This is a genomic window from Flammeovirga sp. EKP202 (assembly GCF_014534745.1).
GTDB lineage: Bacteria > Bacteroidota > Bacteroidia > Cytophagales > Flammeovirgaceae > Flammeovirga.
Genome location: NZ_JACVVP010000028.1, coordinates 1 through 57671 on the forward strand (window position 1 = coordinate 1; position 57671 = coordinate 57671).

Below are 57671 nucleotides of genomic sequence, written 5' to 3' on the forward strand. Positions count from 1 at the left end.
GGAATCGAACCCACACGAGGTTGCCCTCACAAGATTTTAAGTCTTGCGCGTCTACCAGTTCCGCCATCCCGGCTCATCTATCATTGCTGACAAATGAAAGTATTTTCTTGTTTTTATTGAAAGGAAGTCAAGTCTTCCTTATTTCCTTAGCCATTTAAATAACTTGGCACTCAGAGCGAAAAACGGGGTTCGAACCCGCGACCTCAACCTTGGCAAGGTTGCGCTCTACCAGCTGAGCTATTTTCGCAGCTTAGTACCAGGAGTGGGAATCGAACCCACACGAGGTTGCCCTCACAAGATTTTAAGTCTTGCGCGTCTACCAGTTCCGCCATCCCGGCTCATTTACCATTGCTGACAAATGAAATGTTTTAAATGGAGCGAAAAACGGGGTTCGAACCCGCGACCTCAACCTTGGCAAGGTTGCGCTCTACCAGCTGAGCTATTTTCGCTTATTCATTCATGCTTTTCGTTTAAAGCGATGCAAAGGTAAGGCGAGATTTTATATTTCCAAAAGAAAATAAGAAAAAAGATAAAAATGAATGTAAACGAACTGATTTTCAAGGGTCTTTATTTCAATAAAAAATGAAAGAATTTTATTGACTTCTAAAACAAACAGAAAAACAGCACACCTTTCCACCTCTTATCTTAATGTTTTTTTTAAAATTACGCTTCAATACTTAAGTAGAAAAAAGTAATATTGTACCTCGTAAGAAATGAAGAAAAAGAAAATCAAAAGAGGTTACAGCCTATTTTGATCCGGTTACTTTGCTTCTAAAAATTATAAATTGACGGCACTTCATTAAAAAATATTCTAAATAAACTTTTAATGATCGTTAGTGATTTACTTTTATTAAGTGTTGACTATACATTGAAGTGCTATTCCTCTATATCTTTGCGGTATACCTTAGATTTTCATCGAGATCTTATGGATTTGATGATTATCATTCTAAAATCTAGAATTTTTTAGAAAGAATTCGTTATTTTTAAAATGAACTAATATTATGGCAATATCAACTTATCCTATGGATTTCAGTTTTACAGATACTCTTTTTGAAGGAGACAAAGATGGATATGTAGATTTCTTATCAATCTCTATTGATGAATTTGAATCTGACTTTCCAAAATTAAAATTAGCTTTAGAAGATAAAGACTCTGACCTTTTTAGTGCCGTTAAACACAAGTTTAGTACTAGATTACACACATTTAATCTAGATACTTTAGAGCGTTTTATGGCTGAAGTTGGTGCAAATTATAAGGAAGATGTCAATTCTGTTGACCCTGTAATGGCGTGGGCTGAGTTAGAACGTCACCTTCGTAACATCTTGGACACATTAAATGAGAAGTTATCAGAAATCAAAAACAGCTAGTCATAGCTTCCATTTGATTTAATTGGTATTCTCAGAAGATATAATGACCTGTATCTCTCGTGCGTAAGCAGCGTAACGTTGAGACAGGTCTACTTTTTTTAGATTCTTATAATAATCAGAAAGGTTTTTGTTGGCTTGAAAACTTACCTCGTTCGGTTTACGGAAGAGATGTGAAGCCAATCGGATAGGTTTACTGTAATAATTTTCAACAGCTTTCTCTTGTTCTCCCTGAGCATAAATGATATTTCCTATCAATAAATAACAACCTATAGTCTTGATATAATCACGCCCATAGTTTTCTTTGTAGTAGCTCAAAAGAAGCTCACTGTAGTAATAAGCCTCTGTAAATTTCTTCTGTTCAAATTTGATCATCGAGAGATTATTGTAAGCAATCGCTTTCCATCTGCTCTCACGGTTTTCTTCCAATTTTTCCACATTGTGATATAATTTCACGGCCTCAACAGTGTCTCCTTTCATTAGTAAAAGGCCTGCCATATCAATATTTTGAATAGCCAATTGTGTGCTGTCTTTTTCTGATCCTATTTCCCATTCAATAGCATAGGCTTTATTGGTATATGTCTCTGCCTGTTGGAAATCATTTAAACGTACATAGCATTTTGAGATTAAATGCATTACCTCCGCTGCTTTTAAATTATTCTCACCAAATCTTTCTTGATTTAATGACAGTATTTTTTGATAGATTTTTAAGGCAATAACATCTTCTTTTACTCTCTCAAACTTGCCTGCAATTTGTAAATACCATTTGGTCAGCTCAGTAAAGTCATTGAAATCTTGATTGGCAATTAATGCATCAGCGTAAAGCTTTTGATACCATTGATGAGACAAACCGTATTCTCTCTTATAAAAAAATGTGTCTGCAATCTTCCTTTCATATGTTTGCCTTCTTTCTACTGTTCCAATGTTACCTACCAATATTTTCACCACCTTATTAGCGGCTTCATTCGCATCTTGGTGATCTCCTCTCTGTAAATAAACTTCAGCTAAAGATTCATACTGATTAGCCAATTCGATCGAATTCTTTCCAAATACCTTATTAGCAATCAGGATGGACTGATTTAAGTTCTTGATTGCAATTTTATATGCTCCAGTTCTAGTTTGTGCTTTGGCAATCCGATTCAGAATTTCCACCATATCTGCTCGGTATTGTGTATCCATTTTTGAAATCAGATTTGATGCTTTGGTATAATAAGAACTTGCTGTACCAAAGTTTTCAATTTCATAATGAAAATTACCTAAGGTCATATACACATTGACTAATGGAAAATAATGCTCTCGACCTTCCGCTTTTTCATAAGCTTCCATGGCCTGTTCATAATAATTAATGGCGATGTTAGAAAGTTGGTGATGCCTAAAAATCTGAGCTAGATAAATATACATATCACCAATAAATGCATAATTGGGAGTAGGGTTAGAACGGAGAATCGCCAATGCTCTCTGTATATATTGAGAGGCTATATTTGAATAGCCGTTGTCTGCAAACTTTTCGGCTATACGCTTATGAATTAAAATAATACGAAGGTCTGTATTACTATATGTTTCTTTAGCCAATACTAAAACACTATCAGCTAATGCATTTGCATCTAAATGGTAATTGTTTTGTAGTAAAGAATCTAATTCCGCCTGAATTTCAGAGACTTCGTGCTCTTTTATCTTTAAAGTATCTTTTTCTAGGGATTGTCCGAAGGAAAAAAAAGGCAATAATAGGCATATACAAAATCCAACAAATTTCAACCACCTTCTATGTATACTACAAATTATCACCTCTCAATTTTTTTTGTCTATGGTATAGACACAATTATTTTATCTCCTCCAACTTTACTGGAGTTAATGGCTTGATTATAATTCCAGCCACTTGATCATATTGTGCCGCTTTTTTTCTGTCTTCAGATGTTACTTCAGCAGAAAGCATATATACTTTATCATTATCTATATTTTTTGCTTTCAACTGATCCAAAAAGTCCCACCCTGTACTTGGTGGCATATTGATATCTAAAAATACCACTTCTGGCTGTACTTCTTCCCAAGCGTCTACTGCATCTTGTACGTTGAGGTAAGTTGTTACGTTTTCACCAAAGCCTGTTTTTTCTATCATTTTACGACAAATCAAGTTGTTTGTCGGATCATCGTCAATAACAAAAATATTCTTGTAATTACTCATAGGTAGAATATGAAAATATAATTATTCTTACATGTTAGCACTTACCTCTACAGGTCTGTACCAAATTGCTGTTAAGTTTGAATTTAGAACAAAATCACAAAGTAGTAAAGGATTAAGCTAGGTTTCTAATATAGAGGTTATTCGTATTAAAAATTGATTTTTCTTTATCATTTGTCAGACTTTATTCAAATCAGATATTATGAACAGTATTTAAATACAATATTCATTGATAATATTATAAATACTAAGACAAATATAAACAGGGTTTTGATTTTTCCTTTTTTACTCCTTCTACTTTAGAATTTGTCACTCATTGTTCTCCTCGAAAAGCAATATTCAAAGGGAGGGAAACCTCAATCTAAAATGCCAAGTTTAACTCAGTTCTAGTACTTAAGCTGTACAAAGATATATTTCTTTTAGGAATTCCGAGTTAAAATAGGGCACATAAAAAAAGGTGAGCATTACTCACCTTCTTTCTAACCAATTCAATTATTTAAACTTCCATCGAAATATATTCATTAAAGAATGATACTAAATTCACTCTTTAACTAAGTCAAACAGGAAATTGCGATTTTTGCAATCATTTCCTTATTTGGTTGACTTCTTGAATGTAAATATATCATAATATTGACTATTTCGCAAATAATCAACGTATTATTTTAAACTTTTCGAATAAAAATACTGTTTTGTATCTAATTTATAATCAAAACACTATGCACTCGCGGCATTAAACTATAGATTTAGTAGAGTAATTGTATTTTATACACTGCAACCGGTTTCGACAATTCTATTGCGGATTTAATATTTATACTAATAAAATAAAGTAGATTTTTGAAAAATTTTCATTGAGATGTATTAACAGTGTCACATTTTATAACCTTAAATAATGGTGATAAACTCTGATTATTAATGGTTGACATTTTTTGTATAGCTTTCAACTTCATAGTAACTTGCGGAAATATTTTGACAAAAAAACTTTTCAATGGATATCTCAACTGCTCAACATGCCCTTAAGCAATATTTTGGGTATGACCGATTCAGACCAATGCAAGAGGACATTATCCAAAATGTACTTGCAAAACAAGATACAGTTGTCTTAATGCCTACTGGAGGTGGAAAGTCAATCTGTTATCAAATTCCAGGAATTATTTCTCAAGGAGTAGCCATTGTTATTTCTCCATTAATTGCACTGATGAAAGATCAGGTGGAAAACCTAAAAGCAAACGGTGTTCCTGCTGCATTTTTGAATAGTACGCAATCCTATACAGAAATGAGAGAAGTAGAAGAAGATCTTATCAACGAAAGATTGAAACTACTTTATATCTCTCCTGAAAAATTACTAACACCACAGTTTCTAGATTTTCTTTCTAGGGTTTATATCAGCTTTATTGCCATTGATGAAGCACACTGTATTTCTCAATGGGGACATGATTTCAGACAGGAATACACCAAACTTATTTCTTTAAGGCAGCGTTATCCTGATGTATCATTTATTGCCCTAACCGCTACAGCAGATAAAGCGACAAGAAATGATATTGCCACTCAATTAGGCATGGTCAACCCAAAGATGTTTATTTCCTCTTTTGACCGACCCAACTTAAGCCTGAGAGTTGAAGCTGGACAAAAAAGAATAGAAAAGATCTTACACTTCCTTGCTGAAAGACCCAATCAGTCAGGAATTATCTATTGCTTATCAAGAAAAAATACAGAAAGCCTTGCAACCAAGTTACGTAAGGCCGGACATAACGCATTATATTATCATGCAGGTATGCCTGCTGAAGAAAGAGCGAGGGTACAGGAAGGTTTTATCAAAGACGATATTCCTATTATCTGTGCTACAATTGCTTTCGGTATGGGTATCGACAAACCCAATGTTAGGTGGGTCATACACTACAACCTTCCTAAAAATATGGAAGGGTATTACCAAGAAATAGGTAGGGCAGGAAGAGATGGACTTCCTTCTGATACTTTACTGTTCTATACATTTGCAGACGTAATGCAGCTTAGAGATATGGTAGGGGAAAGTGGGCAATCACAACTTCAACTTTCCAAACTCGAAAGAATGCAGCAATACTCTGAAACAAGAACTTGCCGTAGACGTATTCTATTAAGCTACTTTGGTGAAAGTCTTGAAAAAGATTGTGGAAACTGTGATGTATGTAGAAATCCTCCTGAGTTGTTTGATGGGACTGTAATTGCTCAGAAGGCGATGTCGGCAGTCATTAGAGCGCAAAGAGAAATGAATAAGTCTCTTTCAGCGGGTATGTTGATTGATATCCTGAGAGGTTCTAGACGTATTGATTTAGTTCGTCAGGGCTTTGATCAAATCAAAACTTATGGTGCTGGTAACGACATCTCTTATGATCATTGGCAGTTGTATTTACAGCAAATGCTTAATCTTGGTTTGATTGAAATTGCTTATGACCATCACAACACTTTTAGAGTCACTAAAGCAGGTGAGAATGTGTTAATGGGTAAATTTCCTGTTAACTTTGCAAAGTTATCACAATTCAAGGAAACGCCTTCTACCAAAGCTCCAACGAAGAAAGTAACTGCAAAAGAACAATTACGTCAAGATCTGTTTGAAACGCTTAGGGTACTTCGTAAGAAATTGGCTGACAAGGAAAGTATTCCTCCTTATGTCGTATTTAATGATGCCACTCTTAAGGATATGTCTGAAAAAATGCCAATCTCTGTCCATGACATGATTAAAGTATCTGGTGTTGGTGAAACCAAGCTTAGAAAATACGGCAATGAGTTTATTGGAGCAATTGTTCTTTTTGTCATTGCTAAAGCAAAAGAAGGGTACAAAATAAAAGGTAGTTCTCCGCTGTTAACGTACGAATTATATCAGAAAGATTTGACAATTCATGAAATTGCTCAACAAAGGCAACTAAGAGATGAGAGTATCTTAAACCACTTGGCCACACTCTATGAAATGGGATATAATATTGATATTTTCCAATTCATAAATGGAGAACAACTTGAAGCAGTGGCTGAAGCAATCAGAAATGTAGGTGCGAATCAAGGAGTAAAGGCAATTTTTGATTATTTTAAAGGAGAACTTCCATACAGCTGTATCTATTTTGGTATGGCACATTTTAATAGAACCGTTGGGGCCTAAATTTGGCTCCTCAAAACATATATAATAAAGTAGAACATTATCATGAGTGAAGAGAAAAAGCACAAAGCGGGATTTGTGAGTATTGTTGGAAAACCGAATGTTGGTAAATCCACATTGATGAATGAGTTGGTGGGAGAGAGGCTTTCCATTATTACAAGCAAGGCTCAGACAACTCGTCACCGTATTATGGGTATCATGAGCTCTGAAGATTATCAAATTGTCTATTCAGACACTCCAGGTATCATCAACCCTAAATATGAATTACATGAGTCTATGATGGACTTTGTGGATAACTCACTCAATGATGCAGATGTTGTTTTATTTGTTACAGACATTTTTGAAACTTTTAAAGAGAAAGACGCTCTAATAAAGCTTGAAAAAACCAAGGCTCCGATTATTGTCATTATCAACAAAATTGATCAGGCTAAGCAAGATGATGTATTGAAAAAGGTCACATATTGGCAAGAGAAATTGAACCCAAAAGTGATTATGCCTGTTTCTGCTTTACATGGTTTTAACGTCCCTGCCATTTTAGATGAAATTTTAAATTTACTTCCTGAACATGAAGCTTTTTATGATAAAGAAGAATTAACGGATAAGCCAATGCGTTTCTTTGTTTCTGAAATTATCAGAGAGAAGATCTTTATGCACTACAAGGAAGAAGTTCCTTACTCTTGTGAGGTAATTGTAGACACCTTTAAAGAAACAGATGATATGGTCAAGATCAAGGCCACTATTATGATCGAAAGAGAAAGTCAGAAAGGTATTATTATCGGTAAAGGTGGTATCAAACTAAAACACGTTGGTGCTGACTCAAGAAAAGAATTAGAGAAATTTATCCAGAAAAAAGTCTTCCTTGAAACGCATGTAAAAGTTGATGCAGACTGGAGAAAAAATGATAAGAGCTTAAAAATGTTTGGGTATAAAAACGATTAAGTTTCTTCCAATAAAAAAGACCTCTTACAGATCAAAAATTGTAAGAGGTCTTTTTATATATATTCCCGCTAAATTTTAATTCTCTACTCTGATAAAAATATTAGCGTCTGTTTCATTTCTCCTTTCATCTTCAGCTTTCATTCTCAACTCATAACTACCTGTATCAAGAAAAACGAATGATTCAGCATAAACTAATGAATCTTCTCCAGAGATAGGTTGCCTCACAGGGAACTTCAGTAATAACGAATCTCTGACTCCGCCATTTTCAATATCATCAGGATCATAGATCAGTAATATCATTTCCATACTTAGTGCATTCATATTTTTATCTAAATCTGCTAAGATGAAATTGATTGGAAAATTTACTTCTTTTTGTCCTGCAACAGTATCTTTTTCAATATCCGTAAATTTGAAAAAAGGAGTATAATTTCTGAATTCCATCGGGATGGTAGCTCTCTCTGCTTCGTTCAAAGCCAAGTCCTTTGCATCCAAATGTACATTGTAATCTCCGGTCGCAGCTACTGCCGAATTATCCGAATCAGGGCCTGATGCTACTTTAATTGTTCTGAAAATTTCTGTCTGAGCACCTGCTACAGGGAAAGTATCAAAATCATTTAAATAATTCGGTATTCTGAGTCCAGGAGAATCATCTCCACCCAAATATTCAAAAGAAACTGTATAAGATAGCATTCCGTTTTCATCTCTAAAAAAGGCACGCATCTCTAAATCAGTGCTTAAAGTATCAACATCTACTTCACCGCTTTTCCCATCATTCCCATTAATATAAAAATACTCAATAACAGGTGGTTCAGTATCCACGTACCTTTCACAAGAGGTGAAAAAACATAATGCCGTTATTATTTTAAGTATATATAGAGAGAAATTTCCCTTCATAGTTTCTTTCGTTAGAACTTCTTAAAGAGTAACACTGCTGTTACAACCAATGTGATTACCACAAAGATGTTCAAAATAATCTGAATCATCGGTGTATTATCCATAGATAATAAGGTGTTATCAGCGTTTTTCATCGCATCATAAAATGATCCAAGGTCCGTTTTTGAAATTTTAGCGTCTCTAAGGCTTTTACCTTTTACTACTACAGTTCCTTCAGGGTATAGTGTTTCGTATTTCTTTGTTCTCGTATTGAAAATAGTCAAACTGATAAAATCCTTCAGATCATACTCACCAGGTTCTTGAGGCTCTATGTAATATACAAACTCTTTTGAACCCACTACTTTTCCATTTGCTCTTTTGATATTCTGAGAAACACTTGGTGGATAGAAAAGTAAATCTTCTGATTCTACTAAATCAGGTTCTCGAATAGACGATATATTACCAACACCTTCTACCTTAAACTCCAACGTTACACTTTCTCCTGTTTGGATCTCCGTATCGCTTAGCTTTTGTCTTAAACGATAATTACCCACACTTGCAATACTTTTGTATTGACTATTAGGAAGTGGTTTTACTTTTATGGTCTTGCCTCTAGATTTAAAAACTTCTACTGTTTCCTTACTATTTCTACCAAAGAAGGATTGTCTTTGTGCCACCTGATATTTTATCATCTGCAATTCTGTAGGCTCAATCACAATATCTTCCGTGTTCAACGGGTAGAACATGGCTTCATAAATTTTGTATTGACGGTAAGACTTCCCATTGACAGTGACATATTCTGAGTGAACAGATTCTATGTTAAAGTTTTCTTCCCAACAGTTTTTAGGTTTTACTTTCTTCAATATTTCAGTCACCTGCTCATCCAACTTATAAAAGTCCATTTCGGCTCTGTTGGTCACAGAAACATAAAATGAGATATCCATTTTAAAACCCTCACCTCTATAGACGCTATTCTTGTCTGTGCTTACGGAGAAGAATGCGTCAGCTTCCACATCTATAAATTGTTGGTTTTGTTGATTTCTTGAAGATGATCCACCACCCCAGAAATCAGCAAAAGGATCATAGACCTGTCTTTGTACAGGAGGACCTACTTTGATGGTAGCTCCATTACTGTTTACTGACTTTCCATTCACTGACATAGAAAATGGAGCCAATTTAAATGTCCCTTGTTTAGTTGGCGCATACATCTGTACTACACTCTGTTGGGTAGATACTTGCCCGTTTATAATTGAGGTCTGACTTGAGTTGGAAGGTCTCCCTTTTCTAAACCCTTCAATGTCTGGAAATTCAGAATATTTAGTCAGACGACCATTTTTAACAGTTAAAGTAATTTCAAAATTTTCATTCTGACCAATTTCTGTTCTACCAATAGCGATACTTACAGTTTGAGCATATGCAGAGAATGACAACAGCATTGAGCAAATAACAAGAAGTCCAAATTGTTGGATTGAACTCTTCAAAATAAGAAATTTCAATAGTGATCTTTTCATACCGTAAATATCTACAATTCGAAGGAAGAAAAGTTGTGAAAAAAGTTTAAAAAAATGAATTATATCTACTAAAAATGTAACATATACACTATATTAGCGTTACACTTATCAGCAGATGTCAAAATAATTGTTCAACCAAATTTTTAATTTTCAAGACAACCAAGTAAAACCATACCCATCATGCTTGAATATACTAAGGTAATTCTCAAAAAAGTGTCATTTGACAGACATTTATTTTTAAAAGAGTTACGCAAATCTTTAGGAATCCTTTCGATCAATGAAGTACTATCTTTGAGATCTTGGGGTAAATCAAATTTTCCAAAGTTTGCCTTCACAATCCAAAACGAGTGCAACAAACACATTAATTCTTATGCACTAGTTGGCTAAAATAAAACATACTCACTCACATTAGAAAGAAGAAATTAATACAGTGGTCACCTAAACCAGAAGGTGATCACTTTTTTTGTGCAAATGAAATATTTCGTTTTAAACCTTCCAGCTTTGTTCTCTTTACTGCTGAATTTCTGAAGATTTCTTTAAAAACTTCTTCCGTAATCTCTTTCCAATCATTTTTAGACATTTCACCCAATTGATCATGAGGTGAAAATTCATCTGTACTATGAGGTTTTGAAAATCGATTCCAAGGGCACACATCCTGGCAAATGTCACAACCAAAGATCCAGTCTTCCATTTTCCCCTGAAATTCCGTTGGGATTTGTTCTTTTAGTTCAATCGTCAAATAGGAAATACATTTACTTCCATCAACAATACCTTTTTCTAGAATAGCATCTGTTGGACAAGCATCAATACATCTTGTACATGTTCCGCAGTAGTCTTTGATAGGAGCATCTTCTTGTAATTCTAAATCAATAATCAATTCAGCTAAAAAGAAGAAACTACCCATTTTTCTATTCAAAAGTAAGCTATGTTTGCCCACCCAGCCTAAGCCTGCTTTTTTGGCCCAAGCTCTTTCCATGACAGGAGCTGAATCTACGAAAACTCTACCCTCTACTTCACCAATTTCAGCATTGATAAATTTCACAAGATCTTTGAGTTTTCTTTTTATCACATAATGGTAATCTTCTCCATAAGCGTACTTTGCCACTTTGAAATTTCCTTCTTGTGCTAAATCTTTTTCAGGGAAATAATTATAAGAAAGCATCACCACAGACTTTGCCCCCTCTACTAGCTTGGTAGGGTCTAATCTTTTATCAAAGTGATTGGCCATATATCCCATTTCTCCATGCATTCCTGCTTTAAGCCATTTTTCTAAAGGATCTGCTTCCTCTTCTAAAAAACCTGCTTTAGCAATTCCACACTCTGAGAAACCAAGGCGTTGAGCCTCTTCTTTTATTAATTTAGAATATTTTTCTTTCTGATTTACCTTATCCACAATGATTATTCAATGCATCTATGGACACTTTTCCACAATGCTCTATCTCATCAATAAAAGCATTATCAATGCGTGCCATACCTTCCGCTTCTTTTGTTATAAACTGAAGTCTAGTCGCACCTATCGTTCCTGCAATACCTTTTAAAGTGTGTAACGACTGAAGAAGCAAGGCTTGATTATTATCGATAATTCCTCCTCTCGCTTCTGAAATCAAATCATAAAAATCTCTTTGAAAACTTTTTATGATTGACAACTGCTGATACTCTTCATGTGCAAAGGTCTTAATTTCTTCCCAAACCTTCATCTTTAATAAAGGAATAGTAGGATATGTTGTAATAAAATTAGGTTTCATAGTCACTATTTTTTACGATATGACTAATACTCCGTTTTAGTTCCCATGTAAGATCTTTTTTTATTTCAATATTTTGATTAAAATTTTCTTCAAAATGAAAAAGTGAAATAATACAACCCAAAAACAAAGTATTCTTTACATCATCAATCCTAAATTGAATTAAAAAGTTCCAATACTCCATTCAGTTACACACAAACATGACAAGTTTAAGCATTATACCTAGCTAGATCATACGTACGAAAAACCTACAAAAGTTATAAACATATTTAATTACGTACTTCATTAGAGCATATACATTGTATTACAACACAAGTCACATCAATGGATTACACTATTTCTTAGAATAAGTCAATAAAAATAAACAACGTATTCATTTACGTTGTAAATAAAAGGAAATTTGTACAAGTAGCAAGGAAGTATTAACTATCAATTTTCACTCAATTGATTTGATATTTGTAGTCAATAAATTTCATTATTCATATAAATTAGGTGGTTTAGGAAATTTAATGATGATCCTGATTGTAATTAAATTGAAAAAGAATTTTAAAAAATAGTACATTATTACGATACTCTTTATTTTGCAAAAAATTACATACCATGATCATATATAATATCTCTTTTCATGTAGACGATGAAGTGCTGTCTACGTGGAAAGAATGGATGAAAACTTATTTCATTCCAGAAGTAACAAATACCAAGTGCTTTAAAAGTCATAAACTGATGAAATTATTGTCTGAAAAAGCAGAAGCTACAGGAAGTAACTTTGCATTAATGCTTGATGTAGAAAGCTTATCTGATGCAGATCGCTTTATGAGACAGTACGAACAAAGTTTGCATATCCAGCTCAAACAGAAGTTCGGTGAAAAAGTAAGTCAGTTCCGCTCTGTATTAAGAGAAGAAACGATCTAAAACGATTTTTATAACAACATGAACACATTTTTTCGATCAATTTATCTAATAGGATTATTCCTTATAGGAATAATATCTACTACAAACGCCCAATTGATTAACCCTGTCAAATGGAGTGCTGAACTTTCAAACAATTCGCCAAAAAAGGGAGAAGTTATTACTATCACTTATAAAGCGGAAATTAAAGAAGGTTGGTATCTCTATTCTTCAGATTTTGATCCTGACCTAGGACCAATGCTTACTGAAGTAGAATACACTTTAAACAATACATTTGAAGTTGCTGGAGAATTTACTCCTGTCAACCCAAAGAAAAAATATGATGAACTTTGGGAAGGTGATATCACTTATTTTAAAAAGCATGGTGAATTCACTCAAACACTAAAAGTTCTTGAAATTCCTTTTAAGATTGAAACAAATATTTCTGGCCAAAGCTGTTCTGATGAAACTGGGCAATGTATTCCATTGGCCAAGAGTTTTGTTTTCGGTGATGCTAAAATTGAAAAAGCCGAAGAAGCTGTTGATACAGAAGTAAAGAAGGAAGTAAAAGTAGAGCAAGTTGAAAAAGGAGAAATCAAAGCTGTTTCTTCTAGTGGACAAGACACTGAGGAAAGCTTATTTGGTTTTATGCTTTCAGCGTTCATATTTGGTCTTACAGCTATTTTTACTCCTTGTGTATTCCCAATGATTCCATTGACGGTTTCATTTTTCACTAATCAAAGTGGAGGAAAGTCAAAGGCATTCTTATATGGTTTCTCAATTATTGCTATTTATGGCTTCTTTGGAGCTGTTTTAGCACCTCTCGCAGGAGACCCAAGTGTAGCTAATGCTATTTCAACACACTGGTTACCAAATATCCTTTTCTTTACAATTTTCATCGTTTTTGCGATGTCGTTCTTCGGTATGTTCGAAATCACAATGCCGAGTTCATTAGTAAATAAAATGGATAAACAATCGGACAAGGGTGGTTTAGGTGCCGTATTCTTCATGGCATTTACATTAGTACTTGTTTCTTTTTCATGTACAGGTCCAATTGTAGGAACAATCTTGATTGAATCAGTAGGTGGAGCATACGTAAAACCTATCTTTGGTATGATTGCTTTTGCTTCAGCTTTTGCATTACCATTCACAATATTTGCCCTGTTCCCTGGTTTAATGAAAGGTCTTCCTAAGTCGGGAGGTTGGTTAAACTCAGTAAAAGTGGTACTAGGTTTTGTAGAATTAGCTTTAGCTTTCAAATTCTTGTCAACAGTAGATTTAGTATATCACTGGGGTGTTTTAGATAAAGATATCATGGTAGCGATTTGGATTGCTATTTCAATGATGTTAGGGCTTTATTTATTAGGTAAAATCCGTTTACCACATGATTCTCCAATGGACGTTATCAGCCCTCCAAGATTAATTTTAGCGACAATTGTATTCTCATTTGTGATTTATTTAATCCCTGGATTATTTGGTGCCCCATTGAAAATGCTTTCGGGTATTTTACCTCCACAAACACATCATACTTTTGATTTAAAATCGATTATCCGTGATGAAGTTGCTAACGCATCTATTGATGCTTCTTCAGAAAAACAGGATATGCTTTATCCAATCAAATACGGAGACATCTTCCATTTACCTCACGGTTTAAAAGGATATTTTGATTATGATCAAGCGGTAGAAGCTTCTAAGAAATTTGGCAAGCCTATTTTCCTTGACTTTACTGGACATGGATGTGCTAACTGTCGTAAAATGGAAGACAATGTTTGGTCGGACCCTAGAGTATTGAAGCGTTTAAAAGAAGATTATATTATTCTTGCTCTATATGTAGATGATCCTACTAAATTACCAAAAGATGAATGGGTAACATCAACATTTGACGGTAATGTAAAAAAGACAATAGGAGCAAAAAACTTTGACTTCCAAATCACAAAGTTCAACAGTAATGCACAACCTTATTATTGCCTGTTAAATGACAATGGTGATTTAATGCCTCCTGCAAAAGCTTATGACTTAAATGTTGAAAACTTTATCAACTTCTTAGATGAAGGTGTAAAGTCATTTAAGAAATAAAACAATTAATAGATAGAATTTGGCTTACTCTTTGAAATTTATTCTGAGAGTAGGCCTTTTTTATTATTTTTGGTTTTAATTTAATTCTACAAGGCAATAGTGTCTATTTTTTCTAAGCTTATTCGATTTATTATTTCGCTAAATAAGCTATTGATGTAACTAAACATGAAACATTTCAAAAAGGTTATACAGCTATCTGATTTTACATCCTTAATCACACTACTTCTGTTAATCAGCTTATCTTCTTGTTCTATCAAGAAGAGTATTTTGTTTAAAACAGATACAAGTATCAATGAGGAAGTTTTTCTGGATGCACAACAATCTGCCCTTCATAATTACGTCATCAATGTTGATGATAAAATAGCAATGTCTGTTTTTACAAATAATGGAGAAGCAATAGTTGATCCTAATGGAGATTATCTTCAGCCTGATCAGATATCAAAAAAAAATGATTCAGGAGGAAACCTTGGCGGTGGCAATAATGGCAACATGTTGGAAAACCCCAACAGTGTTTTTAACATGAATATTAGACAAAATGGTGATGAACCAAAAAATTACTTGGTTCAGTCTGATAGCCTTGTAGTACTTCCTTTAATTGGTCCTGTTAATTTAGTAGGGTTAACACTTGATGAAGCTAACAAAGTGTTAGCAAAAAAATATAGTGAATTCTACTTAGATCCCTATGTGGTAACAAACTATATTAATAAGAAAGTAATAGTAATGGGAGCCACTGGAGCTAATATTATTCCATTACGTTCTGAACATATGACATTATTGGATGTAATTTCACAAGCTACTCTAAGTGGGCAAAATAACAGTAACGGTAATGGCATTCCTGTACAGAATGACATCATGGCTACCAATATTAGAATGATACGTCCAGATCCTGTTTATGGCTTAAATAAACCAGCGGTTCAGCTTATTGATTTAAGTACAATACAAGGCATGGCAAAAGCAAATTTACATGTAATGCCTAATGATGTAATTTATATTGAACCTAGAAGAAAGTCTGATACAAGAAACTTACAAGATGTCACACTAATGGTTAGTGTTATATCAAGTGTAGTTTCTCTATACTTATTGATTCAGCAAATATCTACGGGTAATTAATCATAAAATTTAAAAGTCTTTCAATGACTGATTTTGATAAAGAATTTGACGATTTCGATAGAGAAGAAGGAAGCGTAACTGATAGTATTGATCTTGACAAACTAGAATATGTTGTCAAGAAAAATATTATTTGGGTACTTTTGCTTATTTCTCTCACTTCAATATGTGCTTATTTATATATTCGCTGGTCTCCACGTATATATCAAGCAACAACAATAAACCAAGTTAAGCTTACATCATCCTCACAAGAATTTGCAGAAAAATTTGGCCTAGCAAGCAACTCTCTGAATGATAATAAATTAGCGAGTGAGATGGCATTAATTACATCAGGTGTCACTTATAATAGAGTTCTTGATTCGTTAATTGATTTGAAATTGAGTTATTATTCTGTAGGAGAAATTAGAGACTCTGAACTATTTGGTAGAAATGTACCTTTTTCTGTATCATTCCCTACAAATAAAACTCCGTCATTAGTCAATAAAGTAATTTATCTCAATTTCTCAGAAGACAATAAGCGATATAAACTAACCTATAACAAAGGAAAAAATACTGTTGAAGGGTTTACCGGAAAACCTTTATTCTTAGAGGGGGCAAGTATTGTCATTGATGCAAATTCAAAATCAACATTAAATAACAATTACTCCTTCATTATCAACTCAAGATCTTCACAAGTAGGTTTCTTAAGACGAAATATCAGCGTTCAGGTATTTAACCCTAAAGCGAACACTATACAAATTTCCTTTACTGCTGGCAATAGAGAAAAAGCAATTGCAGTACTACACGCAATCAACTTAGCCTACAGTCAGCTCTCAAGGGAAAGTAAAGCCTTAGTGTATGAAAGAGCACTTGATTATCTATATAAACAAGCAGATCTCACCAAAGATTCTCTCTCACTACAAGAGCGAAAGTTAAGACAGATTAGTTACAATAAAGACCTTACCTCATACATGGATGCAGGTCCTATTGTAAGTAACATTCAAGAACTTGAAAAATCTCTCAATGAACTCAGAGGAGAACGAAAGAAATATCAAAAGTTGAGACATTTTTTGGAAGCCGATAGTAGTATAGTCTACATACAAGCTTATGCAACAATTCTAACTGATGGAAATATTGCTGCCAATTTAAGTGAGTTAGCTCAACTAGAAGCACAAGCTAATAGGATCAAAAACTCATATACTGAGAAAACAATTGCAAGTAATGCTAAACTTGAGTTGTACAAGAAATTACGTTTTGAAGTCGCTGAATCCATTAAGTTTGCAGAAGAATTCTTAACCGAAAACATTGTAGAGCTTCAAGGGGAGATTGGTAAATTAAAACATGTCTTTTATCAAAATATTGGTGGCGACCCTGACTTCAAAAAAATTGAAAAAAGAGTAGAAATTTATACGAATATTTTTGATCTCTTGACCAATAAAATGATTGAGGTTAGTATGGCTCAAGCTAGTACGATTGAAAGTTCTGCGGTCATCAACTCTCCTAGTGCTAGTCAAGTTCCGATTGCACCAAGAATAATGTTTATTTATGGTGTAGGTGTTGCTGTTGGTGTTTTCTTATCCGTTATCCTGATCTTAATTGTTTATATAAGAATGGATAAAATCAGTGGATTAAAACACCTAGAAAGGAGAACAAATATGCCAATTCTTGGCCTAATCCCTGAATACACCAAAGAAACAATGGCTGTATCCAAGTTGGTCGTATCAAATGATCCAAAATCCACAATGAGTGAGGCATTTAGATCTGTTCGTACCAATTTGAACTTCATGATCAATGATGTTGATAAAGACAGCAAACACAAGATTATCTCCGTTACTTCAACGATAAGTGGTGAAGGAAAAACTTTTATCGGTTCCAACCTTGCGGGTATCATAGGCATGGCTGAACAGAAAGTTGTCATGGTTGACCTAGACCTTCGAAAACCGAAAGTGCACCTTGCTTTTGGAGGTAACAATATCAAAGGTTCTTCTTCAATTTTAATTGGACAAACTACCATAGAAGATTGTTTGCAAGACACTAATGTTCATAACTTAAAATATATCAGTGCAGGTCCTATACCACCCAACCCATCAGAGTTGGTAATGTCCAAAAACTTTTCAACGTTTTTAGAGAACTTAAAGAAGGAGTTTGATGTTATCGTTCTGGATTCACCTCCAATTGGGCTTGTAACAGATGGAATGATTATCATGCAACATGTTACTCACCCTATTTATATTCTAAGAGCTGATTACTCTAAGGTATCCTTTATCAATAATGCTGATAACCTTTATAAATCAGGGAAGTTTAAGAACATCTCACTTATCCTTAACTCTGTTCCAGATAGAAGAAGTTATGGTGGTTACGGCTACGGATACGGCACGATGTCTTACAGTGCTGGAGGTTTTGGTTATGGGTATACCTACGGCTATGAATCTGATTTAAACCCTGAAGATGCTGCGTACTTTGATGCTAAATCAAGACCATTTTGGAAGAAAATTTTTAAGAAAAAGAAAAAATAATCCACAAAAAACGTAGTTCTATATATAGGTTAGTAATTATTCAATTGTTTTAAAGTTTTTATTATGGGTTGGTTTTCACGTCTTTTTTCCACCAATAAAAAAGAAATTAAAGAGGTTATTACCACTCCTCAAGGTCCTGCGCTTACCATGGACATGCACGCTCATTTTTTACCTGAACTTGATGATGGAGCTTCAAGTTTAGATGAGTCAATGGCGATTATTAAAGGACTTCATCAATTAGGTTATAAACACTTAGTGGCAACTCCACATATTATGAGTGATTTTTATAAAAATACACCTGAGGGAATTGGTAAAAAAGTTGATCTTGTTAAAAAAGAAATAGCCAAAGAAAACATCGATATTACAATTGAATTTGCAGCTGAATATTACCTTGACGATGGCTTTCTTTTAAACCTAAGAAATAAAAAACCATTTCTAACTTTTGGTAAAAACTACTTACTAATCGAAACATCATTTATCAATCCTTGTTTATTTATTGACGAAGCAATCTTCATGGCTATTTCTCAGGGATACCAACCTATTATTGCACACCCTGAAAGATATTCCTATGTTTTTGATGATTACGAAGAAATCAAAAGGTGGAAAAACATTGGGGCTATGCTTCAAATCAATGCCCTGTCTTTATTAGGGTATTACTCCTCAAAGTCAAAAAATATTGCTGAAAGACTTATTAATGATAATCTAGTGGATTTTATAGGAACTGACTGTCACAAACCGAAACATTTAGAAGGGTTAAAAAAGGTTCTCAATTCATCTTATTATAATAAATCATTAGGTTTGAACCTGAAAAACAATCAAATTGCAACTTTTTAAAAGAAACAGATAAAAGTTTGGCACTACTAGGGAAAAAAGTTTTTGTAACTGGGGGAACCGGTTTTGTAGGAGGATATATCATTCAAGCCTTACTCAAGGAAGGTGCTCAAGTCGTGGCTATGAACGGCATTCAAAATGATAAATCTTTTCTTAAAAACGAAAGTGATCAAATAGAATGGGTAGATGTTCACTTGTTAGATCCCGGTAAACTATCCGAAGTACTGCAAGAAGTAGAGTACATTGTACATGCTGCTTCCATCGTTTCTTTTAATACCTCAAGGGAAGAACTTCGTGCAATCAACGTTGATGGAACTGCTAACCTTGTCAACATTGCCCTGCAATCCAATATTAAAAAATTTGTATTCATTAGCTCAATTGCGGCTTTGGGCATTCCTGAATTTGGTGATCAAATCAATGAGGAATCAAAATGGACAGGAGAAAAAGGCATGTCACAATATGCTATCTCAAAATACAATGCGGAACAGGAAGTTTGGAGAGGGTTTAGAGAAGGTTTAGATATGGTCATCTTAAACCCTTCTGTAATTTTTGGGGTAGGTGATTTCAAACGAAGTAGTCTATCTATTCTTAATTACATCAAAAAAGGTGTTAAGTTCTATCCTAGCGGGCTTTTCTCATCTGTAGACGTAAGAGATGTTTCTCAAGGTGTAGTTAATGTACTAAATCTTCCTATTACTGGAGAGCGCTTTATTTTAAATGCGGATAACCTTCCTTTCAGAGAAGCATTAAGTATCATCAGCAAACAACTTAATGTAAATCCTCCGGTCAAAAGCATCTCTCGTTCAACCGTATTATTTGTTTATTACATCAAGAAAATCCTATCCATTTTCAGTAGTAAACAAAATGCTCTCACAAAAGATCTAATCAACACTTTGTTTTCTTCTTATCAATACCAAAATACCAAAGCGGTAGAAAAGTTGAATATTAATTTCCATTCTTTGGAAGAAACAATGCTTTGGATTAATTCAAAACAATAGGGATATATCGACCGCTATCCCCCCGTTAATCCATTAAATACAATTCACACAAATAGAAGTCTATTAACAATTTTACATTATATTTATTACGATATTGTAAAGAACTTTCTATTTAAAAACTTCAAGATGCCCGATAGTCAAAATAACATACAAAGTGCTTTAGAAAAATTTGAATTAATGGAACAGGAGGGAAGAGTAGAATTTTTTGACCTAAGTACCTTTGAAGATATCATTGAACACTATTTTGTTAATTTCAATATAAAAAAAGCACTTAAAGCATGCGAGGTAGCCAACAGCGTTTATCCTTTTACAAGTACAATTAAAGTACTTCAAGCAAGGATTTTAGCCTTCTCAGGAGATTATACAAATGCTTTTGCTGCTATAAATGAAGCATTGCAAATTGCACCTACAGACTTCAACGTCTTATTTCATAAAGGATCCCTACATTCGATCGTAGGAGAAGTAGATAAAGCCATAAGCAGCTTTGAAAATGCTCTCCCTTATGCAGAAAATCCAGCCGATATATATTACAACATTGGTATTACACTTCAATCCATCAATGAATTTGAGAAGGCTGTAGAAGCTTTTAAAAAGTCCATTGAAAGCGATATGTCACATGAAAATACCATCTACGAGCTAGTAGACTGTAGCGTACAGCTTCATCAAACAAAGGAACTCCAAGACTTCCTCCAGAAGTTTGTCGACAATGATCCCTACAATACAGATGCATGGTATAACCTAGGTATTTACTTCAGTCAAATTAAAGAATATGACGATGCTCTTAAGGCATTTGAATATGCTATTCTGATTGATGATTCTTTTGAGAGTGCTCATATGCAAATAGGACATTGCTACATGAACCTTAAAAGATATGCTGAAGCATTTAGAGGATATTTGGAAGCTTTACAGCATTCGGATGAACCTTCAGCAGAGCTATATTGTCATTTGGGAGCATCGGCAGAGTTGATGAAAGATTATAATGTTGGAATCCGCTATTTCAAAAAGGCAATCGAAGCCGATGAAAATTATGATGAAGCTTGGTTTGGAATTGGTGAAAATCACAGACTATTAGGAAATCACTTAGAAGCTACGCATTATTTAAGCAAAGCCGTAAAACTGAATAAATTTTATGATGAGTATTGGTTTTCATTAGCACTAGCAGAAGCTGCATTGGGAAATTTAGTTTCAAGTATAGAAGCATTTGAGGAAAGTTGTAGAATTAACCCTCATAGATCTAAAGCTTGGATAGAATGGTCAATGGTTTATTATAATGAAAATGAAAATGAGGAAGCAATAAAAGTACTGAAAAGAGCACTTGAACACTTGGAGGAAAATCATTCCATTCACTACAGATTAGCGGGTTACTACATGCTTTCTGGAAAGCTAAAAGATGCCTACAAACATATTGAAACCGCATTGAGGCTGAATTATGATGCTCATACCGAATTAGTGGATTTTATTCCGAATAACACCGTGAAAAAAATACTAGAATCTGCGATTCAAAGCTTTCGAAAAAAGTAACTTTTCATGGTTATTTATCTTTGATTTGATTTTTTTTACATTTCATCTAATCATTTTGGTGAGCTATTTACTATTAATTGATAATTAGCATTAATATTTTATTTTTTTAACATAAATATACACTATAAGCGATTCAGTTTTACGAAATTGCGCCTCGTCTTATTGTGTGTTATGTTTGAATACACTTAGTAAGCAATTAAAAATGTATCGACATAATAAGTCGGTTTTTTTTATTTCAAATCGTCCGATAATGAATTACGTTTTAAATAATCTTCCTGAAAGAAGTGCTAAACCAAGAAACAAAGGTTTAACAATGGCAATGGATAAAGGTATGTCTTTACGTGAAGTTGAAGACGTCTTGTCTATATCAGGAGATTACATTGATATAGTAAAGTTAGGATGGGCTACTTCTTATGTAACTCCTCAGCTTCAAGATAAAATCAACCTTTACAAAGAAGCGGGTATCAACGTTTATTTAGGAGGTACATTATTTGAGGCTTTTGTAATCAGAAATCAATTCGAAGATTACCTTAGAGTAATGGACAAATTCGGTTTGGACTTTGCAGAGGTATCGGATGGCTCAATGGATATGGCTCACGACGTAAAATGTGAGTACATCAACAAATTATCTCAAAGAGCAACAGTACTTTCTGAGGTAGGTTCTAAAGATGCTGAAAAAATCATTCCTCCATATAAATGGATCGAATTGATGCGTGCAGAATTAGATGCTGGAGCTTGGAAAGTTATCGGTGAAGCTCGTGAAGGTGGAAACGTTGGTTTGTTCCGTTCTTCAGGTGAGGTTAGATCTGGTTTAGTGGAGGAAATCTTAACACAAATCCCTTATGAAAATATTATTTGGGAAGCTCCTCAAAAAGCTCAACAAGTTTGGTTTATCAAGTTAATCGGTACAAACGTAAACCTTGGTAATATCGCTCCTAAAGAAGTTATTCCTTTAGAAACTATTCGTTTAGGTTTAAGAGGCGATACATTCCACGACTTCTTAAACGAAGGCTGGAAGTAAGCTTAAAATTTATAAGAAAAACCCCCTCTTACAGTTTTTTCATGCTGTAAGAGGGGATTTTTTGTTTAATTCAACAACACCTTCCAAGCTTCTTCTACCATTCCTTTATCTAATAATTTACCTGCCAAAATGTGATTATTTTCTCTAGAATCCATCATAGGAATTTCTATATGCTCTAAAGACTCAATGGATGGTATAGCTTCTATATTGGCAAGTTTTGCTAACTGATTTCCTGTCAATATTTCACTTTCAACTATATGAAGGGGAAGCTGATCTATTCCGATTCCTTTTTTTCTAATTGGTTTTTCAATACTCAATAATGCATCTCCTGATGCTCTTACATAATAGTTTCCACCCATTCTTCCCATTAAATCTAATTTGGAACCTTCTATCATCCCTTTTTCATCTAGTATACTTTCATTTACATGTATTCTTATAACCTCACATAGTACCAAATTTCCTGCTCCACCTTCTTCTCCCATCGCAATAACCTGCTGAAGTTTACATTCAAATTGGACCAGCGACTCCTTCACTCTTGGTGGTGTTACGTCTACTGATGGAACTTCTGTTAAACCAGACTTGATAAATTCATTGATGCCTTTACCGTATTCGGTACTGGATAGGGACATTTGCTCTACAATATCATAAGTCACAATATTGACAACACACTCTTTAGTGGCTAAAATATTGTCCAAAGTATGCTTCGTGGTATTATCTCTTACCCTTCTTGTGGGGGAAAAAACTAAAATAGGAGGGTTGGCTCCAAAAAAATTAAAGCAGCTATAAGGGCTCAAATTAACATTACCTTCATCATCAACTGTACTTACAAAAGCAATTGGACGAGGGGCAATAGAATTTAACAAGTAACCATGCATTTGTGCTGTAGTTACCTCAGAGGGAGTAAAAGTTTTCATGTGTTTATTGGTGTTTTGTATGATGGCCTCAAAGTATCAGTTATCCATTATTTCTCAAAGAAAAAGTCAATTTTTTTGAATTAAACTTGATCACCACACCTCTTTCAAAAAGATGAATTCAACTCATATTTGACTTTACAAATTCACTTTAATTTGTTCACTCAAATGTGCTAAAAGCGGGCATTACAATTCATTATTACTCATTGTGAAATAATTAAGATGAACTCATGATTACCAATTGCTCACTATTTATAACATTAATCATAGACCAATAATTATGAGTTTCACACAAAATCTCCTATTTGCATAGTCAAATATTACAAAAACTATTTTAAGAGAATTCAGATATCTATTTTGGATTTATGAGTTAAATATTTGAAGTGTTATTTTTCATAATTCACTGATTGATAGTATTTAACAGGTTAAATTGAATCGAATAAAAAACGACTGTTTGATGAATATCTAACAACCTTTAGTTTATTACCTTAAGATGACATTGTAACTTCTAATTCACCTAAAAACAAAATAGAATTAAGCTTATAATAACTTTCAGATAAAATGTGATTACTACCTTTTCGAAAAGAAATAAAAGTTATGCAAACTGAAATAATACCAACTGATCAAATGATGAGAGAGCTTGGCACCAACAAGGTGATTACCGAGCTTATCATGAAGACCTTAGGGCTTTCAGCAATGAACGAGATGTATACTAAACTTTCTCGTTATGAAGGGATTGAATTGATTGAGAAAGCATTGGATATGCTTAATATCTCTTTTGAAGTCAGTGATGAAGATCTAGCTAAAATTCCTAAAGAAGGAGCATTTATTAGTATTTCCAATCATCCTTATGGGTTACTTGATGGTGTATTATTACTTCAGATGATGAACAAGGTACGACCTGATTTTAAAGTGACTGCTAACCATTTTTTGGAGGTCATGAAACCTTTTCAAGACTTGTTTATCAGTGTTGATCCTTTTCGTAAAAAGAAACTAAATGCTTTTTCTAAAGTACTGAAAACCTTAGATGAAGGTAACTCAATTGGTCTTTTCCCAGCTGGTGAAGTTTCTACTTATTATAATAGTAATAAAAGAATAGAAGATAGACCTTGGACAAAATCGTCTATTCGCTTAATTCAAAATGCAGATGTACCTGTCGTTCCAATTTATTTTCATGGGGTGAACAGCTGGATGTTCCACTTGTTAGGTAAAGTGCATCCATCATTAAGAACGATGCAAATCCCTAAAGAATTTTTAAATAAGAAAGGGCACAAAGTTAAAATCAGAATTGGTCAACCCATACAACCTAAAGAATACCAAAAACACGAAACAATTGAGGAAATAAGTTCTTTCCTTAGAAACAAAACTTATTTATTAGGAGAGGGACTAAAATCTCAAAAATTCCTGAAACCAAACAAAAAAGTAAAAACTGAGGCCGAACCATTATTTCAACCTATTCCAAAAGATGTGTTAGAAGGAGAAATCAAAGATTTATCTTCTTCATCACTACTTTTCAGTCAAAAACAATATGATGTATATATCAGTCCTTCTGAAGAAATTCCTTATATCCTTCTTGAGATTGGTAGACTTAGAGAGAAGACTTTTAGAGATGTAGGAGAGGGGACTAATCATTCCATTGATCTAGATCGCTTTGATGAATATTACCAGCATTTGTTCATTTGGGATAGAGAAGAAAGCCGTGTAATTGGTTCTTACAGAATCGGTAAAGGCGATGAAATTATGGAATATGTGGGTAAAAAAGGTTTTTACACTAATACCCTTTTTAAATATAAAGAAGGTTTTAAACCTATCTTACGACAAGGAATTGAATTAGGTAGATCTTTTGTGATTAAAGAAAAGCAAAAGGACGCTTTCCCATTATTTTTCCTTTGGAAGGGGATCAATATTTATCTAAAAAGAAATCCTCATTATAGATATATGTTTGGGTCGGTCAGCATTAGTAATGACTATTCTGATGCTTCAAAAGATGCAATTATCTATTACTCACATAAGTTCTTATACAACCACGAACTTTCTCACCTTATTAAACCAAGAAAGAAATATAAAATCACTTCTAATGTACAGGAATACATTGATAAGTTGACCAATAAAGAGTATTTCAACATCAATGAACTGGACAAATTATTAGTGGAAATTGATTCTAAAAAATACAAAGTTCCAGTCCTGATCCGTCAATACATCAAGTTGAATGGAAAGATTATCGGTTTCAATATCGATCCGAAATTCAATAATTGTTTAGATGGGTTCATTCTGGTCGATGTTCTCAATATACCGCAAAAAGTAACCAATCAATTAAATTAAGTAATTGACGCTGAGAACAAACAGATCAAATACTTATTCAAATCGTTCAACATGACAAAGACCAGGCTAATTATTTTGGCCTGGTCTTTTTTTACTTTCAAAAATTAACTTACGCTACCCGCTGTTGATAAATTCAACTGATACCAATTGATTTTTCTTGTGTAGAACATTGTTGCCCCCAAGATCATCGTCAACCCAATACTACCCATCAGTAAAGCATAATCGACCATTTGTAATGTGATAAATAAGAAGGTATAAATTCCGAATAAGATCAGCATTAACATTAAGGACAGTTTCTTGTTTTTAAATAAACTCAAGGAGTATAATGAGATCATACTTACAATGGCTACTGAAGCAATTCCAAAAGCAAGGTTGAAAGAACTATGTTCTGAGATCGATACCAATAAGGTGTAAAACAAACAGAGGGCAATCCCCACCATGGCATATTGTAAAGGGTGAATTCTTGTTTTGTTGATCACTTCCACCAAAAAGAAAATCAAAAAGGTCAACGCTATAGTCATGGCTCCATACTTCGCAGAACGCATAGAGGTTTGATAATCATTGACAGGGATTAGTAAATCCACTCCAAAAGCGGATTGATCAAAGTTGCTGTATTGTTTGAATTCACCTGATATCCATTGTAGAGGAAAGTTTCTGTTCAACTGCAGTACGGTCCATTTTGCTGTAAAACCTTCTTCTGTCACCTCTCTAGTATCAGGGAGAAAGTTTCCGACAAAACTTGGTGAGTCCCATTTTGAATGCATGCTTACCTGAGTAGTTGCTCCAAGTGGAATAAAGGAAAGGTTCTGACTTCCTTGAAGTACCAAATTAAAACTAAAATCATATTTTGATTGCCCCTCTTCAGAAAGTGTAACGGGAATTGTCACACCACTTTCTACTAATTTCGGTATTCTACTTCCTGGTTCAATATCCAAAGTAGTATCATTCCATTTTACTTTAATTTGATTCTTAATTCCTCGGAGATCATTAATTCCAACTGTGAGAAATGCTTTATCCAATTGTATTTCTTTCAAATCGCTAGGTTTTGGAATTGATTTTAAATCAAATTGTCCTTTCACATCTAAATTAGAAGAGTACACTATAATATCGTAAATACCTCTATTTAGTGATCTTGGATCTACGTCACCATCAATCTTTAATTCTTTAGGTAACAAGTACCAGTACTTTGTGTATTCTATCACTTCTCCCTCTTGATTTTCTCTTTCCATCAACATGGGAACTGTTAGAATTGGTCCTTTCACTACCTGTTCATTTGACCACTTCGAAGACACCTCTTTAATGGCTTTTCTATTCATATTTTCCCTTTCGTAAATAATGGATTCAATCATAGAAAGTGGTATTAATAATAACAGCATTAAAATAGTAATAATGCCCACTTTGACCATCACTGTGTTCTTTGCCCAACTTCTCTGGGGCTTTTGATTTTGTTGTTGTTCCATAATAATTAGATTAAAAGTTTTATATTAAATGAGTAATTTTTTGACTCGTTTTTATGACACTTTAGTTTGCTTACCCAAAGTTTTGATAATCACCTTTGGTCTTTGCTTTATTCTGTCTTCCTTTTTAGAAATCAGTTCCACAACATTGTTCTCTTTATAGTTCACTTTAGATAAGATGGACTCCAAAAGAGGAAGCATATTATTGAGGTTTCTAGATTTAATGATGAAGTTCCAAAGCGGTTCAAATTTTTTCCATCCACCACTGTATAGCAAATGTTTTAGTTTGTGCTTATGTGCATCATGACTGAGGCTTCCCTTTAGAATATTGGACCAAGCATAAAACTCTTTATACGCCCAACCATAGCCTTCTTTTAATTCCTGAGCCGTTAGTTTATTGGTTTGGTAAACGACATTTCTGGTATCATACATATCCCAATTTCTAGTAATGATACGACCACTGCTTTCCATATCTTTAAAGAGTTTAGTTCCGGGATAAGGCGTCAAAACATGATAAGTAGAAGTAGTAATTCCGTTTTCTACTCCCCAATCTACTGTTCTTTTAAACACATCTTTATCATCATCATCCAGTCCAAAAACGAAACTGCCATTGATCATAATTCCTAAAGAATGTAGTCTTTGAACCGCTTTCTTATAGTCTTTTTGTAGGTTTTGCTTTTTGTTGCTTTGCTTTAAGTTTTCTGGGGAAAAGGTTTCGAATCCTACAAATAAGCTTCTTAGTCCAGCTGCTGCTGCTTTTTCTATGAGGTTTCCTCTTAAAATAGAATCAATTGTGGCTGCTCCTTGGAATACTCTGTTCATTCCTTTCATTCCATCAAATAATTCAGTGGCAAACTTTGCATTACCTAAAAGGTGATCATCCAAAAAGTACAGATGTTTACCTGGCAAGCGATCAATTTCTGCCAATGTATCATCCACTTGCTGTGTATAAAAGCCTTTTCCTCCTTCAAAAAAGGCGTCTTTATAACAGAAATCGCAATGATGAGGACAACCTCTGGTCACTACAATTGAATTAGGAACGAGATAACGTTCTCTTTTAATTAAGTCCCGTCTAATCGGCGGAGCTCCAACGAGCGTTCTGACAGGTGAGAAATACCTTTTTTGAGGTCTTTTATTTTTGAAGTCTTTGAGAAATTGAGGAAAAGTTTCTTCGCCCGGTCCTAAAAAAAGAGAATCAGCATGTGGTGCCGCTTCATTAGGAAGAGAAGTCACATGCAAACCGCCAAGCACCACATAGACTCCTTTTGCTCTGTAGTGATCTGCAATTTTATAAGAGCGATACGCATTCGTGATATAAACCTGAATAACTACAAGATCGGGCTCATCATTAAGGTTCAGTGTTTCTACATGCTGATCTTGAAGGTCAATTTCATCTTCTGAGGAGAGATAAGAAGCTAAAGTGGCTAAACCTAACGGTGGAAATAAAGAGTATTTGATCGGTCTCCAAAAAGGACTTTCAGCTTCTGCCAATGCTGGCAATATCATTTTTACTTTCATAGTTTATCAAAAGTACTTTGAATTACAAAGTGAATGGATAAAATTTTTATATTAAAATGAGAACCAATGCCTTAGCATCAATTGAAGTACCACTTTATCTAATCTTCTTTTGAGTATTTTTTCTTCTCTTCGAAATAAGTTTTTGTACATAATAGTAATAATTTAAAAGTACTTTGAAACACAAAGTAATAGTTTAAAATTTTTTATTTTAGTAAGTCTTCAATGGCTTTGATGTGTTTTTGGAAGGCCACTTTTCCCTCATTGGTAGCAGAATACTTGGTATTAGGTTTACGGTTCAAAAACTCTTTTCTTACCGAAACAAACTCATTCTTCTCCAAATACTTCAAGTGACTTGCCAAGTTGCCATCTGTGACACCAAGCAGTTCTTTAAGGGAATTAAAATCCAGGTACTCATTTACAACAAGTGCCGCCATAATTCCCAATCGAACTTTATTTTCAAATGCTTTATTTAAATTATTTAATAAGTCTTTCACTTTTGAGGATTAAAATACATGTATAGACCATAAGCAATATGCAAGAAACCAAAGCCTATTGTCCAGAACCATAAACCGTATCCTATAAATTGCGTCGCCAAAAGTCCTAAAATTATTTCAATTATCCCAAGACCACGTAGTTCTGAGATGGTATATTTACTAGCATTCACGAGTGCAAGCCCATAAAAAATCAAAGTCAGGGGAGCGGCCAAACCTATAAATCCTTTTGCTACCAATAACAATGTCAGTAAACCGCCCGTTGCCAGTGGTATCATCAAATTGATCAATAACCTTTTCGCTTGAAGGTCCCATAGCTTCTGACCGTTTTTCTTTGCTTCTGAAAATGTAAAATATAAAGCAGAACCAATTGCCGCCAATAATGTTATTGCACCAGTGATAATAAGGGCATCAATCTTTTTTTCACTTATAATATTTCTTTCATAACCGATATTATATAGAATATCATAAGCGAAATATGCTCCTACTAATGCACAAATCCCAGCACTGATTCCAGAGAGGCCACTCAAGGAGATAAACCGAGATGAACGGTTCATAATATCCTTGATTTCTTTTAAGTCGTTGATGTAATCTTGTTCTTTCATAAAAAGTACTTTGTAATTCAAAGTAAATAAATAAATTTTGAATTTTCAACATCCAATAGGAAAAGAGTTTTGTCCATTACCCAAACTCAACCCCATGAAATGATTATTTCATATAACTACTTTACCATTTTATATAAAACTGAGCTCACGTTAAAACGTTAAAACATAGAAGTATAACACACTAATAATCAGAATAAAACGAAAAATACAACAAAAATTATTTGTTGGAATAGGGGTAAATTTTCAACTGTGTGTCATCAGTATGTAGACTCTAAAATTAAATAAACAATAAAAATGAAAAACATATTCTTAATTCTACTAGGTTCAATTTTTTTCTTTTCAAGCTGTAATGAAAGAAACCTTAATGGTGTACCTTCACAAACCTTTGATCTAGAATTTGAAGAGGAAATAAATGGCATTGAATTAAATATAGCTGGTGATGTAGTGATTGATCAAAATGATGCTCAATCTGTGGTGGTTGAAACTCAACAAGAGGTGATGAACTATCTATCTTATAAGGTTGAAAACGGTACTTTAGTCATTGAACTAGATAAGAACTTTAGAAATTATGACTTCAAATTATACCTCAATGTGACTTCACTTCAAAATGTGACTTTAAACGGAAGTGGCAGTATATTGGTACATGACTTAACATCTGATCAATTAAAGATCAAACTTGCAGGCAGTGGAAAAATCGCTGTAGATGATGCCTCAAATGTTATCAATACTATTGATGCCCAACTTGATGGTTCTGGAAATATCAATATTGAAAAAATAGCTATTAATGCTATTTCGGTGAAAAGAACGGGTAGTGGAAATATTTCTTTATATGGTAACAGTCAAAAGTTAGATGCGAGATTGGATGGTTCTGGCAATCTGAAAGCTAGTCAATTGATTACAAAAGACGTTACAGTTTCAAATACGGGTTCTGGTAATGTTCATGTTCATTGCGATGGTGTTTTATCCATCCGAAATTCAGGTAGTGGAACAATCAAAGTAGAAGGAAATCCAACTTCCATTATACAATTATAAATCATCAAAATATATCAAAGGCAACCCTTAAGTGAATGAAGCTTAGGGGTTCTTTGTTTATAACAAATACACTATTTCTGAGTGTGAATATCAACCGCTATAAAAGGTGAAATGTTACTAACACTAGTCCATTTTATCAGCGTTAAAATTTAACTTTAGGAAAAGTAACTTTGAGTAAGTTTAACTCTTAAATAATTCACATCACAGTGAATAAGTAGATTTTCAAAATATTACTAACAATGTAAATAACTGACTAATAATTATTTAAATGATTTACTCAAGAGTGTGAATTAAGTTATTCACATTACTAACATTCCATTTTTTGATTTCCAATCATTGATTTTATCCACGAAAACAAGACTTATTCACAATTGCACTTATCAACAGGAGTTACCAACAATAATGTTGATAAAATAAAGAAACCTCTGCATTTCCAATCCTGAAAATACAGAGGTTTTTACCATTATGTGAATAAGTACCTTCTTTTATTAGATACTCGCTGCCATTTCTGTGAAGTTTCTCCACACATCATGATCAGGAAGTTTCGCTGTAAAACGTACAGGCGTTTTTTTCACAGGATGTTCGAATTCCAATTCTCTTGCATGAAGGAAAATCAATTTACCTTTCATGATTCTTTTTGGAGCACCGTATTTCATATCACCAACAATTGGAGAAGCAATGTTTCCTAGTTGTGCACGGATCTGATGTGAACGACCTGTCTTTGGAATTACTTCCAAGCAGTAGTTATCACCCACTCTTCCTAGCATTTGATAATACGTCTCTACATACTTACCACCTTTTTTCTCAGATTGGTAAACGTGTGAACGGTTCTTCTTAGGATCTTTCTTCATCCAGTTGATCATTGTGTCCTCATCGTATTGAGGTTTTTTACCAACTAGAGCGATATATTTTTTTGTAATCTTATGGTCTTGAAAGATCTTCGCCATTCTTTCTGCCGCTTTTGAAGTACGGGCAAAAACAACAACACCACTTACAGGTCTATCCAAACGGTGAACAGGTGCTAAAAATACAGCACCGGGCTTATTGTATTTTTCTTTGATATACTCTTTTACAATATCCAAAAGAGTTTCATCACCTGTTTCATCCCCTTGTACAAGAATACCTGGAGCTTTATTCACAACCACTAAATGATTGTCTTCATAGATGACTTGTGATTGATCGATTTTCATAGTTTCGAAATTTTAGACTAACTCAAAAATGAATTAGTATTGTTCTTTTTCGTTCGGGAAATCTACCGCTTTCACATCTTGAATATAATGCTGAACAGCTTCAGTCATCATACCACCAATGTTGGCATATCTCCTTAAGAAACGTGGTTTAAAGTCTTGTGTAATACCTAGCATATCATGAACAACCAATACTTGTCCATCCACTCCAGAACCAGCACCAATACCGATCACCGGTATAGTCAACTCTTTTGCAACTCTTTCTGCTAATGCTGAAGGGATTTTTTCTAATACTAAGGCAAAACATCCTAATTCTTCTAACAGCTTGGCATCGTCAATTAATTTCTGAGCTTCAGCTTCTTCTTTTGCTCTTACTGTATACGTACCAAACTTATAAATAGATTGAGGTGTTAATCCCAAATGTCCCATCACTGGAATACCAGCTGATAAAATTCTTTTTACAGAATCTTCAATTTCTTTTCCTCCTTCCACTTTTACAGCATGTCCGCCTGACTCTTTCATGATACGGATCGCAGAGCGTAATGCTTCAGTTGAACTACCTTGGTAGCTACCAAAAGGAATGTCCACCACTACAAGCGCACGATCAACAGCGTTGACCACAGAAGTAGCGTGATAAATCATATGATCTAGAGTGATTGGTAAAGTTGTTTCATTACCTGCCATCACATTGGATGCTGAATCACCTACTAAAATAACATCAATACCTGCACCATCAATAATCTTAGCCATCGAATAATCATAAGCGGTAAGCATTGATATTTTCTCACCTCTTGCTTTCATTGCTGCTAATTGATGCGTAGTAACCTTTTTTATATCTGATTTATGGACTGACATTTGATTTTTATGTTAATATGAATTCCTCCAAATATTCCTTCAATTATAACTTTTTACCAGTTGTTGCTGCTAATATTTAAGGACAACAATAAATAATAAAATTAATTTTGATGGGATACTTTTATCTATTTCGAATTGATTTGCAAATATACGAAGTATCTGTTGATTCATAACAGTGATTAAGATCCACTAAACCCCTCTAACGGATGATCTTTGTCTTACTTTTTGTCAATAGTTCAAAATAAAACGAAGAACTATTGAAACTTGAACTTTTGATAACGTATCCTACTTAATTCAGATATAGATTGTATTTTCGGGCATGAATAAAATAATGAGGTTTGAAAATAAGGTTTGTTGGATCACAGGAGCGTCTTCTGGAATTGGAAAAGCAGTGACTTTATTACTAAGTCAGCAATCTCCTAAACTGATTCTTTCTGCTAGAAATCAAGAAAAATTAGAGGAAGTAAAAAAGGATATTGATCCAAAAGTAGAAGTAAGCATTTTACCTTTAGACCTTGCAGATAATAAAGAGGTTTTACATCAAAAAGCAGAGGAAGCTTATGCTATTCATCAAAAGATTGATTGTATTTTTCATATAGGTGGAATCAGTCAAAGAGCAGGTTTTGAAGAGACTTCTTATGCTACTTTTGAGCAAATCTTTAAAGTCAATTTTTGGGGACAGCTTTATCTCACCAAAGCCTCATTACCTTATCTCAGAGAAGTATCAAATCCCATTATAGTTTCCATTAATAGTGTTCAAGGAAAGTTCGGTGTTCCAGAAAGAACTGCTTACTCTTCTTCTAAACATGCACTCTTAGGTTTCTTTGATTCTTTAAGAGCCGAAAACGTCATACCAAATCTTCAAATCACCAATATTCTACCCGGATATGTGAAAACAGACCTTGCCAAAAATGCTCTTTTGGGCGATGGATCTACACAAGGTCATTTAGATGAAGGGAAAGAAGGAATTACGGTTGAAAAAGCGGCTCAAGATATTATAAAAGCAGTCACAAACGGAAAAAGTGAAGTGGTAATCGGCAGACCTAGGGAAAAAATGGCAGTATTAATCAAGCGTTTTTTACCGAAGGTATTTGAAGGATTGGTGAGTAATAAAAAATAACTTGAAGGCAGATATTTACTTCAAGAAATGCTTATTGATAAATTCCTGAAAGCTATCCTTATATTGATCACTCACTGGCAATACCACATCCCCACCAAAATAAATTCTATTTCTACTAATACTCACCATCTCATTCAGATTAACGATATAAGAACGGTGCACTCTCAAGAAGTTTTCTGAAGGAAGAAAATCCATCACTTTCGTTAGACTAAACAAAATCATCAAAGGCTTTCCTTTCACAAGGTGGATTCGGATATAATCCTTCATTCCCTCAATGTATTTTATCTCCTCAAACTTTATTCTGACAATTTTATAGTCGGTTTTGATAAATAGAAAATCGCTCTCTTTTTTTACGGTAGATTCTGTTTCTTCAATAGTTTTTGATTCAGAAAAATATCTTGATTTTGTCTTCTCTAATGATTTTGAAAATACTGGAAAGGAGATAGGCTTCACCAAATAATCAGCCGCATCTACCTGAAAACCTTCTACGGCAAATTCTCTATAAGCTGTCGTGAAAATCACCTTAGGAGGACTAGTTAATGACTTTACAAACTCCATCCCCGAGAGGTCTGGCATATTGATATCGATAAACATCAAATCAACCTCTTCTTCATTCAAAAACTGAATGGCATTGATGGCACTCGTAAATGTTTTTATCAGTTGAAAAGAAGGGATTTTTTCCACATAACTTTGAATTTGTTTCAAAGCCAAGGGTTCATCATCTATGGCAATACATCTTATCATAATGGAATCTTTAGGTTTACTGTAAAAATGTCATTTTCCTGATTAAAATCTAAAGAATAATCATCACCAAACAACAGATCCAATCTTTTTTCTGTGTTCACCAAGCCAATTCCTGACCCTTTATTTTTCTTTTGATGCTGATGTATTCTGTTTGATACAAAGAAATGCATTTGGTGATTGTCAATGGTATATTTTATATGAATAAAAGAAGGTTCATTATAGCTTACACCATACTTAAAGGCATTTTCAATTAATGAAATCGTCAACAAAGGAGGAACTTCTACTTGAGGCAATTCATCAGGAATTTCCACTTTTAAATCAAAGTCATCCATCAAACGCAATTTCATCAAATCGATATATCCTTTTATAAAATTAATCTCTTCTGAAAGCAAACTTTTAGACGATTGGGAATCATAGAGCATATAGTCCATCATCTGAGATAAACTAATGATGGCTTCTTGTGCCTTTTCCTTATCAAAATCAATTAATGCATGAATATTATTTAAAGTATTCATAAAGAAATGAGGGCTGATCTGCGTTTTCAGAAAAGCCATTTTGTTAGCGATGTTTTCCTTCTCTGCCTTTAATTTATTTTGCTCCGATTTCGTCCATTTACTAAAAAATAAAAGACTAGAATCAAATCCAATCAACAGAATACTCAGAATAATAAAATTGGCATAAGGAGGCACAAATTCTTTCTGTCTTATTATCTCATGATGAGGCGGATGCATAGGTGAAAAATGTTCTCTAGGTCTCATCCTTGGCAGGCGTTGATTTTCAAAATAAGTATGCAGATAATACACCACCACCGATAAAGCGATGATACTTATTCCTACAAGAATAAAGTACTTGACCTTTTTATCCTTGAAAAAGAATTTCGGCATATAGTAAAAGTGATTGATAAGATAAACCATCAACAACACTGCATACTCTGCCCAAATTTTCTGAATGTGGCTCCACTTTATTCCATTCTCATAATCCCCAAACAACAAAGGCATAGAGAATAAAAGTAACCATACTAATGTGGTCAGAATAAATGGAACCTGATTAACCTGCTTCTGCATTTTCTTTAAATATCTATATCATAGAACAAAGGGAAATAGGTAAGAAGAAGAAATTACTCTCTTACCTCTTACCTCTTACCTCTTACCTCAAAATACTCTATTCAACATTTCTAACTAATCGAACATAATTATAAATTCTGATTGCATCACCTTGAGGACCAAAACCCTCTTCATAATCTGCCGGATCACCTGTTTTAGGATCACTTCTTTGTGAACCCGCACCATGAATATCTATCCATCCGTTCATATTTCCTAAACTTCTACCAAATGCTACATAAACTGCATTTCCTCCACCTTTATTCGCCATCGACTCGTGGGTAGTACTCGACCAATACCAAGGGAAATCTTCCTCCTCTCTTTCATTGATGATCGTTGTACATTCAAAAACAGGATCAATGGAAGCTGAATTATCTGTGGCTGGCGAACGGTTGTAATCTACAATACTCTGCAATTCTTTTGCATCCGGTAACCTCCAATCTGTATGACCTGCCAACTCACTATTTTCAGCATATTTCAATGCATCTTGCCATAAAATGGCCTCCGTATTATCAGCCGTTGCCCACATCAAACCTGTTGCTTTATCTGTTACCGTTCCATCACCATTATCAGTGTAGTCGTTTTGCCCATAAGTAGCATTTCCTCTTACCAATAAGTAATTAAAAGCCTTATCACCACTTCCATGTGGATTCCTAGTACCGTAACCTTTAATACGACCATCTGCGAAGTTGACACCAAAAACTAACGTTTCTACTTCTTTACTCACATAAATATTGGTTGTTGCACATTGCATATCGATCAATCTTTCACCTGCACTTACATCTCCATAAGCAAACTCAAAAGTATTGTTATCAATAAAAGGCGTTAAACCTGTGCCCGAAGTACTTTCGGGAGCAATATCTTTTCCACTATATAAGATCAATGAGTACATCTCTTTGATGGTAGGTACCCTCCAATCAGAATAGCCTGCATAAGTGAAACCGTTTTCTACTAAAGCCAGGATTTCATTGTAAGTCAGCTTATCATTGACATCAATTGTTCCATCTTCATTATGATCAAAGCTTTGTTGCCACATTAAGCCGGTCACATTATCAGTTACCGTTCCATCGTTATTATCTGTATAAGAAGGTGTATTCCCCAAATAATTCGCATTTTGACCATAAAAGTCGCTTCCTTCCACTTGTAGTGTGGTTGATTGTGAATTATTAAAAAAAGTGGTTTGATTCGTTCCAACAATAGGGTAACCTGAAATATCAGGAAGGTTTTCAATGGGATTTTCGATAATCTCCTCTTCTGTTTCATCCTCTTTAGAGCATGCAGTGAAGCCTAAAAATTGAAAGGCAAGAAATACTGTTAGTAGGCTTAGTTTAAAAATAGATTTGTTCATGATGATTGATCTTTAAGATTAATGTTAATCAAAAATACATTCAACGCTCATGTTCTAGAAGTGTAATCTACCAATTGAAGGTTTTTATCGACGAATTAAAGTTTATTATAAATCAGCCCATCATTCTTCATTAATCACTCTTTTTCTTAACTTTAAACTTCAATTTCAAGACAGATAATGACAAATAAAGATATTATTAAAAAGTTCCGTTTAACTACTTCATTAATGGAACTACACGGTGCTAATCCTTTCAAAACAAGAGCATATAGTTCAGCGATTCAAAGCATGGAAAATGCGGGTACACCATTAATTTCATTAGATCAAGATGGTTTAATTGAAGTTGGGTTATCCAAAACAATGGCTGAAAAACTATTGGTTCTTTTTGAAACAGGAACTTTCAAAGAGTTAGAAGAACTGAAAGAAAAAACACCTGAAGGAGTCATTGAAATGATGGGATTGAGTGGGGTAGGACCTAAGAAAATTGCTACACTCTGGAAAGAATTGGAAATTGATTCTTTAGAGAAATTAAAAGCCGCTTGCGAAGAAAATAAAGTGCAAACATTAAAAGGTTTTGCTGCTAAAACAGAAGCTAAAATTCTTCAACAAGTACTTTTCTTACAGGAAAACCGTAAGAGAATGCATTATGCTAAAGCGGAAGTCGTAGCGAATGATTTTATTGATTTTCTTCAAACTAAAAATATTAAAGTAGCAACAGCAGGTGCTTTGTCATTACATAGAGAAGTAGTTGAAACCTTTCAATTTACAATTGCCGCTGAGAGTTCATCTCGTTTAATTGAAGACCTTAAAGATTACGATGGAGTATCAATTGATCTTGAGAGAAGTATCCCTTTAACGCTTAGAGGAACAATTGGAGAAAATGAGAGTGAGTTAGAAATTTTTGTTGCCTCTCCTGATGAGTTTTTAAAACTATCCTTTCAAAAAAGTGCGACTGTTCAGCACCTTCAATTACAAAAAGAAGGGAACATGTCATTGGCAGAAGTATTGAGAAAAGAAGAAGTAAATTCTGTAAAAGAGATATACGAAAAAGCGGGACTTCCATTTTTCCCTACACCGTTGAGAGAAGGTCTTTTTGATGAAGATTTTGTAAAAAATGGAATTCCAGAACTAGTACAGGATAGCGACCTTAAAGGATCTTTGCACAATCACTCTGATTACTCTGATGGGCAGAATACATTAAGAGAAATGGCTGTTTACTTAAAAGAGCAGGGGTATGAGTATTTGGGTATTTCTGATCACTCCAAAACTGCTTTTTATGCTAATGGTCTGTCTGTAGAAAGAATTGAACAGCAGCACAAGGAAATTGATGAATTAAATAAGGAATTAGCTCCTTTCAAAATATTCAAAGGAATTGAATCTGATATTCTTTCTGATGGAAGTCTTGACTATGATGATGATGTTTTAGCCACATTTGATTTTGTTGTTTCATCCATTCATTCGCCTTTGACCATGACTAAGGAAAAAGCAACCGAACGTCTCATCAAAGCCATTGAACATCCTGCTACAACTATTCTGGGACATCCAACGGGAAGATTATTGCTTCGAAGAGAAGGCTACCCAATTGATCACAAAGCTGTCATTGATGCTTGTGCGAAACATGGTGTTGTCATTGAAATCAACTCTAGTCCATGGCGATTGGATTTAGATTGGAGATGGGCACATTATGCTTTGGAACAAGGTGTAAAACTCTCCTTAAACCCCGATGCCCACGCTGTTGAAGGATACGCTGATATGCATTATGGTTTACTTATAGGTCAGAAAGCAGGACTAACAAAAGACATGACTTTTAATGCACTTAGTCGAGAAGAAATTGAAGCCTATTTTCAATCAAGGAAAAAATAAAATAGTATAATTATTTATATAAAAGCCGAAGTGAATGAAAGTTCATTTCGGCTTTTTTGTATGTAATGTTTCATGAATTTAGTACATAAAAAGTACTTTATAAATAATTGATTTTAACATCTATAGAAATTGTAAGTAGATCGTAGGGGCCCTTTTTAAAAATGAGTATCTTATTGAACTAATTTTAGAGGCCCTTTTATTACATGTTAAAAACAGAAGAAACCAGCAAGTACATTGCTAAATTACCAAGAGGAATTATAGGGGCTACGATTTTTGTAAGTATAGCCCCCCTGATATTACAGCTTACATTTTTTAATTTTGGAAATCCTTCAATTCATCATATCGAAGATTCAGTATTAGACAATGTAAGTGTTCGCTCTCTTATTTTTGAAGAGTATATTGGCTTTTTCGTTCATCTTATATTAGAATGGAGCGGTGTTACTATTGCCCTTTCTACAGCTGCCCTAAGTTTTATTCAATACAAGATGACAGGTAATACAACAGCACCAATCATAGGTATTGTACTCTTCTTTGCAGGATGTATGGATGCCTTTCATACTTTGGCTGCTGCTAATATCATTGAATCCATTGCATTTAATGACAACTTTATTCCATTTACCTGGACCCTTTCAAGAATATTCAATGCAGCAATTCTATTGTTAGGAATAGCACTTGTCATCAACTACAATGATGTAATTCTTAAGTACAGAAAGAACCATATCATGTGGGTAATCTGCTTTATTGTCTTTATTATTACATATGGTATTGTACACTATTGTGCTGTTGCATCTGCTTTGCCTAATACCTATTACCCTAATTTTTGGATCAGCAGACCTTATGATATTATTCCTTTAGTACTCTATGTTATACTTTTTACGATTCTTATTCCAACGCTCAAGAGAAAAGATCCAGGAGTATTTGTTGAGGCACTTTTGTGGAGTATGCTTCCTGCAATTGCAACCCAAATTCATATGGCTGTAGGGTCAGATAGACTTTTTGATGAACATTTTAACATTGCACACTTCTTAAAATCAATTTCATATGTTATTCCATTTATAGGCATAATTATGGACTATATGTATATGTATCAATTAGATCATATAAGGATGGAAGAGATGGAAAAAGCTCAAAAAGTATTACAAGGAAAAAACAAAGAGCTTGAACAGTTTGCCTTTATCACATCCCATGACCTACAAGAGCCTCTTAGAACTATTTCAAGTTTTTCTGATTTACTACAAGAGCAAGATCTATCTCAATTAGATAAGGAATCTAAAAGGTTTATTTATTATATTGGTCAGGCATCCAAAAGGATGTCAATGCTTATTCATGGACTTCTTGAATATTCGAGACTTGGTAAAAACAGAGAATTAAAAAAAGTAAACATTAATGAAATCCTAAGCCATGTTCAAGACGATATGCAAGTTGTCATCGAAGAAACTAATACCATCATTGAATATGTTGATTTACCAGTCGTTTATGGCTATCCACTTGAGTTAAGACTATTATTCCAAAACTTGATTAGTAATGCTATTAAATTTAGAAAACCAACCGAAGCTCCTTTTATCAAAATATCATCTGCTCACATAGACGGTGAATGGATGTTTGGAATCCAAGACAATGGGGTTGGTATAGATGAGAAATTCCGACAGAAAATCTTTATTATTTTTCAAAGACTCACCTCAAAAAGTGATGGTGAAGGTACAGGAATTGGACTAGCCCATTGCCAAAAAATTATTAACCTACACCATGGACAAATCTGGGTAGAATCAGAAGTTGGCGTAGGTAGTACTTTTTATTTTACTATTAACACAGAAGAAGAATGAACCGAGAAAAATTGAACCAAATATTATTAATAGATGATGATGAACCTGTAAATTTTCTTCACGAAATGATCATTAAATCATCAAAGCTAACTGATGCTAAAATCGAAATAAAAATGCTAGCCCAACAAGGGCTTGATTTCCTTAAGAAGCAAATTATTGATGAAGATGAACCTCTATTGATCTTTTTAGATATTAATATGCCTAGGATGAATGGTTGGGAGTTTCTAGATGAGTTCGAAAGTATGCCTTCTGAACTTGTTGATAACACGATTGTAGTAATGCTCACAACCAGTTTAAATCCTGATGATAAAAGCAGAGGGGAGAAGCATCCAGCTGTCAAAAAATTCATGACTAAACCACTAACTAAAGATGGTTTTCAAAATGTATTAGAAGAATTTTTCCCAAATTAAAAGAGGCTTGAAAATCATAGTTTTCAAGCCTCTCCATAGAAAGAATTACTATTACTCAGCAGACGCTTCTTCGTCTTTTGATTCTTCTTCTGTATCTTCTAAAGCTTCAGGGTAGAACTCTGAAAGCTTATTGTACCATGTCACTAATTTTTTAATGTCAGAAGTATAAATACGATCCTGATCCCAGTTAGGTAACACTGAAGTAATGAAGTCTTCTAAATCGTCTTCACTTTTTGTATCTACATCAGTTAAAATACCTACACCAAATTTCGACTTGATCGATTGGAAAACTTCCTCTAAAGCTACTGATTCTTCAGCTTCTCCTGTCACATACATAGAAATCTCTTTTAAAATAGAGATTCTTTGACTTGCGTTCACAATAGTTTTCTTAGGCTTTACTTCTAAAGATTCTACAATTACACCTGTACGTGATGGTTTTACAATCTTAAATAAGCCAGGTTTACCAGCAACTGAAGCAATATCTTTTAAATTCATATTTAATTATTTTATATCATTACATTCATGTTCTCTACGATTTATACAATAATAGAGTTCATGGACTTACCGATTTTTCTTATCAAAAATGCTACGCAATTTAATAAATCATCTTATGATTTCTCAATAAATAGCTGTCATTAATTATTAACCTATGCTTGATTAATGCGTTTTTTCGCAAGTTTTAGGTCATTAGAAATAGATAGTATTATTGTTAAAGCAGTAAATGATCAATTGATGGGAGTAAATATTCAACAAAACACACACAATATCAGAATACTCAAAATGTGAAAAAACCCATGGAGAGAACTCCACAGGTTTTTCATATATACATTTTGGCTTTTTAGTCTTGTCGAGACCAGAATTACTGTAGCGTAATCTCTAGTGCTAAACCGCGAAGTTCGTGCACCAATACGTTGAATGATTCTGGAACGTTTGGATTCGGCATATTGTCACCTTTAACAATTGCCTCGTATGCTTTCGCACGTCCTTGAACATCATCAGACTTCACAGTTAAGATTTCACGAAGTACATTAGCTGCACCGAATGCCTCTAATGCCCAAACTTCCATCTCACCGAAACGCTGACCACCAAACTGTGCCTTACCACCTAATGGCTGTTGAGTAATCAACGAGTAAGGTCCAATAGAACGGGCGTGCATCTTATCATCAACTAAGTGACCTAGTTTAAGCATGTACATCACACCAACAGAAACTCTTTGGTGGAATGGGTCACCTGTTAAACCATCATATAATTGAGCACGACCAAAGTCAGGTAAACCTGCTTCTTTCAATTCTGCTACTACTTCTTCTTCAGAAGCACCATCAAAGATTGGAGTCGCATATTTTCTACCCATTTTCAAACCAGCCCAACCTAGAACAGTTTCATAGATCTGACCGATGTTCATACGTGAAGGTACACCTAGAGGGTTCAAACAGATATCCATTGGAGTACCGTCCTCTAAGAATGGCATATCCTCTTCAGGAACGATCTTCGCAACAACACCCTTGTTACCGTGACGACCGGCCATCTTATCACCTACTTTCAATTTACGACGCTTAGCGATGTAAACTTTAGCAAGCTTCACGATACCTGTTGGTAATTCGTCACCTACTTCTAGTGTAAATCTATCACGCTTGAAGTAACCCGTTACTTCGTTACGAGCATTCACGTAGTTCTTCACAGTTGAACGTACTAATTCGTTGATACGAGTATCAGACGTCCAGTTGTCTAAGATAAGGTCACCGATTAGGTTCACTTCCTCAGGAACTGCATAACTTGAATCATCACGGAATGGGTTCTCTCCAGAGAAGATGTTTTCAGCGATGTTGGCATCAGAGAAAGTAACTCCTTTGCTCATCACTTCTTGACCGAATTTATGGAATACGCCTTCACAAGTCATACCATCCAATAACTCAATCAATTTAGACATCATCTTATTCTCTAAGCCTTTCAAGTCGCGTGAGTATTGCTTTTTCAACAACTCAACTTCTTTCTTAGCTTTAGCACGCATCTCTTTGTCTTTCTTAGGACGAGCAAATAGACGAGTGTCGATTACTGTACCAATTAAAGATGGAGAAGCTTTTAATGAAGCGTCTTTTACATCACCTGCTTTATCACCGAAGATAGCACGTAATAATTTCTCTTCTGGAGTTGGATCTGATTCTCCTTTAGGAGTAATCTTACCAATTAAGATATCACCAGGACGAACACGTGAACCTACACGGATAATACCGTTTTCGTCAAGGTTTTTCACTGCGTCTTCACCAACGTTAGGGATTTCAGAAGTTAATTCTTCCTCACCACGCTTAGTGTCACGCACTTCTAATTCATGTTCAACAATGTGAAGTGATGTATAAACGTCATTACGTACTACACGCTCTGAGATTACAATCGCATCCTCAAAGTTATATCCCTGCCAAGGCATGAAGGCTACTAGTAAGTTTTTACCAATTGCCAATTCACCATTTTCAGTAGAATAACCTTCAGAAAGAACGTCACCTTGTTTTACTCTGTCCCCTTTCTTTACGATAGGGCGCATGTTCATACAAGTATCCTGGTTTGTTCTACGGAACTTCACCAAGTTGTGTGATTTTACATCGTCTTCGAAAGTAGCTAACTTTTCGTCCTCTGTAAGATCATATCTCATATGAATACCATTCGCATCAACTGTATCTACCACACCGTCTTTCTCTGCAAGAACTACAGTACGAGAGTCAATTGCTACGTTTCTTTCCAAACCAGTACCTACGATTGGAGCTTCAGGCTTCAATAATGGCACGGCTTGACGCTGCATGTTGGATCCCATCAATGCACGGTTGGCATCATCATGCTCTAAGAAAGGAATCAATGATGCGGCAATCGATACAATTTGGTTTGGAGCAACGTCCATATATTGGATGTCTTCTGGCGCTTTAAGCGGGAAGTCACCCTCGTAACGTACTTTTACAAACTCTTCAGTGAAGCGGTTGTTCTCATCTAAGTCAGTCTTAGCTTGAGCGATGAATTTATCATCTTCCTCTTCAGCAGAAATATAAGTAACGTTATTGTCTTCAATGTCAACGATACCATCTGTAACTTTACGGTAAGGAGTCTCAATGAATCCCATGCTGTTTACTTTAGCATATACCGTAAGAGATGAAATCAGACCAATGTTTGGACCTTCTGGTGTCTCAATAGTACACAGACGGCCATAGTGAGTGTAGTGAACGTCACGAACCTCGAAACCTGCACGCTCTCTTGATAAACCACCTGGTCCTAATGCTGAGATACGACGCTTGTGCGTTACCTCTGCAAGAGGGTTAGTCTGGTCCATGAACTGAGATAGCTGGTTGGTACCGAAGAACGAGTTAATCACTGATGATAACGTACGAGCATTTACCAAATCAACTGGCTTAAAGTCTTCGTTATCACGAACGTTCATACGCTCTTTAATAGTACGTGCCATACGAGCTAAACCTACTCCGAATTGAGAGTAAAGTTGCTCACCCACCGTACGGATACGACGGTTTGACAAGTGGTCAATATCATCAACTACTGTTTTAGAGTTGATCAAGTGGATCAAGTGCTTGATGATTTTGACAATATCTTCTTTAGTCAGTACGCGCACTTCCATGCCTGTCTCCGACTGTAACTTACGGTTAAGTTTGTAACGACCTACTTCACCTAAATCGTAACGTTTGTCTGAGAAGAACAAGTTGTTGATAATATCACGTGCAGTCTGATCATCAGGAGCCTCAGTGTTACGAAGTTGACGGTAGATTTGGTGTACCGCTTCTTTCTCTGAGTTTGAATTATCTTTTGCTAATGTATCGAAGATGATACGGAAATCGTTGATGTTGATATCTTTTCTATGAACGATCACAGAGTTAACACCTGCATCTTCGATCAATTCAAGATCTTCCTCAGAGATGATATGATCACGCTCTAAGATAACATCGTTACGGTCGATAGAAACTACCTCACCTGTATCCTCATCTACGAAGTCTTCTGTCCATGTTTTAAGAACACGAGCAGCCAATGTTCTATTCTCTAACTGAGCAAGGTTTGTTTTATTTACCTCGATTTCCTCAGAAAGTTCGAATAGATCTAAGATGTCTTTGTCTGATCCATAACCGATCGAACGAAGAAGCATCGTCACTGGGAATTTCTTTTTACGGTCGATATAAGCATACATCACGTTGTTAACGTCAGTTGCAAATTCGATCCATGATCCTTTGAAAGGAATTACTCTTGCTGAGTAAAGTTTAGTACCGTTAGTGTGTTTTGATTGAGCAAAGAACACACCTGGAGATCTGTGTAACTGAGAAACGATTACACGTTCTGCACCATTAACTACAAACGATCCACGAGGAGTCATGTAAGGAATGTTTCCTAAGAACACATCTTGTTCGATGGTTTCAAAATCCTCGTTATCTTCGTCGCTACAAGAAAGCTTTAACTTAGCTTTTAAAGGTACACTAAAAGTCAAACCTCTTTCTACACACTCATCAACAGTGTATTTTGGAGGATCAATTGTATAATCAATAAATTCCAAATTAAAGTTCTCACGAGAATCTGTAATTGGAAAATTCTCCATGAATACTTTGTAAAGACCTTCATCTTCACGTAATTCTGGTGGAGTGTCGATTTGGAAGAAATTGTGGAAAGACTTAAACTGTACATCTAAGAAGTCTGGGTAACCCAGTACTCTTTTTGCTGATGCAAAATTCTTTCTACCGTTCTTGAATGTTGCCAAGGTGGTATTCTTTTTTAAGTTTCAAAAACTATCTGCTTATATGGTATCTCGTACCATCCTAAACAGAGGCGCCAAAATGTAAATTATTGCAAGTAAATAGACTATTTTGCCCGATGCAAATAATATATTTTACATGCAACTTGCAAATATAGACAAAAGTTACTAAAGTCATACTCTTATTGGCATAAGTTTTATCAACAATACTAAATAACTTAAGAAATGTCATTGTATTGTTAGCATATTTATAAAACTATCTGAATAATAGTTTGCTAAACCTTGATGTTTAAAGATTACTTCTCCTTTTTCATTAATTACATAAGTAGAAGGAATGCTATTACTTTGAAAAATGGAAGGAGTAGAGGTGATTCTTCTGTAAATTGGAAAACTATACCCCTTTCTTTTCAAAAATTTTTCGGCTTTCAGCTTATCTTCGTCCACATTCAACATAATAAAAACTACATTATCATCTCCTTTAAAATGCTGATACAGTTTTTCAATACTAGGCATTTCTGCTATGCAAGGGGGACACCATGATGCCCACACATTTAGAAAAACCTTTTTGCCTTTGAATGCTGAAAAGTCTATCCTCTCACCGGATTCAAACTCTTCCAATTTCCAATTATAATCTGTCTTACCAACATATTCTTCAGAAGAAGAGGCATTCATTAACCCTGTCATTAATAGACCTCTCTGTATAAGAGCAGATACTTCTGGTAAGGCTCCTGTAATATAAAGTCCTCCTAAAAGAATAACGAAAAATCCCCATGATTTTAATTCTTTAATGATAGACTGTTTTGAAATATTCATATTCAAAATAATTATTCAAACCGCTTATTCAGTTGTTCCGTAATTTCTAATAAAAAAATACATGTAATGTAGAAACACACATTAGACGTTCTTGTTGTAATTTACTTACAAATACGAAACTACTTTAGAAAGTAAAATAAGTACTAAGACAAAATTATTTATCATCTACTTTAGTTCTTAAAAACGAAAACCTCAATATCTTTTCTATCAGACATTGAGGTTTCTTATAACTTTAGAGTATCAAAATAACTACTTCTTACTTTGTACTACAGGTAATTCACTTAATATTTGAGTTTTTAAGAAACTGTTTACCAATTCATTTAATTGATAAAAACGAGCTACTGTTTTAGGTGATAACTCTTTTTGCATCATCTTGATATGCTTTTTCTTCAACTTTAAGTTTTTCTGTTGAATCACCATTAGTTCATTGACCATGTTTAATGCTTCTTCATCAGTGATTCCATCAGTTTCACTTATTAACTCCTCAAATAATTTTGTTTTTTCTCTTGATAACTCCGAATTATCTAATTCAAATTTATCATATAACTGCCAGAATTTTGTCGCTTCTTCCAGAGATAAATCCATATTCTCCATAAAGAAAATTCTTTTCTCTGTCTTTATAACTGACTTAATTGTTTCAGCATCTATATTCTGTGCGTTAACCATCATTGATGTCCCCAAAAGAAGAGATGCTATTATTAATAATTTTTTCATTATTGTAGATCGTGCTTAAAATTCGTTTTATAACTCTTTAATACTCAAAGGAACAAATAAGGTTACAGCGTTTCCTTAATTATATTCCTTAAAAACTCAGATTCAATCATTTAGAATAGAAAATTAATTAGTCATTGCTCCCAAACTAGAAAACAAAGCCTACATTAAATCCTAAGTAAGAATGATCTGTTGTATTACCAGCTTTGAAAGCATGATTATAACGAATTGTAAACAACATATTGAAAGAAGAACTAACGTCTGCAACAACACCTACTTCTGGTGCTATACCAAAATGCCAATTTTGTTCAATAAAGGCCCATTGACCAAATGAGGTTCTTTGGTTTATATAATAAGTACCCAATCCTACACCAACAAAAGGATTAATGATTCCATCTTCATTAAAATAATAATTAGCATGTAATAAAATCGGTACAGTGTTGTGATATCTATATTGTCTACCGTCTGCCACAATTCCTTCCTCTGGGCTATTGTAACGGTCATCTACTTTTTGATATAAAACATTCCAGTTTACTGAAAATCCATACGATACTGGAGTTGTAAGTAAATGTTTTTTCCATTCCAAACCAACACCTCTTCCACTAAAGGAACTAATGTAATCGCTTGTATTTCCTAAAGGCAAAGCCATTTGATAGGTCAAAATGAAATCGGATTGTTGAGCAGAAGCATAAAATCCTGTCAGTCCCAACAAGAGGGTTATAATATATTTTTTCATGATTTAAGTTCTTTTGAATAGATTGGATAGTTGACTTTCTGTTATTCGGTACCTGCTTTAGCTGTATTGTATTGATCAAATAAAACATCAACACCCTCATTGATCAAAGGTACACTGTTAGCTCTTGAAAGAACGCCATTTAAAGCACCTTGCCATCCTAAAATAAGAGTTGGTACTTCGTCATTACCAATGCCTTCATTTTCTTTTGTAGTTTGCTCAACATCAATAAAGTCAAAAAGAATTGTTCCATTACTGTAAGAATAATAAGAATATCCTCCGCCATACCAAGGGTAGCCTGGGTAACCCCAACCTGGATAGCCCCAACCTGGGTAACCTGGATAATACGGTGGCTGCCAAACAAAACCAGATTGCTGCACAGCAATTTGTGATAATTGAATAAAGAGATCTGGAACTTTTGCTCCCGATTCTAATTCCGTTTTAGTTACTTTTTCCAATTCCAAAATACCTTGAAGTTGCGTATCAACATTAGCCAAAACTGCTAATTGTTGCACTAATGTTAAAGTATCTTTGGTGTTTGAAGTAACAGCAATAGAATCTTCTACTAAATAATAAGAACGATAAGATCTCAGATTCTCAACAGATTCGTATCGTGAGATTGCAATATCTAAATCGCTTGTATATTCAGCTCCTCCTGGATAGCAGCTTTGTAATAATGCGATTAGACTTGATAGCATAAATGCTTTAAGTAAAAGTGTTTTCATGATAAAAAAATGAGTTATTACTTATGTTAACACTACTAAATATAAATGACTTTTTTATTAAAACCACTACAATTAACACACAAAAAAGCGAAGTGTACACTGTTAATCCAATAGTAAAACTTTTAAAGACAAAATTAGTATTAGTAAAAAGGGATTCTGTATTTTTATGGCATTACGATTTTAGACTTAAAACTCCCATATTCTTGAAAAAAAAGATTAGTTTTTTTCTTCTTGGCTTTTTAATATTTGTTTCTTTTTTAATCGGAAGAATAGATAGAACGCCATTACATTCCACTGCAGAATATAAAAACACCATTATCAATACGGATAATATTATATCTGCAATACACAAAGAAGTTTCCACACAAGATACTCTTCTTATCGGTTGGTCTGCCCAATCCATCATTCCTAAAAATGTAGTTTTACCTGTAGCCGGTTATGGTTTCAGAACTGTATACACAGCAGTAAGGGATTCTCTGTATGCCAGAGCCTTTGCCTTTGATGATGGAGTAAGAGAATCTTTTGTCCTTACATTAGACCTAATGATTTTCCCTATTGAAGTAAGAAAACGTTTGGAAAAACTATTGCCAACTATTGGCCTTACCACTGATCAGGTCCTTTTTTCTGCAATACATACACACAACGGTATGGGTGGATTTGACCCTTCGACATTAGGAAGCTTATCAATGGGTAAATATTCTGAAGCAGCAACTCAAAAGATTACAGAAGCTTCGTTTAATGCTATAAAGCAAGCCCGTAATACAAAATCGAAAGGCGGTATTGGATTTATAAAAACAGAATCACCTGACTGGGTAAGAAATAGAATAGTGAATGGAGGGCGTAAAGAAAACTCAATTCGTGCTATTAAAATCATCAGAACAGATGGGAAAAAAGCGATCATCACTACTTATAATGCACACGCCACTTGTTTAAGTATGGACTTCTGGATCTATTCAAGAGATTACCCAGGGGAATTTATTGATTATTTAGAAAAACAACCTTCTATTGATTTTGCTATGTATTGCGCAGGAATGGTAGCTAGTCACGGGCCTAATAGCCCTCATGGAGAGAGAGACTTCGAAATGATCAAACATATGGGGCAAGCACTATCTGATTCAATATTAAATAAATGGGATGCTACAGCTGTTGATTATGTTGTAGACGCTAGTGTTCATAAGGTCCCCATTGATTTTAGACCCTCTCAAGTGAGAATTGAAGAAAATCTAAAAGTTCGAAATTGGATATTTAAAATGGCTTCTGGAGGACTGGAAGGTGATATTACCTATTTCAAATTAGGAGATATAGATTGGTTTGGTACTCCCTCTGATTTTTCAGGAGAGATTGCATTGGATTATAAATTTGACTCGTTAGCAAAAGAACATAATAAACATTTCATGCTATCTAGTTTTAATGGAAATTACGTTGGTTACATTACTTGTGATGCTTATTATGACTCATTACAGAGTTACGAAATCAGAGAAATGAACTGGGTAGGACCTGAATATGGTGCTTATTTTGGGGATGTTATTGAAAAATTGATTAGAAATTAAAGCAATCTTATCATTTCAGCTTGTGAAATTAAATAGGATAACTTAGATTTGCTTATAATATAAAAAGTCACGACAAAGCCTATTTCCTTCCGGTAAGGTGACTACGATGTAGATAGCTTCTATCTCACACACAATCTTAATATTATAAATTAAGTTTCTTCATAAAGTATTTCATTATAGCGACAGTCTGAAACGCTGTCATCATTATTTTTATGTATACAAGAAAGCTACTAGAGGCTAAACTGCTGTCTGAGTTAAAAGATATTGCAGAAAGTCTTGGCATGAAAAATTTCAGTAACCTTCGTAAGAAAGAACTCATTGAGAGAATTGAAAATCAAATCAAGGCTCAAGAAAAAAATGAGGGTGCACAACCTGTGGCTGAAGCACCGAAAGAAGTAGAGCAAACTCCGAAAGTTACGCCAACTGCCTCTAACGATAACGATAAAGAAAATGCTCCTCAACCAGAGAGCGAAAAGCCCGTTAGTCAAAACAAAAAACCAGAAAGCAGACCTGATAAAGCCCGATTAAATAAACGTTCTGTAACACCGAGAGAAAGAGTGAAGAGAGAAAACGTTAAAAAAGGGAACCCAAATCAGAGAGGCAAAAATCAAGATCCAAAGAAAGCTAGAGGTCAAAAAAATAATCCTGGTCAATCTAACGCTCCAAAACCTATTACGCATGATGATATTATGTCGTGGGAAGAAATCGATCTAGGTATTGATCCTTTGGACGATATGCCTGATTTCGATATGTTTTTGGATGACGAATCGGATGAAAAAAATCCTACTCTTCAACAAGAAAGAAAGAAAGCCATTGAACAAAAAGCTACTGAACCTCCAAAACCAGTACAGAAAATATCTGTAAAGGACTTTGACGGTGTAATCAGCAGTGAAGGCGTATTAGAAATCATGTCTGATGGTTTTGGCTTCTTAAGGTCTTCTGACTATAATTACTTAGCCAGTCCTGATGATGTATATGTTTCACCTTCACAAATCAAATTATTTGGTCTAAAAACAGGTGATACAGTAAGAGGTAATGTAAGACCTCCAAAGGACGGTGAAAAATATTTTGCTTTACTAAGAGTTGATACAGTAAACGGAAAAACGACTGAAGAAATTCGTGATCGTATTCCTTTTGAATATTTAACGCCACTTTTCCCACAAGATCAATTACACCTTTCTACTAAACCGCAAATCTACTCTACACGTGTGCTAGATTTATTTGCTCCGATTGGTAAAGGTCAACGTGGTATGATCGTAGCACAACCTAAAACAGGTAAAACAGTGCTATTGAAAGAAGTAGCTAATGCTATTGCACAAAATCACCCTGAATGTTATTTGATCATTTTATTGATTGATGAACGTCCGGAAGAGGTGACTGATATGCAACGTAGTGTAAACGCTGAAGTAATTGCCTCTACTTTCGATGAAACTGCAGATAAACACGTAAAAGTTTCTTCATTGGTATTAGAGAAAGCGAAAAGAATGGTAGAATGTTCTCATGATGTTGTCATTCTTCTTGATTCAATTACTCGTTTGGCTCGTGCTTATAACACCGTTACACCTTCATCTGGAAAGATTCTTTCTGGTGGTGTGGATGCTAACGCTTTGCATAAACCTAAGAAATTCTTTGGTGCTGCAAGAAATGTTGAAAACGGTGGTTCATTAACGATCATCTCTACAGCATTGATTGATACAGGGTCGAAGATGGACGAAGTAATCTTTGAAGAATTCAAAGGTACGGGTAACATGGAACTTCAGTTGGATAGAAAATTGGCCAACAAGCGTATTTACCCTGCTATTGATATTCCAATGTCGGGTACTCGTAGAGAAGATCTATTGATGGATAAAGATACATTACAACGTGTATGGATTATGCGTAGAATGATGTCTGATATGAAATCTACAGAAGCAATGGAATTCTTACAGAGCAACATGAGAGGAACAAGAACAAATGAAGAATTCTTGATCTCAATGAACAAGTAAGACGTTTTAATATATAACTGAAAAGCCGAAGTAATTTTTTAATTGCTTCGGCTTTTTTTTTCTACTATCTTTTGAAAGCAAAAACACTTCAAATTAAAACATGATAAGATGTTTTCATCAGAAGCATTTTTTCACAAGTGATAACTGAATTATAAGAAATGAATTCAATTGCTTCTAAACTTTATTATTACCTCCCGAAAAACAATATTTTTAGCAAACTCTATCAGTTATTGAGAAAGGAAAACCCTAACTGGGTAAACCTTTTTTTCGTGGCAGAAGGAGCGGGCTTAGCCATTGTATTTTCAATCGCTTATACTACATTATTTCAGGAAAGAGCAGTTGACAATTTGCCTTATGCTTTCATGTTTAGTGGAATCATAATTCTTTTATTAGCCCGACTTTTAGCCTACCTAGAGCGTCGTTTCCGAGTAGAACACCTCAATGCCACTTATAGTTTAATTAAAGTTTTGATTGGTGTTTTTATTTGGTATTTAAGTTTAAGTGAAAGTGGTTACCTCGTCATACAAGGGTTAATTATTGGGATTAAGCTTTTGATCTTTTTCGAAGATTGCACCTATTGGACTGTTATTGAAAATTATTCTACCACCCCTGAAAGGAGAAAAGTTCTTGAACAGGCCAAATCATTTAAAGTTTTTGCAAAACTCACCGGATTCATCATCGTTTTGGTGGGATCAAATTTATTCAGTTTATCTGCGATGGCTTTTTGGGCTATTCCTCTTTATATTTTATCAGGGTGGGGCCTTTGGCAATCGCTAAAAAATAGTAATATTGATGATCAGCTGGAAGAGTACCATGATAAAGTAACTCGTCCTTCAAGAAAATTCACACCCGATAGTTTTTGGGCATTTGGCATCTCTAACCCTTATGTTCTAAAGTTGGGTTTATTGACAGTTTGCATGGCATGTGTTTGGGGAATTGTAGAGTTTTTCTTTATGATAGACCTAAGAGTTTCGCTCTTTACACCTCAAAAAGGATTAATTGCACTAGCACTCCTATTAATCATTTCATACGCTATCGTAGCCACAATCACCCCTTTCTTTTCATCAAGGAAATTACAGGATATAGGCATCAAAAAACTACTTACTATACCTCCTCTTATTTTATTGTGTGTAGTGGTCCTGACCTATCTTGTTTTAAGATTTAGCCCTCCACAAATCCCTATTATGCTCACCTTGGTGGCCATTGTGTTTATCATTACTCGAAATATCATTTTAACCACAGTGACACCTTCATTATTGAGGCCTATTCAGAAAAAACATAGAGGTTTTACTTTTGGTATTTTAAGAGGATTTTTCGGTTCACTAGGTTTAGTCCTGGCAGGTTTTTTCTTATGGATTGTTGATGCTGACACTCCTTCTAGAGAAGGGCCTGTTATTGTATGGTTGACCATCAGTTTTTTATTAGCATGGTGGCTTTGTGCCAAAATTGTTTCCAGAGACTACAGGGTTATTATTCGACGTGCTTTTTTATTGAGGGATATTGAAAGTTATGAAATTGCAACGCATGACCAGGAAGTAAATCGTCTTTTGGTAAATAAATTGATTTCTCATAGACCCGAAGATGTAATCTATGCATTGGAGGCCAATACCATGATTAATCCTAAAAAGAATGAAACGGTACTATTACATATGCTTCGCCACCCTGAGGAAGTGGTAAGGTATTTTTCTATTACTTTTAATGAAGAGATCAAAACGCCCAAGATTGAAGAGGCTATAAAAACATTAGCACTAAAAGATCCTGATCCTAGGGTTAGAAAAAAAGCTATCATCAGTACTTGTAAGAGTGACCCCACTTTTATTAAAGAAGTGATTGATTGGATTGATGATGACAATAAGGAAATCAGAAAAGGAGCATTATATGGACTATTATCCTCAGAATCTGAAGAACAACGAACGATAGCACTCAACTATATTAAAAACACGCTAAAGTCAGAGCACCCACAACAAAAGTTATTTGCTCTAAAAATCTTAGCAAAGGTATCTCCTTCAGAAAGCGAACCCTACATTTTTGATGCAATTATTAGTGGTGATGATTTATTAATCAAAGAAGGAATAAAAATGGCTGGAATCGTGAAAAGTCCCATTCATATTCCTCTATTAATTAACCTTTTAAAGGAAAATAAATTCAACGATACCGTATTGAGAACACTAATTCAATATGGTGAAGATTGTCTGGATATTATTGAAAACGAATTATTTGTCAATAAAAGGAGAGAAGATGTCTATCTGATCACATTATGTAAAATAATGGGTAAGATTGATACGCCTAAATCCTATGAGATTTTGTGGCAATTGGTAGATTACCCTTGGCCGTTTATGAGAATGGCCGCCTATAATGCACTCAAAAGATTAAAATACAGACCTAAAACGGAAACTGATTTCCAAGTATTAAATAAACATTTGGAGCGCTTCTTCCAGAATTACTATTGGCTTTGTAATGCCATTGTCGTTCTAAAACATGAAAAGCCTTTCCGTGCCATGCTTTCCAAAGCCTTGGAAGATGAACTAGAATTGCTAGAAGAAGGAATCAGAACCATTCAAGAATTTATGATTGCAGGTAAAGGGGATCAGTTATTCAAAGCGACATCTTTCAGTAAGCGTCTTTTTGAATATACCGAGCAAGAAATGATTTTAAGAAATGCAGAGATTGAAAAAAACCTTTGGAAAACCCTGCCTTCATCGATCTATCAAAAACTGATTATTGTTTTGGGATATTATAGCCTAGAAATGAAAATGCAAAAATTAGGCGACTATTATTCCGCAAATCTTGTTGATCCATTGAGTATTACTTTAGGGATTATCAGGCCTTATAGTTTTAACCGACCTTTATTTACCACTTGGACAAAAATTACAGCATTAATTAGTATTCGTGATTCAATGTCTCCAAGTCTGATGAAATACATCGGTCAGATATTAAACAAAGACGACATCAAACTGATTGAACCTGCTTTAATCAGTTTAAAAAGAATAGAAGATTATCAAGATTTACCAGTATCAAAATCTTTAGATGAGCTGGTTTCTATAGAAAGAAAAGATTGGCTTATGGGCATATTAAACGAAGGAACAAAACCATTATTAGAACTTGAAAAAGTAATTTTATTACGTTCAACTACATTGTTCAGAGAAATTCCTGAACACATTTTAGTAGACATTGCAAGTATTATGCATGAGGTCAGACTTCCTAGAGATACCACTATTTTTAGAAAAGGAGAGGAGAGTAGAGAAATGTATATTATCTATGAAGGAGAGGTGAAATTACATGATGGTGGATTTACTTTTAATAACTTAATGAATCGAGATTTATTCGGTGACCTTAGTTTATTGGATTCTTCACCAAGGTCGCTTTCTGCCACCACTACAAAAGATTCTGTCTTGATGACTATAGAGCAGGATGATTTCTTGGCCTTAATGGGCTACAGAAGAAGTTTAATGCAAGGAATTTTAAAAACACTTGGACAGCGTATTAGAAATCAGAGTAATTATTCAAAATAATATAAAAAAGAGCATAATCTTTCGACTATGCTCTTCTCATATCTTTTATCAGGTGGTTATTCTGATAATTTCTTTGTAACAAGTTTCTCAGCATTTGCTAAAGCAACAGGAAGGTCTTTATTGATCAAACGAACATCAAACTGATCTCCGAATGGCATTTCTTCTGCTGCTTTAGCTACTCTTTCTTTGATCGCTTCTTCAGAATCTGTGGCTCTTGCTCTTAGTCGGTCTTCTAGGCAAGCTACATCTGGAGGGCAAACAAATACAGAAAGTGCTTTCTCTTTAAAGTATTCTTTCAGGCTGATTCCGCCTTGAACATCTACATCCAAGACAACATGCTTTCCTTCTTCCCAAATTCTTTCTACTTCACTTTTTAAAGTTCCGTAGAAAAGGTTTTGATATACCTCTTCATATTCTACAAATTCATCGTTCGCGATTTTCTCTTTAAACTTATCCAAAGAGATAAAATAGTAATCTTTCGCGTTTTGTTCTTCTCCTCTCGGAGCACGTGTGGTAGCAGAGATTGAAAAGGTCAATTCTGGAAATACACTTAGAAGATGTCTCACAACGGTGGTTTTACCTGATCCTGACGGTGCAGAAAAGATAAATACTTTGCCTGATTTCATGCTTTATATGTGCAAAATAAATTTTTGTTTAAGAATGCAAAGATAATGACTTAAACAATTTAATCGCACTTAGTTCGCTTTCTTTTGATAATATCCCATCTTTTTTGCGTAATCTTCTAGCTTTTCCTTCAGTAGATTACGCGCACGATGCAGTCGACTACGCACAGTTCCTATTGGAATATCCAAAATCTTTGACATTTCTTCGTAAGTGAATCCTTCAATATCGCAAAGGATAATTACGATTCTGAAATCAACAGCTAACGCATTCAAAGCACCGGTTACTTCATCGCCAATTTTATATTTAGAGTTTTCTTGTTTCAATCCAGCCACTAAGCTTGGGTCATCTCTTTCACCACTGTATACCGTTTCCACCTCATTGTAATCAATCTTTGAGGGTTCCTTACTTTTCTTACGGTATTCATTAATAAAGCTATTTTTTAAAATTCTAAAAAGCCAAGCTTTGGCATTGGTTCCAATTTCAAAACTATCTATAAATCGATAGGCTTTCATGTGTGCATCCTGCACTAAGTCTTTAGCATCTTCATCATTACCCGTCAAACGAAACGCAAAACTATACATGGAATCAGTATGAGGGGCAAATTCACGATCAAAAATAATTAATCGCTGTGCAGTAGTATTAGGGGATTTTTTCTTCTTAGAGTCGTTATTCATGATGTAATTAGAGTAGAAAGAACTACCTTTGAAGGTGTTTCCTTTTTATAAATGTGATAAAAAATTAAGGTTTAAACAGTGCCATAAGTAATCCTGTTTTTGGTTTATTACAATATACCAAGGAATTCAAAAAAAGAAGCTATTTAGTGATATCATTGAGTGTATA

44 protein-coding genes and 3 tRNA genes are annotated in these 57671 nt (G+C 34.5%); 20 read left to right on the plus strand and 27 right to left on the minus strand.

What is annotated here, in order from left to right; genetic code table 11:
* Positions 1-174 precede the first annotated feature (174 nt).
* The 3 genes from IC221_RS16990 to IC221_RS17000 all read right to left on the minus strand — a co-directional run bounded on the left by IC221_RS16990 (position 175) and on the right by IC221_RS17000 (position 449).
* Positions 175-247, minus strand: a tRNA-Gly gene (locus IC221_RS16990).
* A 7-nt stretch (positions 248-254) separates the two neighbouring features.
* Positions 255-338: transfer RNA gene (locus IC221_RS16995), tRNA-Leu, on the minus strand.
* A gap of 35 nt (positions 339-373) precedes the next feature.
* Positions 374-449 (minus strand) — tRNA-Gly (locus IC221_RS17000).
* Between the two features lie 552 nt (positions 450-1001).
* Here IC221_RS17000 and IC221_RS17005 point away from each other — a divergent pair.
* Positions 1002-1367 (plus strand): hypothetical protein, encoded by a 366-nt coding sequence (locus tag IC221_RS17005; protein ID WP_044211212.1) that lies wholly within the window; start codon positions 1002-1004, stop codon positions 1365-1367.
* Positions 1368-1385: 18 nt separating this feature from the next.
* Here IC221_RS17005 and IC221_RS17010 read toward each other — a convergent pair whose 3' ends face one another.
* The gene (locus tag IC221_RS17010) at positions 1386-3086 is read right to left on the minus strand and encodes a tetratricopeptide repeat protein (protein WP_188170121.1); all 1701 of its coding nucleotides are present in this window, start codon (positions 3084-3086) and stop codon (positions 1386-1388) included.
* Positions 3087-3183: 97 nt separating this feature from the next.
* On the minus strand, positions 3184-3546 hold the full coding sequence (locus IC221_RS17015; protein WP_044211207.1) for a response regulator: 363 nt from the start codon (positions 3544-3546) through the stop codon (positions 3184-3186).
* A 982-nt stretch (positions 3547-4528) separates the two neighbouring features.
* Here IC221_RS17015 and recQ point away from each other — a divergent pair.
* Positions 4529-6670, plus strand: coding sequence for a DNA helicase RecQ (gene recQ / locus IC221_RS17020; RefSeq protein ID WP_188170122.1), 2142 nt, complete (start codon positions 4529-4531; stop codon positions 6668-6670).
* A 42-nt stretch (positions 6671-6712) separates the two neighbouring features.
* Positions 6713-7606, plus strand: coding sequence for a GTPase Era (gene era, locus IC221_RS17025; protein WP_188170123.1), 894 nt, complete (start codon positions 6713-6715; stop codon positions 7604-7606).
* A 75-nt stretch (positions 7607-7681) separates the two neighbouring features.
* On the opposite strand, the gene IC221_RS17030 is transcribed toward era, so the two are convergent.
* From IC221_RS17030 to IC221_RS17045, 4 genes are all read right to left on the minus strand, one after another.
* Positions 7682-8500 (minus strand): hypothetical protein, encoded by an 819-nt coding sequence (locus tag IC221_RS17030; protein ID WP_188170124.1) that lies wholly within the window; start codon positions 8498-8500, stop codon positions 7682-7684.
* An 11-nt stretch (positions 8501-8511) separates the two neighbouring features.
* Positions 8512-9990 carry a BatD family protein gene (locus IC221_RS17035; RefSeq protein WP_188170125.1) on the minus strand — a complete coding sequence of 493 codons (1479 nt, stop codon included), beginning with the start codon at positions 9988-9990 and terminating at the stop codon, positions 8512-8514.
* A 454-nt stretch (positions 9991-10444) separates the two neighbouring features.
* Positions 10445-11383 (minus strand): tRNA epoxyqueuosine(34) reductase QueG, encoded by a 939-nt coding sequence (queG, locus tag IC221_RS17040; RefSeq protein ID WP_188170126.1) that lies wholly within the window; start codon positions 11381-11383, stop codon positions 10445-10447.
* Entirely contained in the window at positions 11376-11735 is a 360-nt protein-coding gene (locus IC221_RS17045) for an Hpt domain-containing protein (protein ID WP_188170127.1), read from the minus strand. The genes queG and IC221_RS17045 overlap by 8 nt, the downstream gene beginning before the upstream one ends.
* Before the next feature lie 597 nt (positions 11736-12332).
* On the opposite strand from IC221_RS17045, the gene IC221_RS17050 reads away from it, so the two are divergent.
* The 8 genes from IC221_RS17050 (at position 12333) to IC221_RS17085 (ending at position 22669) form a co-directional block, all read left to right on the plus strand.
* Positions 12333-12644, plus strand: a complete 312-nt coding sequence (locus IC221_RS17050) for a DUF4286 family protein (protein WP_188170128.1) — start codon at positions 12333-12335, stop codon at positions 12642-12644.
* Positions 12645-12662: 18 nt separating this feature from the next.
* Positions 12663-14696, plus strand: a complete 2034-nt coding sequence (locus tag IC221_RS17055) for a thioredoxin family protein (RefSeq protein WP_188170129.1) — start codon at positions 12663-12665, stop codon at positions 14694-14696.
* 165 nt (positions 14697-14861) lie between these two features.
* A complete protein-coding gene (locus IC221_RS17060) occupies positions 14862-15806 on the plus strand; it encodes a polysaccharide biosynthesis/export family protein (protein WP_188170130.1) in 945 nt (314 codons plus the stop codon).
* A gap of 23 nt (positions 15807-15829) precedes the next feature.
* Positions 15830-18298: a polysaccharide biosynthesis tyrosine autokinase gene (locus IC221_RS17065; protein WP_188170131.1), complete on the plus strand. Its 2469-nt coding sequence runs from the start codon at positions 15830-15832 to the stop codon at positions 18296-18298.
* Positions 18299-18361: 63 nt separating this feature from the next.
* Positions 18362-19132: a tyrosine-protein phosphatase gene (locus tag IC221_RS17070; protein WP_188170132.1), complete on the plus strand. Its 771-nt coding sequence runs from the start codon at positions 18362-18364 to the stop codon at positions 19130-19132.
* Between the two features lie 17 nt (positions 19133-19149).
* Entirely contained in the window at positions 19150-20127 is a 978-nt protein-coding gene (locus IC221_RS17075; protein WP_188170133.1) for an NAD-dependent epimerase/dehydratase family protein, read from the plus strand.
* A gap of 126 nt (positions 20128-20253) precedes the next feature.
* Complete coding sequence (locus tag IC221_RS17080) at positions 20254-21648, plus strand: tetratricopeptide repeat protein (protein WP_188170134.1); 1395 nt, start codon at positions 20254-20256, stop codon at positions 21646-21648.
* 250 nt (positions 21649-21898) lie between these two features.
* A complete protein-coding gene (locus tag IC221_RS17085) occupies positions 21899-22669 on the plus strand; it encodes a phosphosulfolactate synthase (protein WP_044211180.1) in 771 nt (256 codons plus the stop codon).
* 65 nt (positions 22670-22734) lie between these two features.
* Here the strand turns inward: IC221_RS17085 and IC221_RS17090 are convergent, their stop codons facing one another.
* Complete coding sequence (locus IC221_RS17090; RefSeq protein ID WP_188170135.1) at positions 22735-23583, minus strand: flavin reductase family protein; 849 nt, start codon at positions 23581-23583, stop codon at positions 22735-22737.
* Positions 23584-24177: 594 nt separating this feature from the next.
* Between IC221_RS17090 and IC221_RS17095 the strand changes: the two genes are divergently transcribed.
* On the plus strand, positions 24178-25902 hold the full coding sequence (locus tag IC221_RS17095) for a lysophospholipid acyltransferase family protein (protein ID WP_188170136.1): 1725 nt from the start codon (positions 24178-24180) through the stop codon (positions 25900-25902).
* 104 nt (positions 25903-26006) lie between these two features.
* Here the strand turns inward: IC221_RS17095 and creD are convergent, their stop codons facing one another.
* The 4 genes from creD to IC221_RS17115 form a co-directional block, all read right to left on the minus strand.
* Positions 26007-27362: a cell envelope integrity protein CreD gene (creD, locus tag IC221_RS17100; RefSeq protein WP_188170137.1), complete on the minus strand. Its 1356-nt coding sequence runs from the start codon at positions 27360-27362 to the stop codon at positions 26007-26009.
* Positions 27363-27413: 51 nt separating this feature from the next.
* On the minus strand, positions 27414-28877 hold the full coding sequence (locus IC221_RS17105; RefSeq protein ID WP_188170138.1) for a radical SAM protein: 1464 nt from the start codon (positions 28875-28877) through the stop codon (positions 27414-27416).
* A gap of 203 nt (positions 28878-29080) precedes the next feature.
* Positions 29081-29371 (minus strand): transcriptional regulator, encoded by a 291-nt coding sequence (locus IC221_RS17110; protein WP_044211174.1) that lies wholly within the window; start codon positions 29369-29371, stop codon positions 29081-29083.
* The gene (locus IC221_RS17115) at positions 29368-29973 is read right to left on the minus strand and encodes a hypothetical protein (protein ID WP_188170139.1); all 606 of its coding nucleotides are present in this window, start codon (positions 29971-29973) and stop codon (positions 29368-29370) included. The genes IC221_RS17110 and IC221_RS17115 overlap by 4 nt, the downstream gene beginning before the upstream one ends.
* A gap of 294 nt (positions 29974-30267) precedes the next feature.
* On the opposite strand from IC221_RS17115, the gene IC221_RS17120 reads away from it, so the two are divergent.
* On the plus strand, positions 30268-31005 hold the full coding sequence (locus tag IC221_RS17120; protein WP_188170140.1) for a head GIN domain-containing protein: 738 nt from the start codon (positions 30268-30270) through the stop codon (positions 31003-31005).
* Between the two features lie 488 nt (positions 31006-31493).
* Here IC221_RS17120 and IC221_RS17125 read toward each other — a convergent pair whose 3' ends face one another.
* Positions 31494-32195 (minus strand): RluA family pseudouridine synthase, encoded by a 702-nt coding sequence (locus IC221_RS17125; protein WP_062619544.1) that lies wholly within the window; start codon positions 32193-32195, stop codon positions 31494-31496.
* Between the two features lie 33 nt (positions 32196-32228).
* On the minus strand, positions 32229-33047 hold the full coding sequence (gene panB, locus IC221_RS17130) for a 3-methyl-2-oxobutanoate hydroxymethyltransferase (protein WP_188170141.1): 819 nt from the start codon (positions 33045-33047) through the stop codon (positions 32229-32231).
* Between the two features lie 331 nt (positions 33048-33378).
* Between panB and IC221_RS17135 the strand changes: the two genes are divergently transcribed.
* Positions 33379-34167 (plus strand): SDR family NAD(P)-dependent oxidoreductase, encoded by a 789-nt coding sequence (locus IC221_RS17135; RefSeq protein ID WP_223241417.1) that lies wholly within the window; start codon positions 33379-33381, stop codon positions 34165-34167.
* Positions 34168-34182: 15 nt separating this feature from the next.
* On the opposite strand, the gene IC221_RS17140 is transcribed toward IC221_RS17135, so the two are convergent.
* The 3 genes from IC221_RS17140 to IC221_RS17150 all read right to left on the minus strand — a co-directional run bounded on the left by IC221_RS17140 (position 34183) and on the right by IC221_RS17150 (position 37359).
* A complete protein-coding gene (locus tag IC221_RS17140; protein ID WP_188170143.1) occupies positions 34183-34911 on the minus strand; it encodes a LytTR family DNA-binding domain-containing protein in 729 nt (242 codons plus the stop codon).
* Positions 34908-35975, minus strand: a complete 1068-nt coding sequence (locus IC221_RS17145) for a sensor histidine kinase (RefSeq protein ID WP_188170144.1) — start codon at positions 35973-35975, stop codon at positions 34908-34910. The genes IC221_RS17140 and IC221_RS17145 overlap by 4 nt, the downstream gene beginning before the upstream one ends.
* 97 nt (positions 35976-36072) lie before the next feature.
* Complete coding sequence (locus tag IC221_RS17150; RefSeq protein WP_188170145.1) at positions 36073-37359, minus strand: DUF1566 domain-containing protein; 1287 nt, start codon at positions 37357-37359, stop codon at positions 36073-36075.
* A gap of 177 nt (positions 37360-37536) precedes the next feature.
* On the opposite strand from IC221_RS17150, the gene IC221_RS17155 reads away from it, so the two are divergent.
* The 3 genes from IC221_RS17155 (at position 37537) to IC221_RS17165 (ending at position 41452) form a co-directional block, all read left to right on the plus strand.
* Positions 37537-39219, plus strand: coding sequence for a DNA polymerase/3'-5' exonuclease PolX (locus tag IC221_RS17155; protein WP_188170146.1), 1683 nt, complete (start codon positions 37537-37539; stop codon positions 39217-39219).
* 203 nt (positions 39220-39422) lie between these two features.
* Positions 39423-41042, plus strand: a complete 1620-nt coding sequence (locus IC221_RS17160) for an ATP-binding protein (RefSeq protein WP_188170147.1) — start codon at positions 39423-39425, stop codon at positions 41040-41042.
* Positions 41039-41452, plus strand: coding sequence for a two-component system response regulator (locus IC221_RS17165; RefSeq protein ID WP_044211161.1), 414 nt, complete (start codon positions 41039-41041; stop codon positions 41450-41452). Before IC221_RS17160 ends, IC221_RS17165 begins: the two co-directional genes overlap by 4 nt.
* 51 nt (positions 41453-41503) lie before the next feature.
* Here the strand turns inward: IC221_RS17165 and IC221_RS17170 are convergent, their stop codons facing one another.
* The 6 genes from IC221_RS17170 to IC221_RS17195 all read right to left on the minus strand — a co-directional run bounded on the left by IC221_RS17170 (position 41504) and on the right by IC221_RS17195 (position 49160).
* Complete coding sequence (locus IC221_RS17170; protein ID WP_188170148.1) at positions 41504-41947, minus strand: DUF5606 domain-containing protein; 444 nt, start codon at positions 41945-41947, stop codon at positions 41504-41506.
* A gap of 364 nt (positions 41948-42311) precedes the next feature.
* Positions 42312-46184: a DNA-directed RNA polymerase subunit beta gene (gene rpoB, locus IC221_RS17175; RefSeq protein WP_188170149.1), complete on the minus strand. Its 3873-nt coding sequence runs from the start codon at positions 46182-46184 to the stop codon at positions 42312-42314.
* 222 nt (positions 46185-46406) lie between these two features.
* Entirely contained in the window at positions 46407-46991 is a 585-nt protein-coding gene (locus IC221_RS17180; RefSeq protein WP_188170150.1) for a TlpA disulfide reductase family protein, read from the minus strand.
* A 249-nt stretch (positions 46992-47240) separates the two neighbouring features.
* The gene (locus tag IC221_RS17185; protein ID WP_188170151.1) at positions 47241-47705 is read right to left on the minus strand and encodes a hypothetical protein; all 465 of its coding nucleotides are present in this window, start codon (positions 47703-47705) and stop codon (positions 47241-47243) included.
* Between the two features lie 145 nt (positions 47706-47850).
* Positions 47851-48438: an outer membrane beta-barrel protein gene (locus IC221_RS17190; protein WP_188170152.1), complete on the minus strand. Its 588-nt coding sequence runs from the start codon at positions 48436-48438 to the stop codon at positions 47851-47853.
* Between the two features lie 41 nt (positions 48439-48479).
* Positions 48480-49160: a DUF4136 domain-containing protein gene (locus IC221_RS17195; RefSeq protein ID WP_188170153.1), complete on the minus strand. Its 681-nt coding sequence runs from the start codon at positions 49158-49160 to the stop codon at positions 48480-48482.
* Between the two features lie 203 nt (positions 49161-49363).
* On the opposite strand from IC221_RS17195, the gene IC221_RS17200 reads away from it, so the two are divergent.
* The 3 genes from IC221_RS17200 (at position 49364) to IC221_RS17210 (ending at position 56207) form a co-directional block, all read left to right on the plus strand.
* The gene (locus IC221_RS17200) at positions 49364-50710 is read left to right on the plus strand and encodes a neutral/alkaline non-lysosomal ceramidase N-terminal domain-containing protein (protein ID WP_188170154.1); all 1347 of its coding nucleotides are present in this window, start codon (positions 49364-49366) and stop codon (positions 50708-50710) included.
* Between the two features lie 212 nt (positions 50711-50922).
* A complete protein-coding gene (gene rho, locus IC221_RS17205) occupies positions 50923-52695 on the plus strand; it encodes a transcription termination factor Rho (protein WP_188170155.1) in 1773 nt (590 codons plus the stop codon).
* Between the two features lie 158 nt (positions 52696-52853).
* Positions 52854-56207, plus strand: coding sequence for a cyclic nucleotide-binding domain-containing protein (locus IC221_RS17210; RefSeq protein WP_188170156.1), 3354 nt, complete (start codon positions 52854-52856; stop codon positions 56205-56207).
* 56 nt (positions 56208-56263) lie between these two features.
* Here the strand turns inward: IC221_RS17210 and gmk are convergent, their stop codons facing one another.
* Both gmk and IC221_RS17220 read right to left on the minus strand, forming a co-directional pair.
* Positions 56264-56833: a guanylate kinase gene (gmk, locus tag IC221_RS17215; protein WP_188170157.1), complete on the minus strand. Its 570-nt coding sequence runs from the start codon at positions 56831-56833 to the stop codon at positions 56264-56266.
* Positions 56834-56902: 69 nt separating this feature from the next.
* Positions 56903-57505, minus strand: a complete 603-nt coding sequence (locus tag IC221_RS17220) for a sigma-70 family RNA polymerase sigma factor (RefSeq protein ID WP_044206021.1) — start codon at positions 57503-57505, stop codon at positions 56903-56905.
* Positions 57506-57671 lie beyond the last annotated feature (166 nt).

What these genes read in the sequence shown, in the direction of transcription:
- IC221_RS17005 (WP_044211212.1), top strand. Translation starts at nt 1,002, where the DNA reads ATGGCAATATCAACTTATCCTATGGATTTCAGTTTTACAGATACTCTT.
- IC221_RS17015 (WP_044211207.1), bottom strand. Translation starts at nt 3,546, where the DNA reads ATGAGTAATTACAAGAATATTTTTGTTATTGACGATGATCCGACAAAC.
- recQ (WP_188170122.1), top strand. Translation starts at nt 4,529, where the DNA reads ATGGATATCTCAACTGCTCAACATGCCCTTAAGCAATATTTTGGGTAT.
- era (WP_188170123.1), top strand. Translation starts at nt 6,713, where the DNA reads ATGAGTGAAGAGAAAAAGCACAAAGCGGGATTTGTGAGTATTGTTGGA.
- IC221_RS17030 (WP_188170124.1), bottom strand. Translation starts at nt 8,500, where the DNA reads ATGAAGGGAAATTTCTCTCTATATATACTTAAAATAATAACGGCATTA.
- IC221_RS17035 (WP_188170125.1), bottom strand. Translation starts at nt 9,990, where the DNA reads ATGAAAAGATCACTATTGAAATTTCTTATTTTGAAGAGTTCAATCCAA.
- IC221_RS17045 (WP_188170127.1), bottom strand. Translation starts at nt 11,735, where the DNA reads ATGAAACCTAATTTTATTACAACATATCCTACTATTCCTTTATTAAAG.
- IC221_RS17050 (WP_188170128.1), top strand. Translation starts at nt 12,333, where the DNA reads ATGATCATATATAATATCTCTTTTCATGTAGACGATGAAGTGCTGTCT.
- IC221_RS17055 (WP_188170129.1), top strand. Translation starts at nt 12,663, where the DNA reads ATGAACACATTTTTTCGATCAATTTATCTAATAGGATTATTCCTTATA.
- IC221_RS17060 (WP_188170130.1), top strand. Translation starts at nt 14,862, where the DNA reads ATGAAACATTTCAAAAAGGTTATACAGCTATCTGATTTTACATCCTTA.
- IC221_RS17065 (WP_188170131.1), top strand. Translation starts at nt 15,830, where the DNA reads ATGACTGATTTTGATAAAGAATTTGACGATTTCGATAGAGAAGAAGGA.
- IC221_RS17070 (WP_188170132.1), top strand. Translation starts at nt 18,362, where the DNA reads ATGGGTTGGTTTTCACGTCTTTTTTCCACCAATAAAAAAGAAATTAAA.
- IC221_RS17080 (WP_188170134.1), top strand. Translation starts at nt 20,254, where the DNA reads ATGCCCGATAGTCAAAATAACATACAAAGTGCTTTAGAAAAATTTGAA.
- IC221_RS17085 (WP_044211180.1), top strand. Translation starts at nt 21,899, where the DNA reads ATGAATTACGTTTTAAATAATCTTCCTGAAAGAAGTGCTAAACCAAGA.
- IC221_RS17090 (WP_188170135.1), bottom strand. Translation starts at nt 23,583, where the DNA reads ATGAAAACTTTTACTCCCTCTGAGGTAACTACAGCACAAATGCATGGT.
- IC221_RS17095 (WP_188170136.1), top strand. Translation starts at nt 24,178, where the DNA reads ATGCAAACTGAAATAATACCAACTGATCAAATGATGAGAGAGCTTGGC.
- creD (WP_188170137.1), bottom strand. Translation starts at nt 27,362, where the DNA reads ATGGAACAACAACAAAATCAAAAGCCCCAGAGAAGTTGGGCAAAGAAC.
- IC221_RS17105 (WP_188170138.1), bottom strand. Translation starts at nt 28,877, where the DNA reads ATGAAAGTAAAAATGATATTGCCAGCATTGGCAGAAGCTGAAAGTCCT.
- IC221_RS17115 (WP_188170139.1), bottom strand. Translation starts at nt 29,973, where the DNA reads ATGAAAGAACAAGATTACATCAACGACTTAAAAGAAATCAAGGATATT.
- IC221_RS17120 (WP_188170140.1), top strand. Translation starts at nt 30,268, where the DNA reads ATGAAAAACATATTCTTAATTCTACTAGGTTCAATTTTTTTCTTTTCA.
- IC221_RS17125 (WP_062619544.1), bottom strand. Translation starts at nt 32,195, where the DNA reads ATGAAAATCGATCAATCACAAGTCATCTATGAAGACAATCATTTAGTG.
- panB (WP_188170141.1), bottom strand. Translation starts at nt 33,047, where the DNA reads ATGTCAGTCCATAAATCAGATATAAAAAAGGTTACTACGCATCAATTA.
- IC221_RS17135 (WP_223241417.1), top strand. Translation starts at nt 33,379, where the DNA reads ATGAGGTTTGAAAATAAGGTTTGTTGGATCACAGGAGCGTCTTCTGGA.
- IC221_RS17140 (WP_188170143.1), bottom strand. Translation starts at nt 34,911, where the DNA reads ATGATAAGATGTATTGCCATAGATGATGAACCCTTGGCTTTGAAACAA.
- IC221_RS17145 (WP_188170144.1), bottom strand. Translation starts at nt 35,975, where the DNA reads ATGCAGAAGCAGGTTAATCAGGTTCCATTTATTCTGACCACATTAGTA.
- IC221_RS17150 (WP_188170145.1), bottom strand. Translation starts at nt 37,359, where the DNA reads ATGAACAAATCTATTTTTAAACTAAGCCTACTAACAGTATTTCTTGCC.
- IC221_RS17155 (WP_188170146.1), top strand. Translation starts at nt 37,537, where the DNA reads ATGACAAATAAAGATATTATTAAAAAGTTCCGTTTAACTACTTCATTA.
- IC221_RS17160 (WP_188170147.1), top strand. Translation starts at nt 39,423, where the DNA reads ATGTTAAAAACAGAAGAAACCAGCAAGTACATTGCTAAATTACCAAGA.
- IC221_RS17165 (WP_044211161.1), top strand. Translation starts at nt 41,039, where the DNA reads ATGAACCGAGAAAAATTGAACCAAATATTATTAATAGATGATGATGAA.
- IC221_RS17170 (WP_188170148.1), bottom strand. Translation starts at nt 41,947, where the DNA reads ATGAATTTAAAAGATATTGCTTCAGTTGCTGGTAAACCTGGCTTATTT.
- IC221_RS17180 (WP_188170150.1), bottom strand. Translation starts at nt 46,991, where the DNA reads ATGAATATTTCAAAACAGTCTATCATTAAAGAATTAAAATCATGGGGA.
- IC221_RS17185 (WP_188170151.1), bottom strand. Translation starts at nt 47,705, where the DNA reads ATGAAAAAATTATTAATAATAGCATCTCTTCTTTTGGGGACATCAATG.
- IC221_RS17190 (WP_188170152.1), bottom strand. Translation starts at nt 48,438, where the DNA reads ATGAAAAAATATATTATAACCCTCTTGTTGGGACTGACAGGATTTTAT.
- IC221_RS17195 (WP_188170153.1), bottom strand. Translation starts at nt 49,160, where the DNA reads ATGAAAACACTTTTACTTAAAGCATTTATGCTATCAAGTCTAATCGCA.
- rho (WP_188170155.1), top strand. Translation starts at nt 50,923, where the DNA reads ATGTATACAAGAAAGCTACTAGAGGCTAAACTGCTGTCTGAGTTAAAA.
- IC221_RS17210 (WP_188170156.1), top strand. Translation starts at nt 52,854, where the DNA reads ATGAATTCAATTGCTTCTAAACTTTATTATTACCTCCCGAAAAACAAT.
- gmk (WP_188170157.1), bottom strand. Translation starts at nt 56,833, where the DNA reads ATGAAATCAGGCAAAGTATTTATCTTTTCTGCACCGTCAGGATCAGGT.
- IC221_RS17220 (WP_044206021.1), bottom strand. Translation starts at nt 57,505, where the DNA reads ATGAATAACGACTCTAAGAAGAAAAAATCCCCTAATACTACTGCACAG.